The sequence below is a fragment of the Flintibacter muris genome (assembly GCF_943192995.1).
GTDB classification, from domain to species: domain Bacteria; phylum Bacillota; class Clostridia; order Oscillospirales; family Oscillospiraceae; genus Lawsonibacter; species Lawsonibacter muris.
Window position 1 is genome coordinate 57,181 of the sequence record NZ_CALPCP010000009.1, and the last position, 55,150, is coordinate 112,330.

The window sequence follows — 55,150 nt, forward strand, 5'->3', positions numbered from 1 at the left end:
GTACTCAAAGGTGGTGTAGCTCAGGCCGAAGCCGAAGGGAAACAGAACAGGGATGTTGGCCGTCTCGAAGTAGCGGTAGCCCACATACAGACCTTCCCGATACTCGGCAGTGCGCTGCTTGGCGGGGAAGTAGGGGGCGGAGGACACATCCTTGTATTGAATGGGATAGCTCTCGGCCAGCTTGCCGGAGGGGTTGATTTCCCCCAGAATGGCCTGGAGCATGGCGCTGGCCCCCGCCTGACCGCAGAGGTAGCCGTGAATCAGGGCTCTGCACTTGTCCAGCCAGGGCATTTCCACAGCGGAACCGGCGGACATCACTGCCACCACCTTGGGATTGACGGCGGCCACAGCTTCCAGCAGGTCGATCTGGCTCTGGGGCAGCTTCATGTGGGGGCGGTCCAGACCCTCGCTCTCGCTGATCTCGTCCAGGCCCAGGTAGAGCAGGACGGTATCCGCTTTTTTTGCCAGCTCCACCGCCCTGGCCTGCATGGCGGGGTCGCCCTTGCCGCTGCGGGGATAGCCCGGCTCAAAACCGGCCAGCTCCAGGTCGAAATCGCCAATCACGTCCATGGTGTGGTCCAGCTTTGTGGGGTTGACCACCGAGGAGCCTGCCCCCTGATACCGGGCGTTTTTGGCAAACTCGCCGATTACGGCCACTTTGGCGCCCTTTTTCAGCGGAAGGATGTTCCCCTCGTTTTTCAGCAGGACAATGGATTCCCCCGCCGCCTTGGCCGCCATTTTGTGGTGGGCGTCCAGGTCAAAGGGCTTGCCCTCCAGGGGGGCGACCGCCTTGGTGACAGGCAGAATTACATCCAGCATTTCATCCACCCGCTGGTTGATGATTTCTTCGCTGATTTTTCCCTCCCTGACGGCCTGAACCAGCTCCAGGTCGGAGTCGCCGCCGGTGGTGGGCATCTCCAGGTGGGAACCCGCCCGGACGCCCTCCACGTGATCGTTGGAGGCGCCCCAGTCGGAGACGACGAAGCCGTCAAAGCCCCATTCGTCCCGGAGGATTTCCTGCAAGAGGTGATAGTTTTCGTTGGCGTAAACTCCGTTGATCTCATTGTAGGAGGACATGATAGACCTGGCCTTGCCCTCTTTAACGGCGATCTCAAAGCCGGTGAGGTAAATCTCCCGCAGGGTCCGCTCGTCCAGAACGGAGTTGGAGGCCATCCGCCGCAGCTCCTGGGAGTTGACAGCGAAGTGTTTGGGACAGGCGGACACCCCCTTTTTCTGGATGCCCCGGATGTAACCGGCGGCCATCTTTCCGGCCAGATAGGGGTCCTCGGAGAAATATTCAAAGTTTCTGCCGCACAGGGGACTGCGTTTGATGTTCAGCCCCGGACCCAGCAGAACGCCAACCCCCTGGGAGGCGGCCTCCTCCCCCAGATACTCACCAATCGTCTCCCCCAGGGCCGGGTCCCAGGAGTTGGCAATGGTGGCGGCGGTGGGAAAGCAGGTGGCGGGCAGAGAGGGGTTCAGCCCCAGCTGATCCCCCGCCCCCGCCTGCTTGCGCACCCCGTGGGGGCCGTCGGACAACGTCATGCTGTGCACCCCTAACCGCTCTATGCTGCGGGTCTGCCAAAAGTCCTTGCCGGAGAGGAGGTAACACTTTTCCTCCAGCGTCATGTTCCGGATGACATCTTGATGTTTCAATTCAAATCCCTCCTGTTGGAGCCCCTCCCCCTCCCCCTCCCCCGGGGTGGAGAAGGGGGCGGACGGTCATTGTGCTGCTGTTTGGATGCTTACTGCTTCTTTTTGCGGTAGTTGAGAATCAGAAGGACCTCGGCGGCTGCCAGGACCACTCCAATGCCGATATCGGCCATGAGGAAGGTCTTGGTCATGTTGTCCATGCCGCCGGTAGGATCGCCGTTGGCATAGTAGCCGCTGTTGCCAATGGTATACAGGATGTTCTTGCAGGACTGTCTCATGTTGATTACAGCGGTGGCGCTCTGGTCGGTGAACTTGTTGGACTCGGCCTGACCAAAGGCCAGCATCAGGTCGTTACCGGTGCGGACACAGTGGTCGGAGATCATGTAGCCGTAAGAGCCGTTGTAGTCGCTCTCCACCATGCCCACAAAGCCCCACTCGTCCCGCAGGACGGTGTTGAGCAAGTCGGGGTTGGAGCAGGAGGGCTGGGTGCCAATGAAGTTGAAGGAGGACATGGCGGCGATACACTTGCCGGTGTAGTCCTTGACGCAGCGTTCGAAGGGCTTGAGGTAGATCTCCCGGATGGCCTGCTCAGAGGCGTAGGTGAGCAGGACGGCGCAGCGGTTGGTCTCCTGGTCGTTGAGGGCGAAGTGCTTGATGTAGGGGTAGATGCCCTTGGTGGCCGCGCCGTTGATCTCAGCGGCGGCCAGATAGCCGGCCAGCACGCCGTCCTCAGAGAAGTATTCAAAGTTGCGTCCGGCAAAGGCGGAGCGGTGGGTGTTCATGGCGGGGCCATACCAGCCGTAGTTGCTGGCCTCGGCGTACTCCTGGCCCATGGCCACGCCCATGTCATAAATCAGCTCCTTGTTCCAGGTCTGGGCCATCAGGACCTCGGAGGGGTAGGCGGTGCCGTAGGCCCCGGTGATAAAGTTGGACAGTCCGGCAGGGCCGTCGCAGTCGGAGGTGGCGATCTTGCCTACGGAGTCTACCGCCGCGGTCTGCCAGCCGCCAATGTTAATCATGGTGACCATGTCCTCAAAGGTGAGCTGATCCAGCAGCTGCTCCCACTGGGGATCGTCATAGTCCTTGCCAGTGAGATCAATGAGCTTCAGGCCGTTGTCTGCCCCCAGGGTGGGCATCTGATCGTTGGGGTTATCCAGGGCGGTGGGGTCGTAGTAGCCAAACAGGTTCTTCTCCACGGCGGAGCGGGTCTCGGCGCTCATGGCGTAGGCGGAGGAGGCGGGGGCAGCGGTGGCCTGGTCGTAGTTAGCAAAGCCGCCGGCGCGGGAGAGCTGGACAAAGTCGCCCCGGGCGTAGTCCTGGAACCGGTTGACGGCGGGGATCAGATCGCTGGGCCTGCCGGAGCTGTAGTCAATGTCGGCGCTCTCGGTAAAGGTAGCCGCATCCAGTACGGTGTGGGAGCTGGAGCGGATGGACAGGGTATAGTCCCCGGCCTCCAGGATGTAGCCGCCGCCATTCACCTTGATCCCGTCGTCATAGGCGGCAAAGTCCTCCTTGGGAATATCGAAGTGGATGGTTTCAATGGCGTTGGGCTCCAGAATCTGGGTCTTGCCGAACTGAATCAGGTTGACGCTGGCCTTCTCAATGCCGCCGTCGGTGTAGGGGGGCTCAAAGTAGACCTCCACAACCTCCTTGCCGGCGGCAGAGCCGGTGTTGGTCACCTTCACGTCCAGGGAGACAGTGTCGCCGCTGGCGTCAAAGCTGGTGATTTCCTGAGTAAAGGTGGTGTAGCTCAGACCAAAGCCAAAGGGATACTGGACATAGTCGTCGTAGTTAATCAGGCCCTCCTGGGCGGCGGTCTCATAAAACTTGTAGCCCACGTAGATACCCTCCACATAGTTGACAAAGGACACCACGCCCTGATAGGCGCCGTCGTTTTCCACCATCTGGCGGCGCAGATCATCCACGTTGTTGAAAGCGAAGTTGCCGAAGTTGTTCCAGGTGGGGGTCTTTGTCAGATCCTTCACATAGGTGTCCGCCGTCCGGCCGGAGGGGTTAACCTCGCCGGAGATGATCTTGCCCAGGCCGGCAAAGCCGGTGTTGCCGGCGCCGGGGGCCAAAATCACCGCGCCAATGGAGGGGTACTGGTCCACCCAGCCCAACTCCATGGCATTGTTGGCGTTGATGACCACTACCACGTTGTCAAACTCAGAGCACACTTTTTCCACCATGTTCTCCTCGGTGACGGACAGCTCCAGGTAGTGCTCGCCCTGCTCAAAGTCGTCATAGCTGCCGTTGTTGGTATAGGTGCCCTTGAAGTAGTCGTAGTTGTCGGGGGCGTAGGACACCTGAGTGTCAATGTTATAGGTGCCGTGAATCAGGGCGTACATGTCGGTGGGCAGGTCGGCGTTCTCGCCGCCGGAGCGGGAGATGACAATCACGGCGGTGTCGGAAAAGCCCTTGGCCTGACTCATGACGGCGTCGGTGTAGGCATCGGCGGTGGGCTCGGGGAGGGTCCAGTCCTGGGAGTGCATGTCGATAACAGGACGGTCAGAGCGGTAGTCAGTATAGAGCTTGGTCAGCTCCTCGTTGGTGGTAAAGCCGGCGTCCTTCAAAGACTGGAGGATACCCACGGCGGTGGAGGCGTCGGAGGAGCCGGAGCCGGTGCCGCCGAAGATGGGATTGGTGGAGCCCCAGCCGAAGACGTTCAGGCTGCCGCCGCCGGACAGGGGGAGCAGGCCGTTGTTCTTCACCAGAACCAGGCCCTCCTCGCCCACCTTTTGAATGGCCGCCTTGCTGGAGTTTACCGTTTCAGCGGACAGGTTGACCTTGGCGGCGTTGAGGGCGCCAGAGACGTTGGTGTACATGGGGCCGAAGCAGATTAAGTTGACGCAGATGGCTGCAACGGCGATCATAGCAATCACCGCGTTGCAACGGATCAGGCCGCGTACGCCCTTTTTCGCCTTGCCGGCGGCAATCAGGACCACAATCATAACCACCAGGGCGGCCAGGATGGCGTAGACATAGCCGCTGCACATCTCCAGATAGGATTGCAGATCGGCGTAGCTGACACCCATGGAGGTAACAATGGGGGACAGCAGATTGGCAAGCAGTTTCATCATGTTGAACCTCTCCTTTTTCCTTGTTCCGGTGGCCGGAGGGCCCCGGATTTCTTACAGCTCCAGATTGTATCACATAGGAGGGCGCGCAGCATATAAGGAGCGCAAACTGCTGGCTTTTCTGCGCAAACTGTTTTTGGATATGGATGTTCTGCACAAAAAACATCCCGGCCGTTTGACGATTCAAACAACCGGGATGGGGACCACAATATTCATTTCAAACCAGCCGTTCCGGTTGTGGATGGTCATGGTGCCGCCGTATTTATCCGCGGTGTAGCGGATGGATTTGATGCCGAAGCCGTGGTAAGCGCCGTCGTCCTTGGTGGAGACGGGCAGGCCGTCCTGAAATTCCAGATGTTCCTCGCAGTAGTTCTCGCACTGGATGACCAGAAAGTCCTTTCGGGTATATACCGCCAGATGGATCAGCCGCTTCTTTTTGTCCTGGATGGTCAGCTCATATTCAATGGCGTTGTCCAGAATGTTGCCGAAGATGGAGCAGATGTCCATCACATCCATAAACTCCAGCCGGGCCCCGTCGGCCACGCAGGTCAGCTCAATGCCGTGGCGGGCGCAGTACAGGCTTTTGCCGGTGAGTACGGTGTCCAGCACCGAGTTGCCCGTCTTGTTCTGGGCCTCATAGGTGCGGATCTCCTCCTCCATCCCGTCCAGAAAGTCCAGCCGCCGCTGGGGGTCCTGCTCCGCCCGGAGTACGGCGATCTGATGCTTCAGGTCGTGGTACTTCCGGTTGACCACATCGATGCTCTCCCGGGATTGCTTATACTGGATGTACTGGTTTTGCAGGATGTTCTGGATGGCGTCCAGCTCCCGCTGCATATACAGCTCACACCGCTGCACATGGTAGGCGTACAGCATAGCCACCCCGGCCAGGTCCATCAGGGTGCGGATGTTGTAGATGCTCTCAATGGCGGAGCTGCTGAAAGGGGTGTTGGAGTAGACAAAGGACAGGTTGCTCATAAGAAAGCAGGCCGCACTGATGACCACCGGGGGACACAGCTCCCCCGCCCGGAAGACCAGGGCGGAGGGCGGGTCCTCCCGCAGGCCGGTCAGCCGGCGTATGATCTGGAACACGCCGAGATAGACCGCCGCCAGAAAGGCCAGAGACAGCAAAATTGCGGACCATGTCCCCTCCTGAATATCCAGCCTGTGCCGGGTGTAGGAGTACAGCTGCCACTCCAGCGAGGCGGCAAACTCTGCGGTGAGAAAGGCACAGGCGGTAAAGTAGCCCGCACTGGTCAGGGGGATATTGCAGCATGCGGCAATGAGAAAAAACATCAGTCCCACCGCCGCCATCATACAGGGCAGCCACAAAGGGATGGGCAGGCCGTCAGTCAGGCAGAGAAACAGGCACTGGACCGCCAGCCCCAGGCCCAGCATGGCCCACAGCCGGGGACCGGTGACGCGCAGGGGGCGTCTGCGGATAAAGACCAGACAGGCGCACCACTCGGCAAGGGCGGTAAACAGCCTGGGAATGTCGGAGAGGTAGACCTGATTCATGTTCGCATCCCTCCCACATAATCGGCCAGGGCGTTTAAAAAGGCGGCCCGGCGGTCCCGGCTGATGAGCAGCTTGTCCCCCTGAACCACGGCGCAGCCGTCCTGCACCCCGCGCACATGGGCCAGGTTGACCAGATAGCCCTTGTTGCACCGCAAAAAGCCCTTGTCCGCAAGGGCCTCCTCCATCTGCTGGAGGGTGGAGGAGGAGGCGTAGATGCCGTCCCGGGTATGAAACATCAGCTGATGCCCCAAACGCTCAATATAGCAGATATCCCCAATATCCAGCTTCAAAGCGCCCCCCTTTACCGCCACGGTGATATAGGCGTCCTCCCGTTTGCGGATGTAGCGCAGGCACCGGGTAAGCCGCTGGGAAAAGGAAAAGTAGTTCAGCGGCTTGAGAATGTAGTCCAGGGCGTTGACGGAGTAGCCCTGGATGGCGTACTGGGCCAGGTTGGTCACAAAGATGATAACCACCGCGGGGTCACTTTTCCGGATGTGGGCCGCCGCCGTCATTCCGTCCACAAAGGGCATGTCCACGTCCAGCAGGAGCAGGTCATACTCCGGCTTGTAGTGCTCAATCAGGTCCTCGCCGTTATCGTAGCGGGTGATCTGAAAGGTGCGGCCCGTCTCCTGGCCGTAATCCCGGAGGAATTGTTCCAGCTTGGCGCAGCACTGCAAGTCATCCTCCGCAATGATAGTACGGATCATCCCATGTCCCTCCTTCCGGCCCTGGGCACGGTGTTATGAGAGTATTTTCCCATAATTTCTTATGAATTGCAACGCTTATTTTCTAAAAAACACATTTTCCGGGCGGAATTTTCCCGGGAAATATAAATCTGGAACGCCGCGCTGCCATTTCTTTATCCCCGAAAATGCCGTTCTATTGTATAACATTCCAATATCTGCACCCATTATTGAAAGAGAAGACCGATTGTAAAGGCGGCTTGTGGCCGCCCGCAGAAACAAATGGCTCTGTCTGTGACAGGCGGGCGGCCATAGGCTGCCCCTACAGTTCCGGTGCCGTCAGTTTTTAAGTTTGCTATAAAATGCCGGTATAGTCCGAAAATACGGGCTATACCGACATGCTAAGAACTTCTAAAGAGATAATCTATAACAAATGCCAAAAATCCTGACAAAGGGGCCAGCCCCCGCGGATAATTTGTGGGGGCCGCTAATTTGGGGGGGCAATCTGATCAGCCTTTTATCTCCAGCAGAGGGGCGCCCGCCTGGATCTGGCCCTGAGCTTTGGGGGTGACGCTCTGATAGTCGTCGGTGTTGCAGACGATCATGGGGGTGGTACACAGGTAGCCCGCCGCCTTGATGGCGTCAATGTCGAAGGAGATGAGCAGGTCGCCCTTTTTCACCTTCTGATCTACGGCGACATGGGCCTTAAAGTGCTTGCCGCCCAGTTCCACGGTGTTGATGCCGATATGGAGCAGCAGCTCCACACCCTCGCCGGTGACCAGGCCAATGGCGTGGTGGGTGTCGAACAGGTTATCCACCACAGCGTCGGCGGGGGCGAACAGCTTGCCCTCAGAGGGCTCAATGGCCACACCTTCCCCCAGTACACAGGTTGCGAAGGCCTCGTCCTGGACCTGGTCCATGGGGACCACAGTACCGCTCATATGGGCGGACATCAGCGTGTCCTGTTTTTTCTCTGCGGGGGCCTTGGCCGGTGCGGCCGCAGGAGCGGAGGTGGAGATATCGTCCAGATGGTCAGACTCGGGGGAGTCCATAAAGTCCACCAGGTTGGATTTGATTACCGCCACCTGGGGGCCGTACACCACCTGGACGCCGTTGCCCTTATGGATCACTCCGGAGGCTCCGGACTGCTTGAGCATGGCGTCGGAGACCTTGGAGGCGTCAATGACGGTGACCCGCAGGCGGGTGGCGCAGCAGTCCACATCAGACAGGTTGGCCTTGCCGCCCAGGCCCTGGAGAATCAGCGCGGAGACAGGGTCAGACAGGCCGCCTGCCGGGGAGGAGCCGTCCGGGCCCACACCGGTCTTGGCCTTGAAGTCGGAGCGGGTGAAGAGCTTGGTCTCCTCCCCGTCATCCTCCCGGCCCGGAGTTTTCAGGTTCATTTTAGTAATCATAAAATAGAAGGTGAAATAATACAGCACAAAATACACCGCACCCACAATGGGCACCCAGATCCAGTGGGTCTTGTCATTGCCCTGGAGAATGCCGAACAGGGTCAGGTCGATAATGCCGCCGGAGAAGGTCATGCCCACGCCCACGTTGAAAATGTGCATCAGCATGTAGGACAGGCCGGCATAGACGCAGTGGACAGCGTACATCAGAGGGGCCACGAACAGGAAGGTGAACTCCAGCGGCTCAGTGATACCGGTGAGCATGGCGGTGAGGGCGGCGGAGATGAGCAGTCCCCCCGCCACCTTCCGCTTTTCGGGCTTGGCGGTTTTATACATGGCCAGCGCCGCACCGGGCAGGCCCAGGATCATAAAGGGGAACTTACCCGCCATAAACCGGGTGGCGGAGACGGAGAAGACTTCCGTGGACTTGGAGGCCAGCTCGGCGAAGAAGATGTTCTGAGCGCCCTGGATGGTCACGCCGTCCACAATAGCGGTTCCGCCCACGGCGGTCTGCCAGAAGGGCATATAGAACACGTGGTGCAGGCCGAAGGGGATGAGGGCCCGCTCCAGGATGCCATAGATCCAGGTGCCGGCGTATCCGGACTGGATGACCAGATTGCCCAGGGCGGCAATGCCCATCTGAACTACGGGCCAGATAAAGAACATAGCAATGCCCACCACCACGAAGACGGCGGTGCAGACGATAGGGACAAAGCGGGTGCCGCCGAAGAAGGAGAGCACCTGAGGCAGCTGGATCTTATAGAAGCGGTTGTGGAGGGCGGCTACCCCCAGGCCCACAATGATGCCGCCGAACACACCCATTTGCAGGGTGGTGATGCCCAGGGTGGAGGTGGTGGAGTTGGCCGCCATGGCCTCCACGCCGCCCCGGGAGGTAATCATGGCGGAGATGGCGGTGTTCATCACCAGGTAGGCGATAGCGCCGGACAGGGCGGCCACCTCCTTTTCCTTTTTGGCCATGCCGATTGCCACGCCCATGGCGAAGAGCAGGGCCAGGTTGTTGAACACGGCGCTGCCGCACTGGTTCATAATGTCCAGGATGGTGTAGGCCACGCTGCCCTCGTAGATGACGCCGGTGAGGCCGTAGGCCTCCAGCATGGTCTGGTTGGTGAACGAGCTGCCAATACCCAGCAGCAATCCGGCCACGGGCAGCAGGGCAATGGGCAGCATAAACGAGCGGCCCACCCGCTGCAATACGCCAAAGATTTTGTCCTTCATAAAATGTTCCTCCTTTTGTTGCAGTATGGCTGAAACTATAAAAACCCATACGACGCATGCCGGAGGATGCCGGTACGCGTTGTATGGGTTTCGCCCGCTTAAGGTCACGATCCCGTCTATTTGCTGCTTAAATTGATCCGTTTCAGGTGGATGGTCAGATAAATCAGTTCCGCATCAGAAACTTCTTTCTGGTATGCGCTGTGAATATACTCCCCAATGTGCCGGGCGCATTTGTAGTGCTGTTTGCAGCTGCGGATAATCATCTCCTGAAAGTCCGCGTCGTACTCGTCACACTGCTGGGGGGCGGCCTGAAACAGCCGCTGGGCAAAGTAGCGCAGATGGACTACAAAGCGGTTGAAATCCAGCGATTCCCGGTCAAAGGTTTTTTGGTAGAAATACTCCACCACCTCCAGCGTGCCCTCGATCAGCTTGGTGATGTCATACATCACGGTCATGCTGGTGTTCAGCTCCGCGTTGACAATGTGCATTGCGATAAACGCGGCCTCGCTGGGGTTCAGGTCCACCTGAGTTTCCTTCTGGATTACCCTCAGGCAGTGCTGGCCCAGGTGATACTCGGTGGGGTAGTAGCTCATAATGGCCCCTTGGAGGGGGTTGGTGAACTCAATGCCCTCCTCCTTGCGCTTGAGGGCAAAGCTGATATGGTCGGCCAGGGTGATGAGCAAAGACTCGTTCAGCGGCGTGGAAAGCTGACCTTTTATATACTCAATCAGGTCCTGAGTCAGCCTCAGGTGCTCCAGGGGGATCTGGGCGCACAGCTCCCGCAGCTTGCGCTGCTCCGCCTTGCTTTCCATGTGGTAGGTTTTCTCAAACAGGGCCGGGTCCACCCGCTCGCCGATTTTACGCTTAAAGCCCAGCCCCTTGCCGGTGACGATCATCTCGCTGCCCTTGTCGTCCACCACGCAGAGGATGTTGTTGTTGATTACTTTTTTAACACGCAAGCCCTCTGCCCCCTAAAAAACAAACCAACCCCGCCTTGATATTCCCGCACCTGTGCGCGGGTAAGCTCAGACAGAGTTGGTCAAGCCCGGCGAACCGGTAACATTCCAACATGAATTTGGAATCATGATAACTTTTCCGGGCAAAGAAGTCAAGAAGAGATTTGGAGGATAAAACAGATTCTGCTAATTACACAATTTTGAAAGTAAATTTTTGACAATTACACCAAAACTATAGCAATTATCAGAATTTACCGCGATCTGTAGGGGCGGCCTTTGGCCGCCCGCAACGCGTCAAAAAACTTGTGCTTAGCCCTTATAGGCTCCCTCTATGAGGGAGCAGTCACTGCCGCAGGCGGTGACTGAGGGAGTTAAACGGCAATTTTTATAGCTTTTTCGGGCGCAAACTCCCTCCGTCACGGCTTCGCCGTGCCACCTCCCAAGAGGGAGGCTTTTTTGACAATCTGGGCTGGGGCGGCCACAGGCCGCCCCTACAGTCCGGTGTCAGCGATTTCGGCGCTGCAGGGTGCGACGACCCCGGCCCGCCGTTGGGGAAGCTTCCAGCCATCGGCGGGCTGAGCCGTCCCGCCCGGCAAATGAGGCTGGAGTTTCTGAACATTGATTTCTGTGTAGCTATGCTGTCCTGGAGGTATCGGGGATTGGGAATATTCTACAAAATGGGGCGAGGATTTTTTTGCATCTCTCCAATCTTTGCCTGGAGCGCAATTTTTTCCTTGCATTTGGCGGAAGATGTTGCTATGATAATGACAACCAGATTGGTAACGTTTCCGGTAAAGTTTCCGGTATCGTTTCTGATGTCGGGGAAAATTTTATTTTAGGAGGACAATAAAATGAAAAGAAGCAGAAAACTCCTGAGCATGGCCCTGTGTGCGGCAATGGCCCTGTCTCTGCTGGCCGGCTGCGGCGGCGGTGGCGGCGGCGAATCCAAAGGGGGCGACTCCAGCACCGGCTCTGTCTATTGGCTGAACTTCAAGCCGGAATCTGACGACACCTTGCAGCAGGTGGCCAAGATGTACACCGAAGAGACCGGCGTACCTGTCAAGGTCGTCACCGCCGCCTCCGGTACTTACAACCAGACCCTGAACGCTGAGATGGATAAGACCAACGCCCCCACCCTGTTTGTTATCGGCAACCAGGAGGCCGTGAAGCAGTGGAAGGACTACGCCATGGACCTGACCGGCACCTCCATTGCCGGTGAGCTGACCACCGATGAGTACACCCTGTATGACGACGCCGGCCGCCTGGTGTCCATCAGCTACTGCTATGAGTGCTACGGCATCATTGTCAACCCCGATCTGCTGGAGCAGGCCGGCCACTCTGTGGACGAGATTAAGAACTTTGACACCCTGAAGGCCGTGGTGGAGGACATCCACGCCCGGGCCGGCGAGCTGGGCTTTGACGCCTTCTCCTCCTCTGATATGGACGGCTCCTCCTCCTGGCGCTTCACCGGCCACATGGCCAACCTGGAGTACTACTATGAGCAGGAGGGCGAGGTCTGGACCGAGTGCCCGCCCAGCATCACCGGCAAGTATCTGGATAACTTCAAGAACCTCTACGACCTGTGCATCAACAACAGCCTGACCGACCCCAAGGAGCTGTCCGTGGGCGGCCATGACCCCCTCAACGAGTTCCGCACCGGCAAGGCCGCCTTCTATGTCAACGGCTCCTGGGCCTACAGCGGTGAGAGCGGCGTGGCCGACGCCGTGCCCAACGCTACCATGATCCCCTACTACTGCGGCGTGGCCGGCGAGGAGAAGGCCGGCTTGAACGTGGGCACCGAAAACTACTGGGCCATCAACTCCAAGGCCTCTGAGGCCGACCAGCAGGCCACCATGGACTTTATGATGTGGTGCGTCACCGACCCCGAGGCCAGCCGCTTGCTGGTTGACACCTTTGGCGTTATGCCCTACAAGCAGGCTGCCCAGTCCACCAACGCCTTCCTGGCCGCCGCTGAGAAGTACTCCGCCGAGGGCTGCTACAGCATGAACGCCGCTACCAACTTCCAGCCCAACGTGGACGACTACCGGGCCGCCATGGTGTCCGCGCTGAACCAGTACAACGCCGACCAGTCCGATGCCAACTGGGAGCAGTTCCGCATCGCCTTTGTGGACGGCTGGGCTGTTCAGTACCAGAACGCCAACGGCTGATATTCACGGTAACGCAAACTCTGTGAAGGGGCGGGCATCATCGCCCGCCCCTTTCTGCCTGATCCGCCATGGAGGCGAACATTGTTCATCCGCAGGCTCCGCCAGAGGACGGATGATGTTCGCCCCCTGTAGCAAACGTCAAAATTGCTGGCAGCGGGCCGCCCGGGGCGGCGACTGGCGGCAATGTTGAAGGGTGCTGTAAAATGAAAGGGAGTTGATACTTTGAAACCGAAAAAGATATCCAACAGCAACTCCATCCAGCGCGCCACCCGGCTGTGGAGCCCGCTGTTTCTGGGACCTGTGGTCGCCGCCTTTGTAATCGGCTTTGTCTGGCCCTTCCTCCAGGGCATCTGGCTGTCTATGTGCCAGTTCAAAACCGTCTCCAACGCCCAGTTTATCGGCCTGAGCAACTATGTCAAGGCCTTTCAGGACGAATCCTTCCTCCATGCCTTTTGGTACACCGCCCTGTTCGCCATTGTGTCCCTGATTTTCATCAATGTGCTGGCCTTTACCGTGGCCTGCGTTCTGACCCAGGGCATCAAGGGCAGCAATCTATACCGCACGGTGTTCTTCATGCCCAACCTGATCGGCGGCATTGTGCTGGGCTACATCTGGTCCATGATCTTTGACGGCATCCTCAGCCGGTGGTCCACCTCTATCCTGATGGACAGCAAGTTCGGCTTCTGGGGTCTGATTATCCTGATGTGCTGGCAGCAGGTCGGCTATATGATGATTATTTATATCGCCGGACTGCAAAATGTCCCCGGTGAGATGCTGGAGGCCGCCCGCATTGACGGCGCCACCCGCTGGCAGACCCTGTTCAAAATCACCATCCCCAATGTAATGCCCTCCATCACCATCTGCGTGTTTCTGTCTTTGACCAACGGCTTTAAGCTCTTTGACCAGAATCTGGCCCTTACCGCCGGCCAGCCCTTCATCATCCAGCCCGGCGGCACCACCATCAAGACCACCGAGATGCTGGCCCTGAACATCTTCAACACCTTTAACGGCACCGGAGCCGCCTCTCAGGGTATCGCGCAGGCCAAGGCGGTTGTCTTCTTCGTCCTGGTGGCCGGTCTGGGCCTGGCTCAGCTTGCCTACACCCGCAACAAGGAGGTACAGCAGTAATGAACAAAAAGAGTCTCTCCTCCGAGCAGCGCCGGAAAAACACGCTGTCCATCATCCTGGGCGTAATCTGCGTGATTTACGTGATCCCTGTGCTGATGGTGGTTATCAACTCCTTCAAGCTGAATACCTATGTCAAAACCGATACCTTTGCCCTGCCTACCGGCGAGATGTATGCCGGGTTTGACAACTTTATCAAGGGCATGACCTTTGGCAACTACCCCTTTATCAAGTCGGTGTGCTACAGCGTGGTTATCACTCTGCTGTCCGCCTTCCTGATTTTGCTGTTTACCTCCATGGCCGCGTGGTACATTGCCCGGGTGAACTCCATGTTCTGCAAAATACTGTACTTCCTGTGCGTGTTCTCCATGGTTATCCCCTTCCAGATGGTCATGTTCACCCTGTCCAAAACGGCTGACAAGCTGAAGCTGAACACCCCCTGGACTATCCCCATTGTCTACCTGGGCTTTGGCGCGGGTTTGGCCATCTTCATGTTCGTGGGCTTTGTCAAATCAATCCCCCTGGAGATTGAGGAGGCCGCCGCCATTGATGGCTGCGGACCCCTGCGCACCTACTTCTCTGTGGTACTGCCCATGCTCAAGCCCACCATGATCTCTGTGGGCATTCTGGAGATCATGTGGGTGTGGAACGACTATCTGCTGCCCTACCTGGTGCTGGACATCAACGAGTACCGCACCATTCCCATCCACATCCAGTATCTGAAGGGAAGCTATGGCACTGTGGACCTGGGCGCCACCATGGCCCTGATCCTGCTGTCCATCATCCCGGTGATCGTATTCTACCTCACCTGCCAGAAGCACATCATCAAGGGCGTGGCCGCCGGCGCGGTGAAGGGCTGAGGCCCAGGCAATGAGGCACGAAATCAATTTTCAGAACATTCCGCCGTATTTGCAGGGCGGGACGGCTCGGCCCGCCGCTGGCTGGCAGCTTTTGCGGGCGGCGCGCCCTACAGCGCCAGAATTGATTTCCGGGTTAATGGGGTAACCCGGCTTGAATTCCCGTCCCGGGTGTGCTAAAATTACCCCAGCTGCAATAAGAGAGAAGGGATACAAGGTGACCATCAAGGATATTGCCCGGCTGTCCGGATGCGGTGTGGCCACTGTGTCCCGGGTGCTCAACGACCACCCAGACGTCAGCGAGGAGACACGCCGCCGCGTGCTGGCTGTGGTGGAGGAGCAGGGCTTTCAGCCCAACAACAATGCCAAGCATTTAAAGCAGCAGGCCGCCAGCAGCATTGCCATTGTGGTCAAGGGCACTATGAACATGCTCTTTGCCGATTTGGTAGAGAAGATCCAGGCGCGGCTGCGGGACGCGGGGCAGGATGCCGCCGTCTACTACCTGGACGAGGACGCCAACGAGGTGGCCTACGCCCTTCAGCTCAACCGGGAGCGCCGCCCTCGGGGGATCATCTTTCTGGGCGGCGACCCGGAGCTGTTTCGGGAGGGCTTTTCCCCCATCACCGTTCCCTGCGTGCTGCTGACCAACACGGCCCGGGAGCTGGGGTTTAAAAACCTGTCCTCCTTTACCACCGACGACGTCCAGGCGGCAGCGGAGGTGGTGCGGCTGCTGGCCGGTCAGGGGCACCGGAATATCGGGCTGCTGGGCGGAAGCTGGTCCGGCACCCAGATTGGCTACCGCCGCCTTGTCGGATGCCGGGACGCCTGCCAGCGGCTGGGGCTCCCCTTTGACGAGGACCGCCAGTGCGAGCCCTGCCGCTACTCCATGCCTGAGGCCTACGCGGCCACCAGGGTGCTGCTGGAGCGGTGCCCCGGCCTGACCGCCATCTTCGCCATCAGTGATGTGATGGCCATGGGCGCCATCCGGGCCCTCCAGGACATGGGCAAACAGGTGCCCAGGGATATCTCGGTGGTGGGCTACGACGGGATTACCGCCGGCCAGTACTTCCTCCCCCGGCTGACCACAGTCAGGCAGGATACCCAACAGCTGGCTGAGCGGGGGGTGGAGGCCCTGCTGCGGGGGATTGTCCTCAACAGCCACCCCGTACACGAGCTGGTCCCCTTCCAGCTGATTGAGGGGGAGAGCGTGGCTCGGCTTTCCTGAACCCAAGGGCCGCCCTGTGGCGGCCCTTTCTAGTCACCACAGTTCAAAAGAATCGAGGATTCTTTCGGTGGCTTTGACTATTTTTGAAACAGAAAAGGAGAACATATGTGAGAAAAGCGGGAATTTTGATGCCTGTCTCCTCGCTGCCCTCCCCCTATGGGATCGGCACGCTGGGGGCGGAGGCGCGAAAATTCGTGGATTTTTTGGCCGCCGGCGGCCAGAGCTGCTGGCAGCTGCTCCCCGTGGGCCCCACCAGCTACGGCGACTCCCCCTATCAGTCCTTTTCCTCCTTCGCTGGCAACCCCTACTTGATCGACCTGGACACCTTGGCGCAGTGGGGCCTTTTAGAGCCCGGGGAGTATCAAAACCTGGACTGGGGGAGCGACCCGGAGCAGGTGGACTACCGGGCCCTCTACCAAAACCGGTTTGACGTTCTGCGCCTGGCCTGTTCCCGGCTGAGCCGGGGGGACAAATTTGAACTGCGCGGCACAATCTGGCCGGAGGACTGGCTGGAGGATTATGCCCTGTTCATGGCCCTGAAATACAAGCACGGCGGGGCCTCCTGGCTGGAGTGGCCCGAGGATATCCGCCTGCGCCGGCCTGAGGCAGTGGCGGACGCCCGAAAGGAGCTCAGGGAGGAGATTGCCTTTTGGGAGTATGTACAGCGCCTGTTTTTTGCACAGTGGTGGGATCTAAAGGAGTACGCCAACCAAAAGGGGATCTCCATCATTGGCGATTTGCCCATCTATGTGGCGCTGGACAGCGCCGACGTATGGGCCAACCGCTCCCAGTTCCAGCTGGATGAGAACGGTCTGCCCACCGAGGTGGCCGGCTGTCCTCCGGACGGCTTTTCCGCCAGCGGCCAGTTGTGGGGCAACCCCCTGTTCAACTGGGAAAAGATGAAGGAGGACGGCTACGCCTGGTGGCTGCGGCGCATCTCCTTCCAGTTCCAGCTGTACGACACCCTGCGCATTGACCACTTCCGGGGCTTTGACGAGTACTTTGCCGTCCCCTACGGAGATGAGACCGCCCACAACGGCAAGTGGAAGCCGGGCCCAGGCATTGATTTTTTCAAAACTGTAAACAAAACCCTGGGCAAAAAGGACATTATCGCCGAGGACCTGGGTTTTCTCACTCCCACGGTGAAAAAGCTGCTCAAGGACTCGGGTTACCCCGGCATGAAGGTGCTGGAGCTGGCCTTTGACAGCCGGGACACGGACAACGGCTATCTGCCCCACAGCTACCCCGCCCACTGCGTGGTCTACACCGGCACCCACGACAACGACACCATCCAGGGCTGGATGGCCACCGCCCTGAAGGAGGATGTGGCCTACGCCAAGGCATACCTGCGCCTGTCCAGACGGGAGGGCTACCACTGGGGGATGATGCGCTCGGCCTGGGCCTCCCCCGCCAACCTGGCCATCATGCAGTTCCAGGACCTGCTGGGCCTGGGCGGCCAGGCCAGGATGAATACCCCCTCCACCCTGGGGAACAACTGGAAGTGGCGGACCCTGCCCGGCACCTACGACGAAAAGCTCTCCCGCCGCCTGCACCGGGAGATGCGGGTATATCAGCGCCTGCCCAAGCCCTCAAAGACCAAAAAATGAGGAGGTAGATTCTTCCATGGCAAGAAATACCGCAAAGGCATACCGCAATCAGGTCATGTACTCGGTATATGTCCGCAATCACAGCAAGGAGGGAACCTTTGAAGCCGTCCGCCGGGACCTGGAGCGGATCAGAGCCCTTGGTGTGGATATCATATGGCTGATGCCAATCCATCCCATTGGGGCCAAGGCCCATAAGGGCACGCTGGGCTGCCCCTACGCCATCTCCGACTACCGGGCAGTCAACCCAGAGTACGGTGCGCTGGAGGACTTCCGGCGGCTGGTGGAGGATATCCACCGCCTGGGCATGAAGTGTATCATTGACGTGGTGTATAACCACACCTCCCCCGACTCCTGGCTGGTGAACAATCACCCGGAATGGTTCTATCACAAGGCGGACGGCAGCCTGGGCAACCATATCGGCGACTGGTCCGACGTGGTGGACCTGGACTACTCCAACCCGGAGCTGTGGGACTATCAGATCGATACCCTGAAATACTGGGCCTCTATAGTGGACGGCTTCCGGTGTGATGTGGCCCCGCTGGTGCCGCTGGACTTCTGGCTGAGGGCCAGGGCTGAGGTGGAGAAGGTCCGCCCCGGCTGCTTCTGGCTCAGCGAGTCGGTGGAGCCGGAGTTTATCACCCATGTGCGGGCGGAGGGCCTTTCCGCCCTGTCCGATTCGGAGATATTCCAGGCCTTTGACGCCTGCTACGACTACGATATTTATGGGGAATACCGGGATTATCTGGAGGGGAAGCTCCCTCTGGAGGGGTATGCCCGGTGCGTCAGCCGGCAGGAGTTCATCTATCCGGATAACTATGTCAAGCTCCGCTTTTTGGAAAACCACGACCAGCTGCGGGCCAGGTTTTTGATTCCGGATGAAACGGCCCTGACAAACTGGACGGCGCTGCTCTACTTCCAAAAGGGGATGACGATGCTCTACGGCGGACAGGAGGTGAGCTGCGGCCATCTGCCCAGTCTGTTCGACAAGGACCCGGTGGACTGGTCCTCCGGCCCCGACCGGTCAGAACAGATGCAAAGGCTCTATAAGCTGAAACAAAATCCCCTGCTGACCGACAGCTCCTACCATGTCCGTGCCCTGAACGGGGATATCCTGTACGCCGTTCACCAGGGAAAGGAGCGGCAGTTGATTGGCATCTTTGCCCTGAAGGGCGGCCAGGCCCCAGTGGCGGTATCTGCTCCGGACGGGCGGTATGCCAATCTGGCCGGAGGAGAGGACGTGGAGGTCAAGTTTGGCAGAGTGAGCTGCTGCGGCCTGCCGATCATCTTTGAGGCTCCCCGGCTGGGATAATGAAAAACGCTGAGACCTTCCGGCCTCAGCGTTTTTTGTGCCTTCATATGGAAAAGGGTCTGTCCCTTTTGCGAATTTTTTAATTTATTTTTGCTTTTCATATTCTTCGCCTGTAGGAAACCGCCAGCCCTCATCCAAGTCAAATATTAAGTCCACATCATCAAATGTTACATTCCATGCAGCATTTGTCAAAAGATGCGTTATTTCGGTAAGACATTTCAACCAGTAGTTTGCTGCCTCGAATAGTGTTTTGGGGCTGTTCCTTGGGAGTTTTGTAGAGCCGCTGAAAATAATATCATCCTGCTCTTTTGAATTCTCATATATGCCAAAATCCTCAACTTTTTGCTTAAAAGGATATTCAGAGCAATACTTCTTCGAGATTTCTTTGCTGATGGTTCTCTCTTGTTCTGTCAAAGGCTCTTTTCTAGTTGCCTCATAATAAATTGCAAATGCCACTGTTTGACCTCCTACAATCCCGATTTGCCGCTCTGATTATATCACAGCCAATGTTTTATTTCAATCTGCCATAGGTGAATTACCAGTGCCGTTCAATGGGCTTTCATAAAATTGCCGGGATTTTTGTAGCAATCGTCAGAATTGCTGTCACTTGCAGAGGCGGCCACAAGCCGCCCCTACAGCTATGGTGTCAGCAACTTTGAAGCTTGTTATAGTTGGCAGCACTTTTCTTAAATGGGACATGAAAGCTCCCACTTCCCTTGGGAGAAAAAGCGTAGTATAATAAGGGCAGAACACGCAAGGAGGAACGGAAGAATATGAAGGAATTTAAAGGCAGTGAAAACTATGTGGCCTCAGAGGAGCTGCTCCGGGCGGCCAATATCGCCATGGTGCTGCAAAAGCCCCTGCTCATCAAAGGCGAGCCGGGCACAGGCAAGACCATGCTGGCCGAGGCTATTGCTCAGGCATTGAACAAAAAGCTCATCATCTGGAACATCAAATCCACCACCAAGGCCCAGGACGGGCTGTATGTCTACGACGTGGTCCAGCGGCTGTACGACAGCCAGTTCGGCGGCCAGGGGGTGGACGATATTGAGAAGTACGTCAAGCTGGGCAAGCTGGGGGAGGCCTTTACCAGCGGCGAACAGGTGATCCTCCTTATTGACGAGATTGACAAGGCAGACCTGGAGTTTCCCAACGACCTGCTGTGGGAGCTGGACCGGATGGAGTTCCACATCCCCGAGACGGGGCGGACTGTCAAGGCCAACCACAGGCCGGTGGTGATTATAACCTCCAACGCGGAAAAGGAGCTGCCTGACGCCTTTCTGCGCCGGTGCGTCTTCCACTATATCGAGTTCCCGGACAAGGAGCTGATGGCGGAGATTGTCCGGGTCCACTTTCCGGATATTGACAAACGGCTGCTCACCCAGGTGCTGGAGGCCTTTTATAAGATCCGCAATCTGCCCCAGATCAAGAAAAAGCCCTCCACCAGCGAGATTGTCGACTGGATACAGGCCCTCCAGCACGGCGGGGTGGACGTAAGCCGTGTTGTAAAGGAGGTCCCCTACCTGGGGGTACTGCTGAAAAAGAACGAGGATATCGACATGCTGCGGCGGCAGTGGCGGTAAAGGGCGGTTATCCCAGCAGCTTTTCCACAGCGGCCAGCTTGGCGGCGGCGCAGAAGACCTCCATAGCCTGGGCCAGCTCAGCGGGGGCGGGGAAGGAGGGAGCCAGGCGGATGTAGCTGTCCTCCGGGTCCTTGTGGTAGGGGTGGGTGGCCCCGGCGTCGGTGAGGATTACGCCCGCCTCCTTACACAGGGAGACAATCCGCTTGGCACAGCCAGGCATGGCCATATAGGTGATAAAATAGCCCCCCTGGGGTTTGACCCAGGAACCCGCCCCGGTGCCGCTCAGCTCCTGCTCCAGGGCCTCCAGCACCGCGTCGAACTTGGGCCGGAGGATGGCAGCGTGTTTGTCCATCTGAGCCTTGATGCCGGCCACATCCTTAAAATAACGCACATGACGCAGCATGTTCAGCTTATCCCAGCTGATGGCCTGGGCATTGAGCTGTTTGGCGGTGAAGTCCACATTGGCCTTGGAGGCTCCGAAAAAGGCCACTCCTGCCCCGGGGAAGGAAATTTTAGAGGTGGAGCCGAACATATACACCATGTCGGCATTGCCCGCCTTTTTACACTCCTCCAAAATGTTAAGGACAGGGGTATCCTCGTAGACGTAGTGGACAGCGTAGGCGTTGTCCCAGAAGATACGGAAGTCTTTGGCAGCGGGCTTGAGGGCGGCCAGACGGCGCACCGCCTCGTCAGAGTAGGAGCCGCCCAAGGGGTTGGTGTACTTGGGCACGCACCAGATGCCCTTGACGGTCTCGTCGTCAGAGACCAGCTTTTCCACCAGGTCCATGTCCGGGCCCCACTCGGTGAGGGGGATGTTAATCATCTCAATGCCCAAAGACTCGCAGATGGTAAAATGCCGGTCGTAGCCGGGAACGGGACACAGGAACTTCACCTTGTCGTATTTACACCAGGGCTTGCTGCCCCCCGGCACGCCCAGCAGCATAGCCCGGGCCATGCAGTCGTACATAAAGGTGAGGGAGGCGGAGCCCACCACAATGGTCTCCTCGGGGCTGATGCCCATATAGTCCCCAAAGAGCTTCCGGGCCTCCGGAATGCCCAGCAGCTCCCCGTAGTTGCGGCAGTCCACGCCGCTTTCCGTGACGCAGCTGCTTTGAGAATTGAGGGTATCCAGCATGGGAGCGGACAGCTCCAGCTGGTCAGCCCCCGGCTTGCCCCGGGCCATGTTCAGCTTGAGCCCCTTGGCTTGCAGCTGAGAATAGGATTTTGTCAAAGTGCCGTACAGGACCTGTAATTCTTCTTTAGACATCTCTTGATAGGATTTCATGAGCGTTCTCCTTCTGATTCAACAAAATTCAACTGAAAAAGCCGGGTGTGAATGATTGGCCCAGCTGTATTGCGATAGGCCATTATAATGGAGACCGGACAGGAAAGCAAGTGCTTTTGAAAGATTTTCATATAAAGCGGCTTTGCGGGCGCGTTTGCCCGCTACCCGTTCCCCGTTCCCTTTATTGCTTCCTCTGTATAATCTGCGCCAAGGTTTTTAGGCGGGTAAATCGTTATCACCCAAGGATACTTTACTACGTTTTCACTTCTTGCGCTACTTCTAATTTCTGTCTTGGTGGACTACTGGGCAGAGCATAAAAATACGCTTCCTTTCGTGACTTGCATCAATCGAAAAGAAGCGTATTTTTCTTGCTTAACAGGGGATACACAAGTTAGCAGACAGTAAGAACAGTTACTCCACTAAACACAGTTAACATCCACCAGTGAATTTTCCCTTACTGATAAATCAGTGAAAAAAGTACAAATCCACTCCTGAAAAGGTTTGAATTACTTGTGGTCAACAGAGTACATGTGCTTAATGAGCTCCAGCACCTTGTTGGAATAACCCCACTCGTTGTCGTACCAGGACACGACCTTGACAAAGGTATCGGTCAGGGCGATACCGGCCTTGGCATCGAAGATGGAGGTGCGGGCGTCGCCCAGGAAGTCGGAGGAGACCACGTCCTCGTCGGTGTAGCCCAGGATGCCCTTCAGCTCGCCCTCGGAGGCCTCCTTCATGGCGGCGCAGATCTCGTCGTACTTGGCGGGCTTCTCCAGGTTGACAGTCAGGTCCACCACGGACACGTCCAGGGTGGGAACACGCATGGACATACCGGTCAGCTTGCCGTTCAGGGCGGGGATGACCTTGCCCACGGCCTTGGCGGCGCCGGTGGAGGAGGGGATGATGTTGCCGGTGGCGGCACGGCCGCCGCGCCAGTCCTTCAGGGAGGGGCCGTCAACGGTCTTCTGGGTGGCGGTGACGGAGTGCACGGTGGTCATCAGGCCGTCCTTGATGCCAAACTTGTCGTTCAGGACCTTGGCAATGGGAGCCAGGCAGTTGGTGGTGCAGGAGGCGTTGGACACGAAGGTCATGTCGGGGGTGTAGGCGTCCAGGTTCACGCCGCACACGAACATGGGAGTGGCGTCCTTGGAGGGGGCAGACATGACAACCTTCTTGGCGCCGGCGTCGATGTGGGCCTGGGACTTCTCCTGGGTCAGGAACAGACCGGTGGACTCCACAACATACTCAGCCTCCAGCTTGCCCCAGGGGATGTTCTTGGGGTCACGCTCGGCGTAGATGGGAATCTCCTTGCCATTGACAATGATGGCGTTCTCAGTGTGGCCCACCTCGGCCTCGCACTTGCCATGCATTGTGTCGTACTTCAGCATATAAGCCAGGTAGTCGGCGGGGCACAGGTCGTTGATGCCAACGATCTCAATCTCGGGGTGATTCAGGCTGGCGCGGAACACCATGCGGCCGATGCGGCCAAAACCATTGATGCCAACTTTGATGCTCATGTGAATTACTCCTTTTTTATCAATTTACCTGCGGCGGTCCGCAGTATTGGTAGCGTGGTATATTATACCCCGGACATACTGATTTTCCTAGTGGTTTTTTTCATAGTTTTCCGCAAAAATTTGCCCGAAATTTTGCCAATGAGTAAGGGGCCCCTTTGAAAGGCCGGTGGGGAAGCAAATATTTCGACATTTTTCGACCTTTTCTATTGTAGTGAATGGAAAATTTTGATATACTAAAATGGTTATAGCCAAGACAGGCCAGGCACATGCTAGAGCAAGATAAAATTGCGGCCGGCGCAGGTCAGGCTTCAGTTTTAAAGGGGTATTTATGTTAGATTCCATTCAGTCCCTGTTGAACGCCCTTCCCGAAGGGGTGATTCGGGTATGCGACGGCCTTGTGCTGTCCATTAACGAAAAGGGCCGCCAGTATCTTCCGCAGCTGACGCCTGGCAGTTCTCTTCCGGAGGGTATCCTCCTGCCTGGACAGGGGGGAGCCGCAAGCGGCGTGTTTACCGCCGGTTCCGTCTCCTATCTGTACAGCTGTACCTGTCAGGCCGGGGAGGCGGGGCATGTGATTTTGTTCCATCCTGACCCTCAGCCGGGGCTGAAAAGCTGGCAGCTGGACGGCGCCCTGGGGGAGCTGCGGCTGCTGCTGGGGGATATTCTGACAGAGGTGGGGCCGGCCACCGTCCCTGGAGGGACAGTATCCGCCGCCGCCTTCGGCAAGACCTTTCACCGGCTGTTCCGCCTGGTCAACAATCTGGAGTTTGTTCAGCAGACCGCTGGAGAGGGCGTTCCATTCCGCCCGGTGACCATGGATCTGGACGGGCTGTGCCGCCATACCATCCAACCGGCGGGAGACCTGCTTCAGGAGGCAGGCATCTCGCTGGAGTACCGGAGCAAGGTGAGCGGACTGCTCATTCCCGGAGACCCGGAGCTGCTGCAAAAGCTGCTGCTGTCCCTGATTTCCAACGCCGCCCAGGCGGCGGGGGAAAAGGGGGGTGTGGTCCTCAGCCTGCGCCGTCAGGGGAGGAACGCAGTACTGTCCCTGTCCAACAGCGGGACCGCCCCCACTCAAAGACAGCTATCCGCCTTTTTTCAGGAGGGTCCCAGGGAGGATGTCCCTCTGCCCGGCCAGGGCGCAGGACTGGGTATCCCTATTGTGCGGCACATCCTGAACCTCCACAGAGGTTCCATGATAGTCCTGCCTGGAGATGAGCTGGCATTCAGCGTGGTGCTCTCCCTGCCCACCGGTCCTCTGGACCACCGGCTCACCCTCCATACCCCGTCCGCCGTCCAACGGGACGCCGGCCTGAACCCAGTGCTGGTGGAGCTGTCCGGTGTCCTTCCGGACTACCTGTTCGGTATGGAGGGGCTGGATTGATTTCCAAAAACTAAAACAACAAGAAACCCGCCGGTTCAAGCCGGCGGGCTTTTTGTTTTCCGATATTATTCGGACAGCTCTGGTACAAAGGGGGACTCAATGGCAGAGGCTGGGGCGGGCTTGGGGGAAAAGTCAGGTGCAAAGGGGGAATCGGGCATGACAGGGACAGGAGGCACCAACGGATAGTCGGGCACAAAAGGGGAATCCGCCAGATTCGGGTAGGAGACCACTGGGGTTATCGCGCAGGCGTTAACGGTGAGCATCCCCAAGATCAGGGCGGCCGCCAGCATACGCGCCAAAAGCTTTTTCATGGAAACTCTCTCCTTTAAATATGTGTTTTTCTGCGCATCATGTTTCTTTTGTCATTGTACCTGATTCCATTTTAGAAAACAAGTCTATTTCCGCAGAAACATATGGAAATATGTCGAGAAGAGAGGGATAATTTCCATAAAAAATAAAAAACACCACATTTGGGAGGAACTTCGTAAGGAAGTTCCTCCCAACACTTTTGCCCTTATGAGTAGTCAGGGCAAGGGTATATCGTGTGAAACTGGATAAAGGGACAAGGCGAACTCACTGCGAAAAATCCTTTATTTGCAAGGCTTTTGGAGGACTTTGTTAATGCCCTTTGACAAATGCTCTCCTGATACTATTTCTAATTAGAAAATTTAATTATCAATCACCTCTGGTTTGTTTTTTATAGTCTGACAGGCGGCACTGAAAAATCAGTGCCGCCTGTTTAGTATATACGCTGTTCGATCAATTTCCAGGTCAGGTCCTCGGGGGTGAACAACTGCTCCTGGGTGTAGTAGTGCTTTTCCGGCGTGCCGCCCGCCTCCAGAATTTGGACGACCTCCTCCACCAGGGGCCCCATCAAAGGGTCGCACTCCACGTCCAGGGAAATTTTGCCCTTCAGGCAGTGGGTCAGCCCCTGGCGGGTGGCGTCGAAGGAGACAACGCGTACCCCTTCTCCGCCGCAGGTGTAGCCCCGTTCCTCCAGGGCCTGAATGGCACCGAAGGCGGAGTTGTCGTTCTCACAGTAGACAATGTGGAGCTGAGGCTTTTCGCTTTGACCGTCCAGCCACTGACAGGTGACCTCATAGGTCTTGGCCTGGGTGAAGTCTCCATCCAGCTGGGCCAGAAGGGTCCAGTTTTCGTGGTCCTCCACGGCCTGTTCCAGGGCGGCGCTGCGCCCCAGCTGGGCGCTGGAGCCTGGGGTGCCCTGGATGTGGAGGATGTTTACCGGGCCCTCCACATCCTGAAAAGCCCCATCCAGCCAGGCTACGGCCTGCTGGCCCTCCCAACAGAAATCGGAACCAATGTGGGCGGCGTAGAGGCTGTCGTCCTCCACCGCCACCGACCGGTCCACCAGAATCACGGGGATGCCCGCCGCTTTAGCCTCCTGGAGCACCGAGTCCCAACCGGACTCGCACAGGGGCATGAGGACAATGCAGTCCACCTGCTGCTGGATAAACCGGCGGATGGCGGAAATCTGGTTGTCCTGTTTCTGCCTGGCGTCCTCAAAGAGGAGGCGGTAGCCCGCCTCTTCGGTAAAGGTGGAGCGCATAGACTCGGTGTTGGCCACCCGCCAGTCTGACTCCGCCCCCACCTGGCTCACGCCGATCACGGTGAGGCGGACGGGCTCCTTCTGTTCCGCCAGCGGGGCGGCGCAGGAGGCCAGCAAAAGAAGAGCCAGAAGGATGGGAACCGTTATTTTCATGGGGATGCCTCCCTTCTCAGAGGAACGCGGACGCTGATAGTAGTGCCCACCCCCTGTTGGCTGGAGATGGACAGGCCGTAGGGGGGGCCGAAAAACAGCCGCACCCGCTCATGGACGGTGGACAGACCAAAGCCTACCCGCTCCCCCTGGTCCAGAGCTTTTGTCAGCTCCTCCAGCCGCTCCGGGGACATGCCCGCGCCGTCGTCGGTGACCTGGAGGAGGATGTCCTCCCCCTGGGCCTGGCCTACCACATAGATGCGGCCCGGCCCCCGCTTCAGCTTGATGCCGTGGTACAGGGCGTTTTCCACCAGCGGCTGGAGGGTGAGCTTGGGGATGACCGCCTCCTCCAGCTCCGGGGAGATGTTGATGGTGTAGCGCATGATGTCTTTGTAGCGGGCCTGCTGAATCTGGAGGTAGCTGCGCACGTGCTCCTCCTCCTCCCGCAGGGTAATGACATCCTGGCCCCGGCTGAGGGAGTGGCGGAAAAAGGAGGACAGGCTGGACACCATCTCCACCGCCTCCTCGGTTTTCTCCGCCTCAATGAGCCAGATAATGGTGTCCATGGTGTTGTAGAGAAAGTGGGGGTTGACCTGGGCCTGGATCAAGGCCAGCTCGGCCCGGCGCAGACTCTCCTGGTTGCGGGAGGTCTCCCGGATCTGGCGGTTCAGCCGGCCCACCATCTGCTCAAAGCCCTGGCTGAGGGTGCGGATCTCATACTCCTCCGCCCGGATGGGCTCTCCATCGGCCAGGTCGCCGCTGTTGATGCCGGCCACTCGGTGGCACAGGTCGGCGATAGGCCGGGTGATGGACCGGCCCAGCCGGGCGGCCCTCCAGGTGACAAACAGCACCAGCAGCCCGGCCAGGGCGGCAATCAGGAGAAAGTCGCCCACCATCTCCCGGCTGATCTGGCTTTGGAGGACGTTGAGGCGCACAGCCTCATAGTATAGGTAGTTGTACATGTACTCCTGGATTAGGGCGGTAAGGACGTAGATGTTGTTTTCCAGCTGGCTCTGGCGCTCGTCGTAGCTGCTGGTGTCCCGCAGCTCGTAAATTTTCTCCTCCAGATTGCGGCACAGGCTGAGCACGCTGGAGATAGCCATGCGGCTGTCCTTGTCCACGGTGGTGGACAGCAGGTCCCGGGCCAGCTGCTGGGCGGCGCGGACCTCATCCAGGGGGAGCCCCTCGGAGTAGCGGCTCTCAATGACATAGTAGTACATTTTCAGGTCAATGCTGGTTTTAAAGTCCTGGTTGAACTCCGAGGCGGTGGTCACATTGTACAGCAGGTCCTTGTACCGGCTGTTGTACCGCACCATCAGGGACATGGCGGCGGCCAGAATCAGGATGGCCAGCAGTACAAAGGTGAAAATCAGCCCCCGGAGCCGGCCTCGGATTGAGGCGGGGCGGCGGAACGGGCGGGTCATGGTCTGCGTCCCCCTCCCGCCCGGTAGTCCCTGGGGGTACACCCCTGGGTCTTTTTAAAGAGGAAGGAGAAGTAGTGGGGGTCCCGGTAGCCCACGGCAAAGGCGATCTCGCCGGAGCGCTTGTCGGTGGAGCGCAGCAGCTCCCGGGCCTTTTCCATCCGCTTGCCGGTGACATACTCGGTAAAGGTAACCCCCATCTCCTGGCTGAACACGGCGGACAGGTAGTTGGCGCTGATGTTGATCTCCCGGGCCACCAGGTTCAAAGAGAGGCTGCCGTCGGTAAAGTGGCCGTCAATGTAGTCCACCGCCTGGCGGATCAGTCCGCCGTACTGGCTGCTGGAGGCCCTGTCCCGCAGAGTGGCCGCCTCATAGAGCAGCTGGGTGAGGCAGCGGCGCAGATCCTCCTGGGTCACGTTCCGGCCGGTCAGATCCAGGCAGTCCAGGCCGGAAAGGAACTCCTCCCGGCTGGCGCCCAGGCCGGTGACATACTCGGCGGCGGCAAAGCGGACGCTGAGCATTAAAAACTGGCAGAAGGGCTGGGACCCCAGGGCCTGGGCCACGCTGTGGAGATATTCGTCCACAAAGCTGGGGATTTCCTCCGCGGCGGCGGACTGGAGCACCCCCTGCCAGATGGAGGGATTAACCTTGGCGGGGTCCAGGTCGGCCAGGTTGCCGCCGCTGTCCTGCTGGGTGAGAAAGCCCACCGTCTCGGTGGACAGGATGTGCTGCCTGGGCAGGATGTAGCGGCAGGCCCACAGGCGGGATACCTCCTCAAAACACATGGGCAGGGCGCTGAGGCGCTGAGTGGGGGTTCCAATGGCCAGCGACCAGCTCTGGTCAGGGGCGCAGGACTCATACTGCTCCCGCACCGTGTCGATACACCGGCGGATATAACCGTCCATCTTGTTCTTGTCCGCTTTAATGAGCACCACATAGGTGTTCAGGTTCCACCGCAGCAGCAGATACTCCGGATACTTCATAAAGTGCTCCAGCAGGGCGTCCCGCACCCGGGCGGCGGGCTCGGAGTAGGTTTCAGACATGCCGCCCCCCTTGGGCAGGATGGAGAACAGGGAGATGGTGTAGCACTGGGCCCGAAGGTCCAGGTCCAGCTTGGCCGCCTCCTCGTAAATCTGCTGCACGGTGAGCTGGCCCCCCACCACCTGCTCAAAGAAGCGGCGGCGGGCATACTGCTCATACTCCTGGGCCTCCTGGTGGAACTGGGCCAGATAGTTGTGCTGGGCCCGCTCCCCCTCAATTTTCTCCCGCAGCTCGCCCAAAACGCCAATCAGGCTGTTTTTGGTGATGGGCTTGAGCAAAAAGCGCTCCACCCCAATGTCAATGGCCTGGCGGGCGTACTCAAAATCGTCATAGCCGGAGATGATGACAATCTTGGCCCGGGGGAACTCCCGCAGCACCAGGCGGCTCAGGTCCAGGCCGTCCATAAAGGGCATGCGGATGTCGGTGATGAGCACATCAGGCTTGGCCTGACGGATAAGGGGCAGGGCCATCTCCCCGTCACCGGCCTCCCCGGCAAATTCGTAGCCGCACTGGGCCCAGGGCACCGTGTCTCGGAGAGTCTCGCGGATGGTGCTTTCGTCTTCCACTAAAAATACGCGCAGCATAGGGAAACCTCCTGTTTTTCAACGGTTGATGATGTAAGCTCATTATACCGTAAACAGGACGTTTAGGCAAGAAAAAAGCCTTCCCCTTTGAAAGGGGAAGGCTTTTTGCGCTTCACTCCAGATTCAGCTTGTGTTCCAAAATCCAGCACACGGCGGCCAGGAACACCGCGGCGGGGATGAGCATGACGGCGATTGCGGTGAGCATAGAGCCATGAGTGGTAGTAGTAGTGATATCCAGCAGAAAGTGAACAAACTCATAGGTGAACACCCGGTTGTATACGTTGACCAGCAGAATATACAGCCCGATAAAGGCGGCCACACTGAGCAGCCTCCGGTGGCGGGGAAACAGGTGGCCGACAGAGATGGCCAGATAGATGGCGGCTATGTTGACCACCAGGAAGGAGACAATCACCAGACAGGTCTCCGCCACCAGAACCAGCATATCGGGGTGCTTCATCAGCCCCCGGAAAATATCCGACCAGAAGGGGAATTGGAGCAGATCAGGCAGATTGAAAGGGAGCATGAAGATTGGGGAGAGAATAGCCACCACCCCGCAGCCAACCCAGGTGACCACCCCGCAGATCAGCTTGGAGGCCACCAGCTGCCAGGGGCGGACAGGGAGGGTGTGCATGAGATAGCCCTCGTTGCCTAAAAGACCCTTGGAAAAGCGGTTGATGACAAAGCCGATGCCTATGACAAACATAGCGACGATTACAGCGATAAAAGCGAGGGCGAGCAGATCGGAATTGGTGTGTACACTGTTGCTCGTATCCCGGAACAGGGTGAAGCGGTTGACCAGCGCCAGGGCCAGCGCCGCCCCCCAGATCAGAGAAAACTGTTTCCACATAGCCCGGAAGTCGTATTTCAGCAATTTCAGCAGCATCAGAGTGCCCCTCCTTCCCACATGGGCTCCGCCCGGAAAATTTCCCGGAACAGGGCGTCCACGCTCTTGCCCTCTTTTTCCCGGATGTTGTCCACCGTCTCATGGAGCATGATCTTGCCCTCCTTCAGGAAAATGGCCTCATCCAGCACCTTTTCCACGTCGGAAATCAGGTGGGTGGAGATAAGAACGGTGCCCTCCTCGTTGTAGTTGGTGAGGATGGTGCGCAGGATAAAATCCCGGGCCGCCGGGTCCACCCCGGCGATGGGTTCGTCCAGCAGATAGAGCTTTGCCTTTCGGGCCATGACCAGCACCAGCTGTACCTTCTCCTTGGTGCCCTTGGACATGGATTTCAGCCGGTCACGGGGCTCCACCCCCAGAGCGCGGCACATGGCGATGGCCTTTTCGTACTCAAAATCGGCGTAGAAGTCCTGAAACAGGTCGAACAGATCGACGGCCCTCATCCAGTCGGCAAAGTACATCCGGTCGGGCAGGTAGCTGATGACCGACTTGGTGCAGGGACCAATGGTCTGGCCGTCCACCGTCAGCCAGCCGGTGGTGGGCTGGAGCAGGCCGCACAGCAGCTTGATGAGGGTGGTCTTGCCGCTGCCGTTGGGCCCCAGCAGGCCTGCAATACGCCCCGGACCGATCTCCAGGTCAACGCCCCGCAGGGCGGGCTTCAGTCCGTAGGATTTATACAGCCCCTGGCACTGGATCAAATAGTCGCTCACTGAAATTCCTCCTTTAGCAGCTCAGCCGCCCGCTCTTGGGAATAGCCCAGGGCGGACATGGCCTGGAAATACTGTTGAATAACCGCCTGGGCCTCCCGCTTCCGGGCGGTTTCCAGGGCGGCGGCATCCTGGGTAACCAAGCGGCCCGCTGTGCGGCCGGCCCGGGTCAGGCCCTCTTGCTCCAGCTGGGCCAGCGCCCGCTGCATGGTGTTGGGGTTTACCCCCGCCTCCGCCGCCAGCTCCCGTACTGAGGGCAGGCGGCTGCCCGGCGGGTAGACCCCGGCGATAATCCGCCGGGCCAGCTGCTGGCTGAGCTGGGGCCAGATGGGCCGGTCGTTGTCCAGCTTCCACTCCATGGCGTCCCTCTCTTTCATTGTATTAAGTACTTAATACAATAATACATCTCCGGCCGTTTGTCAACCCCCTTTCCGGCACGATTTTTCACCGGAGCTCTTAAAACAATTTTAATTTGTTTTCCTGGGAAATTGTGCTATACTATAGCCGATCATAAATTTCCCATAGGAAAGGATGGAGCTGATTTGAAAAAGCGGTATGACGTCTGGGTGGCGGGGGCCGGCTACGCCGGCGGAGTGGCCGCCCGGGCTTTGGCGGAGAGGGGCAAACAGGTGCTGGTGCTGGAGCGCCGGAACCACATTGGCGGCAACGCCTACGACTGCCTGTCCGCCACGGGCGTGCTGATGCACCAATACGGCCCTCACATTTTCCATACCAACGACAAAAAGGTCTTCGACTGGCTGTCCCGGTTCACTGAGTGGCGGGACTACCAGCACCGGGTGATTGCCAACATCCCGGACGGGAGGGGGGAACGGATGACCTACCCTGTCCCCTTCAACCTGACCAGCCTGGAAACCGCCTTTGGAGCGGAGGAGGGCAAAAAGCTGGGGGACAAACTTGTTGCCGCCTACGGGGCGGAGAAAAAGGTCACCATTCTGGAGCTGCGGCAGAACCCCGATCCCGAGATTTCCGCCCTGGCCGACTATGTGTATGAGCACGTCTTTGTCCACTACACCATGAAGCAGTGGGGCCAGAAGCCGGAGGAGATCGACCCCAACACCACCGCCCGAGTGCCGGTGTTCCTCTCCCAGGACGACCGCTACTTTCAGGATACCTGCCAGGGAATGCCCGCGGAGGGCTACACCAAAATGTTTGAGCGGATGCTGGACCATCCCAACATTGAGGTGCGGCTGGGAGTGGACGCCCGTCCAATTCTCAAAGAGGCCCAGGGGCCCGTCATCTACACCGGCCAGACGGATGAACTCTTTGGCTTCAAATACGGTCCCCTGCCCTACCGGACCCTGTTTTTCCAGTTTGAAACCCTGTTTCAGGATTTCTATCAGTCCCACGGCACGGTGAACTACACCGTGGACGAGGAGTTTACCCGGATCACCGAGTTTAAACACCTCACCGGCCAGGAGATCCCCGGCGTGACCACTATTGTGAAGGAGTACTCCCGCCCCTACACCGGGGAGGAGGGGGAAATTCCCTACTATGCCATTATCAATCCGGCCAACAACGCCCTCTATGCCAAATACAAGGAGGAGGCGGAGCAATACCCAAACCTCCACCTGCTGGGCCGGCTGGCTGAGTATAAATACTACAACATGGACGCTATCGCCGCCCGGGCCCTGGAATTGGCGGAGAGGCTGTAACGGATATATGTAGGGCGCGACGACCCAGGCGCGCCATCCCACCGGCAAAAACGGCGGGCTGGGTCGTCCTGCCCTGCAGGCGCATCAAGAAAAATTGACAAGGAGAAACCGAGATATGGAAAAGCTAATCACCTTTGCCGTCCCCTGTTACAACTCGGCGGCCTATATGGACCACTGCGTGGACACTCTGCTCCAGGGCGGGGACGACATTGAAATCATCCTGGTGGATGACGGCTCCACCAAAGACGACACCCCCGCCATCTGTGACCGGTACGCCCAGCAGTACCCCGATATCGTCCGGGCCATTCACCAGCCCAACGGCGGCCACGGCGAGGGGGTCAACCAGGGCATCCGCAATGCCCGGGGCATCTACTACAAGGTGGTGGACTCCGACGACTGGCTGGATGTGGACGCCCTGCACCAGGTGCTGGATAAGCTGCGCCAGTTTACCCGGGATGGCAAACCCATTGATCTGATGATCGCCAACTATGTCTATGAGCACGTGGAGGACAACACCCGGCGGGTGATGGGCTACCGCAATGTGTTCCCTGTGGGCCGGGTCTTTGGCTGGAAGCATATCGGCCATTTCAAGCCTTCCCAGTATCTGCTGATGCACTCGGTAATCTACCGCACCCAGATCCTGCGGGACTGCCAGCTGGAGCTGCCCAAGCACACCTTTTATGTGGACAACATCTTTGTGTATGAGCCCCTGCCCCATGTGCGGAACATCTACTATATGGATGTGGACCTGTACCGCTACTTTATCGGCCGGGCGGACCAGAGCGTCAACGAGAGCGTGATGATCGGCCGGGTGGACCAGCAGCTGCGGGTGAATTACCATATGATTGACGCCATTGACCTGCGCCAGGTGGCAAAGAAGAGCAAAAAGCTGGCCAAGTATATGTACACCTACCTGGCTATGATGATGGCCATCTCCTCCATCTTCCTCACTATGGAGGGCAGTCCGGAGTCACTGGGGAAGAAAACCCGGCTGTGGGAGTATCTGCGGACGGTGGACAGGGGGCTGTACCACCGGATGAAATATTTTGCGGTCCCTGCCGCCACCAACCTGCCCACCGCGCCGGGGCGGAAGCTGTCCATTGCCCTGTACCGGGTGGCGAGGAAGATTTACAAATTCAACTGACCGTCAAGGGGGATGTGTGAATCATGGGGGAGAAGAAAAAATTCCAGCTGAAATGGCCCTGGAATTGGCTGCTGTACGGCGTGGCCTTTTTGATCGCGGGGAGGATGATCGGCTATCTGTGGGCCGCGCTGATTCTGGTGGCCTGTGGGGCGACAAGAAAGGCCAAAAGCGCCCCGGAGGGCAGCTACTGTCTGGACCGGACCCGGAAGGGGCTGGCCAAGCTGTTCTGGGCGCTGCTGTATCTGTTCTTCGGCTTTGCCGGGGGCGTGTGCTTCTATATGCAGATGCAGGAGGACCGCTCCTTATGGGAGCTGAAAGACTGGGCCTTTACCATATTCACCGCGGTGCTGTGCCTGGGCGGTACGGCCCTGGGCCTTGCCGAGGCCTATACCGATCTGCGGGATGCCTTTTGCCCGGCAAAGAGCAAGCTGGCCAAATCCATCCGCTCCCAGCTGCCCTACCCTGACGAGGCCCCTCCTGTGGAGGAGCTGTTCGCCATGGTAGACAAGGATATCCAGGAGAACGGCCAGTGGTTTGACCGGGTGGCCATTGGAAAGGAATGGGTCTTCGGCGACGAGGTCACCTCTATCGCCCGCATCCGGGGGGTGTTCCCCCGGGACGAGATGGTAATCCGCCACGCCGGGGGCCGCCGCCAGTCCACACGCATCATGGAGCTGTGGATTGTGGACGACCGCCGCCAGATCCAGGTGACCACCATCCACAAGCCCGCCGAGCTGAAGGCGGCGGTGGACTGCCTGCGCCTGCGGATGCCCGAGGCCTTCTTTGATGACTACAAAAATATGTCCAGCTTTACCAACCAGACGGATGAGGAGTGGCAGGCCACCAACCGCTCTGTGCTCCGCCGCCAGGACCAGCGGCTGGCCCGGCAGGAGGACCGGGAGCGGAGCAGCGCGGGAAGCAACACAGACTTTGCCCTCATTGACCTGCGGGGCCAGCGGACCTCCCGCTTTGACCGGCGGACGGTGGAGGACCAGCTCACCGGCCTGAAAGCCCCCGGCCAGCATTTTGAGCTGGAGCCGGTGGAGCTCATTCCCATCCCGGGGCTGAACGGGGTCAACTTTTCCCGCCTGTCCGCCGGCATCACCAATGCGGGCTTGACCCTGGTGGTCACCATGAAGATGGCGGACGGCACATACCAGGCGGTGGCAAAGCCTGCGGGGGAGCAGGAGGTGTGGCAGGCCTTTGCCAGCCTGCTGGAGCGGAAACAGCTGCCCGATTTTTCCAACCTGTCCCAATGGCAGCCCCTCCAGGCCATGGAGCAGCCCCGCCAGCGTGTCCGGGCCCGGCTGTCTATCAGCGACCGCACCGGCGCCACCCGGGATTACGACAGCTTTACCCGCCGGGATGTGGAGCTGGCCGGGGAGGGCCTGGCCAGCGGCAAATATACGGTGGTGGCCCTCTTTGCCGGGCCCCGGTACATCTACTTAAAGGCGGGCGACAAGCTGGACGGGCGGGTTACCGTCAACGCCAGCCGCCCCGACCCGGACAAGCTGCGGGTGTTTGAGACCAAATGCACCGACCGGCAGGCCCAGGAGTGGCTGCTGCAAATGTCGGAGGGCACCTTCGACCCGGATTTCTCCCAGTGGAAGGATGTCACCAAAAAGCTGGAGAAAGAGACTAAAAAATAAAAAAGGAGTGGATCATTATGGGAAAGTATTTCAGTGACGCAGTGGATCAGGCCCTGGAGGCTATCTACTACTCTTTTGATAAGGATCGGGCGGCGGCGTGCCTCCAGCCCCTGGCCGACGCCTCCAACGCCGGCGACGGGGACGCCAGCTACATCCTGTCCCGGTGTACCTCCGGGCCCCAGTACAGTTGGAAATACCACCCCTTCCAGGAGAATGACGAGGTCACCGAGCAGCTGATCCGCAAGAGCATCCTCCAGGGCAGCGCCATGGGAGTGCTGGGGGCCATGCGGTGCGGTATGCTCACCCCTGAGATGGAGGAGGCCATGAAGGCCCACTATCCCACTTTAAAGGACGCCTGGAACGCGGTGTATGAGAAGGCCGAGGCGGGCTGTCTCTTCGCCATGAATATGATTGGCAACACCTACTTCTGGCTGGACGTGGTGCGCATCGAGGGCAAGGGGCCTGAGGACTTCCCCTCCAAGGAGGCCTTTGGCCAGTATCTGCGGGACAGCGAGCTGAAGTGCATCCCCTGGTTTGAACGGGCCTTTGAGGGCGGCATGGGCTTTGCCGGCGGAAACCTGTACAACCTGTATTATAACGGAGACGACGGCACCTTCCCCACGGACGAGGCGAAGGCGGAGGCCGTCGCCCGTCTGGGCGCGGAAAAGGGCTACCCCAACTGGCAGGAGCAATACGCCGCCTTCCTCAAGGAGAAGGAGGACCTGAGCCAGCGGGTCTATGACCTGTATCTTGCCGCCGCCAAGCAGGGCCAGCTGTCCAGCTGGTTCTATGTGGGCTACGCCCATGAGCTGGGCAAGGTGGGGCCGAAGGACTGCCAGCGGGCTATGCAGTGCTATGAGCTGGGCCTTCAGGACCCAAGGCAGGTGGGCTGCGCCAACCGGTCCGCCAGGCTGTTTTTCCTGGGTGAGGACGGCATCCCCCAGGACTATGCCCGGGCTGTCCAGCTCTTTGAGCAGGCCCACAGCCTGAAAAGCAACTGGGGCAACGACATGCTGGGCACCTGCTACCTCTTCGGCTACGGCTGCCAGAAGGACCCCGCCCGGGCTCTTCAGCTGTTCCAGGAGGTGGATTACAGCACCAACCTGCTCAACTACGGCCTGGGTACCATCTATACCGAGGGGCTGGGGGCCCCTCAGGACATCAAAAAGGGTGTGGAGTACTTCCAGAAGTGCAAAAACTACACCCCCGCCCAGGAGGCGCTGCTGAAATTCAAAAAGACCCTCTTCGGTAAGTGGGTGCGCCGCTAGGCCCCCGCTGTCTGGCCGAAGACAGAGGGGGGAGGACATTTGTCCTCCCCCCCCTTTGCTGCGGCTGTTCCTGTCTGAGGGAGTCCCCCTTGGCGCACGTTTTTATTCGCCCGCACAAAACGCACAAAGAAAAGCGCCGGAGAGAGGCAAAAAACCGCAAAAATTTTTGAAAAAACTCTTGACACACACGGGCGGGTGTTGTATGATAACGGGGCGCCTGAAAAGGGTGCAGTCTGCGATGATGCGGGAGATTGCTCAGAAATGAGGTAACTTCCGCGGAGTATGTCCGACTATCGGGCGGCTGAGCGAGTCCGTACACGGCGTATATCGCCTGGTGCGGCAAAAACCGGCCTGTCTATGCGCCGGTTTTTTCGTGGCCTGGAATGATACGCACGAAAGCGTGTACCAAAAGAGCGCTCACCGTACGGAGCGAGGGACAACAGAACACTCAACTTCGTATGAATCAAGGAGGAAACAACCAATGGCAGCTCAGAAAGAAATGATCCGCATCCGCCTCAAGGCCTATGACCATCAGCTCATTGACCAGAGTGCCGAGAAGATCGTGGAGACCGCCAAGCGCACCGGCGCCAACGTCTCCGGCCCCATCCCCCTGCCCACCAAGAAGGAAGTGGTCACCATCCTGCGGGCCGTCCACAAGTATAAGGACAGCCGCGAGCAGTTTGAGCGCCGCATCCACAAGCGCCTCATCGACGTGATCAAGCCCTCCCCCAAGACGGTGGAGGCCCTGATGAGCCTGGAGCTTCCCGCCGGTGTGGAGATCGAGATCAAGCTGTAAGACCCTGTGTATATCCCCAGGGCTGCATGCAGGGCGTGACCGCTGGGTGCGCCGCCTGAGACGGTGTATTACTGAAGAAGCGGCGGGCCGGGTTGTCCCGCCCTGCAGACCGAAGCAAATCTTTGTGTACCCACGGCCTGTCGCCTGAACGAGACAGGCGGGTCAAGTTGGCCGAGCAAGGACAGTCCAATGGTCATCTCGTTCAACCAATAACCTTTAATTAGGAGGAAACATCCCAATGGAGAAAGCGATCATCGGCAAAAAGATCGGCATGACCCAGATCTTCGATGAAGCCGGCCGGGTGGTGCCCGTCACCCTTATCCAGGCCGGCCCCTGCACCGTGGTGCAGAAGAAGACCGCCGAGAAGGATGGCTACGAGGCCATCCAGCTGGGTTTCCAGGAGATTCCCGAGCGCAAGCTCACCAAGCCTGAGATCGGCCACCAGAAGAAGGCCGGCCTCACCGAGTACAAGAAGGTCCTCAAGGAGTTCCCCCTGAAGGACTGCTCCAAGTATGAGGTAGGCGATGTGCTCACCGCCAACGTCTTTGCCGCCGGCGACCACGTGGACGTGACCGGCACCAGCAAGGGCCACGGCTTCCAGGGCGTTGTCAAGCGCCATGGCGCGGCCGTCAAGCGCAACACCCACGGCGGCGGCCCTGTCCACCGTCATCAGGGCTCTCTGGGCCCCGGTACCACCCCCGGCCACATTGCCAAGGGCCGTGACGGCGCCGGCCAGATGGGCAACGTACAGGTCACCGTCATCAAGCTGGACGTGGTCCAGGTGGATGAGGAGCTGGGCCTGATTGCAGTCCGGGGTGCCATTCCCGGCCCCAAAGGCGGTATTGTGTACCTGAAGAACACCGTTAAGACCATTGTTGAGAAGCACGCCACCGAGGGCGGCCGCGTCAACCCGCAGAAGGCTTCTGCCCGCGTCAATCCGCAGAAGGCTTCCGCCCGCAACAAATAAGGAAAGGAGAGATTGAGTTATGCCTAAAGCGAACCTTTATGATATGGCTGGTAAGCTCCTCGGCGAGATCGAGCTCTCCGAGGCCATCTTCGGCATTGAGCCCAACCAGGCTGTGGTCCACGAGGCGGTCAAGAACCACCTGTCCAACCGCCGTCAGGGCACCCAGAGCGCCCTGACCCGCGCGGAAGTTTCCGGCGGCGGCAAAAAGCCCTGGCGTCAGAAGGGTACCGGCCACGCCCGTCAGGGCAGCACCCGGGCTCCCCAGTGGACCCACGGCGGCATTGTCTTCGCCCCCAAGCCCCGCAGCTACCGCACCAGCATGAACAAGAAAGCCCGCCGGCTGGCCCTCAAGTCCGCCCTGTCCGCCAAGGCCGCTGACAACGCCATTCTGGTGGTGGACGGCCTGGAGCTGGCTGAGATCAAGACCAAGACCATGAAGACCTTCCTGGACGCCATCGGCGCTTCCAAGTCTGTGGTCATCACCCCCGAGGTCAATGAGAAGGTGGTCCTGTCCGCCCGGAACATCCCCGGCGCCGTCACCACCACCGCCAAGGTCCTCAGCATTTACGACATTGTCAATGCCAAGCAGCTGGTTATCGACAAGGCTGCCCTGGCTATCATCGAGGAGGTGTATGCGTAATGGCCGCCACTGCTTATGACATCATCAAGCGCCCCATCATCACCGAGCAGTCTATGGAGCAGACCGAGATGAAGCGCTACACCTTTGAGGTTGCCAAAACCGCCAACAAGATTGAGATCGCCAAGGCGATTGAGGAGATCTTCGGCGTGAAGGTGGCCAAGGTGAACACCCTGAACATGCAGGGGAAGGAGAAGCGCATGGGTGCCCGTCCCGCCGGCCGTCGGCCCAGCTGGAAAAAGGCCATGGTCACCCTGACCGCCGACTCCAAGTCCATCGAGTTCTTCGAGGGTATGGTGTAAGGAGGAATTGAGAAATGGCTATTAAGACTTATAAGCCCACAACCCCCTCCCGCCGTCACATGACTGTGTCTGCCTTCGAGGGGATCGACAAGAAGGCCAAGCCTGAGCGCGCCCTTACTGAGGTGCTGAAAAAGCACGCGGGCCGCAACAGCTACGGCCGCATCACCGTCCGCCACCACGGCGGCGGCAACAAGCAGAAGTACCGCATTATCGACTTCAAGCGGGACAAAGAGGGTCAGGCCAAGGTGATCAACCTCCAGTACGACCCCAACCGCTCCGCCAATATTGCCCTGATTGAGTATGAGGACGGCGAGCGCCGCTATATTCTGGCCCCCAACGGCCTGAAGGCCGGCCACGTGATTATGACCGGCCCCGACGCCGACATTCTGCCCGGCAACTGCCTGCCTATCGCCAACATCCCCGTGGGCGAGATGATCCACAATATTGAGCTCTACCCCGGCAAGGGGGCTCAGCTGGTCCGTGCCGCCGGTGTGTCCGCCCAGTTGATGGCCAAGGAGAACGGCATGGCCCAGGTCCGCCTCCCCTCCGGCGAGGTCCGTCTGGTCCGTGAAAACTGCAAGGCCACCATCGGCCAGGTGGGCAACACCGACCACGCCAACATCCAGATCGGCAAGGCCGGCCGCAAGCGCCACATGGGCTGGCGGCCCACCGTCCGCGGCTCCGTGATGAACCCCTGCGACCACCCCCACGGCGGCGGCGAGGGCAAGAGCCCTGTTGGCCGTCCCGGCCCTGTCACCCCCTGGGGCAAGCCCGCCCTGGGCTACAAGACCCGCAAGACGAAGAACCGCACCGACAAGTTCATCGTCAAGCGCCGCAACAGCAAATAAGGAGGGAGTGTAAAAGATGAGCAGAAGCATTAAGAAAGGCCCCTTTTGCGCCCCTGAGCTGCTGAAGCGGGTTGATGAGCTGAACAAGAAGAACGAGAAGAAGGTTCTGAAGACCTGGAGCCGCGCCTCCACCATCTTCCCCTCCTTCGTGGGACACACCTTTGCTGTACACGATGGCCGCAAGCACGTGCCCGTCTATGTCACCGAGGACATGGTGGGCCACAAGCTGGGCGAGTTCGTGCCCACCCGCACCTTCCGGGGCCACGCGGGCAGCAAGACTGGTAAGTAAGGAGGAGAGACGAAGATGGAAGCAAAAGCGAATCTGAAATATCTGCGGATCTCTCCCCGTAAGGTGAAGATCGTCCTGGACCTGATCCGGGGCAAGGATGTGGGCACCGCCACCGCCATCCTGATGCAGACCCCCAAGGCCGCCTCTGAGCCCGTGCTCAAGCTGCTGAAGAGCGCCGCCGCCAATGCGGAGAACAACCACCAGATGGACCCTGAGAAGCTGTACGTGTCCGCCTGCTACGCCAACCCCGGCCCCATCATCAAGCGCATCATGCCCCGGGCCCAGGGCCGCGCCTATCGGATTAACAAGCGTACCTCTCACGTCACCATCGCCGTGAGCGAGCGCTAAGGGAGGAGGAACAGTATGGGACAGAAAGTGAATCCCCACGGCCTGCGCGTGGGTGTGATTAAGGATTGGGACTCCCGCTGGTATGCCCGCAACGAGTTGGTGGGCGATCTGCTGGTGGAGGACCAGAAGATCCGCAAGTACCTGAAAAAGACCCTCTACGGCGCCGGTATCCCCAAGATCGAGATCGAGCGGGACAACAACGCCAAGGTCCGCATCTACCTGCACTGCGCCCGTCCCGGCGTGGTCATCGGCAAGGGCGGCGAGGACATCAAGAAGATTGAGGCCCAGCTGGTCAAGCTCACCGGCAAGGCCGTTGACCTGAAGATCGTGGAGGTCCGGGACGTGGACACCAACGCTCAGCTGGTGGCCGAGAATATCGCTCAGCAGCTGGAGAAGCGCATCGCTTTCCGCCGGGCTATGAAGAACGCCATGGGCCGGGCCATGCGGGCCGGTGCCAAGGGCATCAAGACCTCCTGCTCCGGCCGTCTGGGCGGCGCCGAGATCGCCCGCACCGAGCACTATCACGACGGCACCATCCCCCTGCAGACCCTCCGCGCCGACATTGATTACGGCTTTGCCGAGGCTGCCACCACCTATGGCCGCATTGGCATCAAGGTGTGGATCTACAAGGGAGAGGTGCTGACCCAGGCCCTGCGCACCACCCCCCGTACCCTGGACACCAGCAAGCCCTATCAGGAGCGCCGTGACCGGCCCCGCCGCCGGGATGACCGCCGGGGCGGCTTCAACCGTGACCGCCAGGGCGGCGGCTTTAACCGCGACCGCGGGCCCCGTCCCGCCGGCCAGGGCTTTAACAACAACCGCGGCCCCCGTCCTGCGGGCCCCGCTAACACCACCCCGAAGGAAGGAGGCGCTCAGTAATGCTGCTCCCTAAGCGCGTAAAATACCGCCGTGTGCATCGCGGCCGTTTGAAGGGCAAGGCCAGCCGGGGCAACTTTGTCAGCTACGGCGAGTACGGCCTGCAGGCCACTGAGCCCGCATGGATTACCAGCAACCAGATCGAGGCGGCCCGTATCGCCATGACCCGCTACACCAAGCGCGGCGGCAAGGTCTGGATCAAGATTTTCCCTGACAAGCCCGTCACTGAGAAGCCCGCCGAGACCCGTATGGGTTCCGGTAAGGGCTCCCCCGAGTACTGGGTGGCCGTGGTCAAGCCCGGCCGGGTCATGTTCGAAATCGCCGGCGTCTCTGATGAGATTGCCCGTGAGGCCCTGCGCCTGGCCAGCCACAAGCTGCCCGTCAAGTGCAAGATCGTCAAGCGCGAGGAGACTGAGAAGGGTGGTGAAGCGTAATGCAGGCTAAGGAAGTTCGTAAAATGTCCGCTGCGGAGCTGGAGACCAAGCTGGTGGACCTGAAAAAGGACCTGTTCAACCTCCGCCTCCAGCACGCCACCAACCAGCTGGACAATCCCCTGCGCATCGCTGAAGTGAAGAAGGATATCGCCCGGGTCAAGACCATCATCCGCGAGCAGCAGCTCGCAGGCCGCTAAGAGGAGGAATAGAAGATGGAAAACAGAACTTCTTCCCGTAAGACCAGAGTCGGCCTGGTGGTTTCGGATAAGATGGATAAGACCGTTGTGGTCGCCATCGCCGACCGCGTGGCCCATCCTCTGTACAAGAAGATTGTAAAGAGAACCTATAAGCTGAAGGCTCATGATGAGAACAACCAGTGCGGCGTGGGTGACCGCGTCAAGGTCATGGAGACCCGCCCCCTGTCCAAGGACAAGCGGTGGCGCGTGGTTGAGATCATTGAGAAGGCGAAATAAGGAGGTGTCGGCAGCATGATTCAGCAGGAAACTTATTTGAAGGTGGCCGACAACACCGGCGCCAAGGAGATCAAGACCATCCTGGTGCTGGGCGGCTCCAGGCGGAAGTTCGGCAACATTGGCGACGTGATCGTGGCCTCTGTCCGCAAGGCTCAGCCCGGCGGCACCGTGAAGAAGGGCGAGGTGGTCAAGGCCGTTATCGTCCGTTCCTCCAAGGGCGTGCGCCGTCCCGACGGCTCCTACGTCCGGTTTGACGACAACGCCGCTGTGCTCATCCGCGACGACAAGAACCCCCGCGGCACCCGTATCTTTGGCCCAGTGGCCCGTGAGCTGCGCGACAAGGACTATATGAAGATCCTGTCCCTGGCTCCCGAAGTGCTGTAAGGGAGGGTAAGCTATGAACAAACTGAGTATCAAGAGCGGCGACACCGTCGTCGTCCTGTCCGGCAAGGACAAGGGCAAGCAGGGCAAGGTTATGTCCGTTATGCCTGACGCCGGCAAGGTGGTTGTGGAGAAGGTCAATATGGTCTCCCGCCACACCAGGCCCCGCCAGCAGGGCGAGCAGGGCGGCATCCTCCAGAAGGAGGCCCCCATCTACGCCTGCAAGGTGCAGCGCGTCTGCCCCAAGTGCAATAAGCCCACCCGGCCCGCCCACAAGCTGCTGGCCGGCGGTAAGAAGGTCCGCGTCTGCAAAAAGTGCGGCGCCGAGATTTAAGAGAGGAGGAGTGAATCGAAATGGCAGAGGAAAAGAAAGTGCCTAACCTGAAAAAGCTGTATCAGGACGAGGTCGCTCCTGCTCTGATGCAGAAGTTCGGCTACAAGTCCACCATGCAGATCCCCCGCCTGGAGAAGATCGTGGTCAACGTCGGCTGCAGCGAGGCCCGGGAGAACGCCAAGGTGCTGGACGCCGTGGTCAACGACCTGACCACCATCACCGGCCAGAAGGCTGTGATCACCAAGGCCAAGAAGTCCGTGGCTAACTTTAAGCTGCGTGAGGGCATGCCCATTGGCGCCAAGGTCACCCTGCGGGGTAACAAGATGTGGGAGTTCCTGGACCGCCTGTTCAACGTGGCCCTGCCCCGCGTCCGTGACTTCCGGGGCATCTCCGCCGACGCCTTTGACGGCCGCGGCAACTACGCCCTGGGCGTGAAGGAGCAGCTGATCTTCCCCGAGATCGAGTATGACAAGATCGACAAGATCCGCGGCATGGACATTGTGGTGGTTACCACCGCCCAGACGGACGAGGAGGCCCGTGAGCTGCTGAAGCTGGTGGGCGCTCCCTTCGCCGGCCGCTAAGAGGAGGAAGAATTATGGCTAAGAAATCTATGATCCTGAAGCAGCAGAAGGAGCCCAAGTTCTCCTCCCGCCGCTATAACCGCTGCAAGCTGTGCGGCCGCCCCCACGCCTACCTCCGGGACTATGGCATTTGCCGTATCTGCTTCCGTGAGCTGGCCTACAAGGGTCAGATTCCCGGCGTGCGCAAGGCTTCCTGGTAAAAAAGAGTGTTTTGTGTCCGGAACGGTGCCGAAAAAGTGCCGTTCCGGCACATCTCTATCCACGCCTTCGTGTGTTCGCGCGAAAAAATCCTTGCAAATCTGATTTTTCAGGAGTATAATCAGTCGTTGTGTCCAGTTGACACAGCAAAAATGCTCCACACGCAGCCGTGCGTTTTCGCCTGCATCCCATGTAAACTCCAGGAGACTGCTGGAAAGTGATATGGCTGCGGGAATTTGTGCCTGTGCCAAGCAGGGCGCGACCACCCGGCGCGCCGTTTTCTTCGGCTTTGTGATCCAGGCAGACAGCGGGCCGCCGAGGTCGTCGGCCCCTAGAAAAGCTTTCCATAGCGGACCAGGATTGGTCAAACCCGCCCCTGGGCGGTTTTGATAGGAGGGACCCGGACCCAACGTGTACAGGCCCTGGGGAACCTCAAAAAATGTACCTGCCCCAACCAGGTACGAAGGCGGTCAACAGGTCGCAGGAAGGACCTAACCTGCGATACCTTGCCGTCTATACCGGCTAAAACCGGTAATCTTTATAGGAGGTAAACACGCATGCAAATCACCGACCCTATCGCGGATATGCTGACCCGCATCCGCAACGCGAACAACGCCAAGCATGACACTGTTGATGTGCCCGCGTCCAACATGAAAAAGTCTATCGCGCAGATCCTGCTGGACGAGGGGTATATCAAGAACTTCCAGCTCATCGACGACGGTACCCAGGGCGTCATCCGCATTGCCCTGAAGTACAACGCCGGCAAGGAGAAGGTCATCTCCGGCCTGAAGCGGGTGTCCAAGCCCGGCCTCCGGGTGTACGCCGGCGCCGACGAGCTGCCCAAGGTCCTGCGGGGCCTGGGTATCGCCATTGTTTCCACGTCCAAGGGCGTCATGACCGACAAGAAGGCCCGCGAGGCCCATGTCGGCGGTGAAGTCCTGGCATTTGTCTGGTAAGGAGGGTTATAGGATATGTCCAGAATTGGTAGAGCTCCTATCGCCATTCCCGCCGGAGTGGAGATCAAGGTAGAGGACAACAACGTTGTCACTGTCAAGGGCCCCAAGGGCACCCTGACACAGCAGTTCAACCCCAATATGGCCATTGCCGTTGAGGGTGCTGAGCTGAAGGTCACCCGTCCCAACGACGCCAAGGAGAACCGGGCCCTCCACGGCCTGACCCGCACTCTCATCCACAACATGGTGGTGGGTGTGACTGACGGCTACAAGAAGGAGCTGGACGTCAACGGCGTGGGCTACCGTGTGGCCAAGGAAGGCAACAAGCTGGTTATGAACCTGGGTTATTCTCACCAGGTGACCATGGAGGAGAACGAGGACATCTCTATTGAGGTCCCCTCCCCCAACAAGATCATCATCCACGGCTGCGACAAGCAGAAGGTGGGCCAGTTTGCCGCCGAAGTGAGAGAAAAGCGTCCCCCCGAACCCTACAAGGGCAAGGGAATCAAGTATACTGACGAGGTCATCCGCCGCAAGGCTGGTAAGACCGGCGCCAAGAAGTAATAAGGAGGTGTGCCACTTATGATCAACAGACCCGATACCCGCTCCCAGCGCATCAAGCGCCACAAGCGCGTGCGTGCTAAGATTTCCGGCACGCCCGAGCGTCCCCGTCTGTGCGTCTTCCGCAGCGAGACCAACATCTACGCCCAGGTCATTGACGACGTGAACGGCGTCACTTTGGTCTCCGCGTCTTCCCTGGAGAAGGACTTTGCCTGTGAGGGCACCAAGTCCGACGCCGCCAAGCAGGTGGGCGTCAACGTGGCTGAGCGCGCCAAGGCCAAGGGCATTGACACTGTGGTCTTTGACCGCGGCGGCTATGTCTACCACGGCCGCGTGAAGGCTCTGGCCGAGGGCGCCCGCGAGGGCGGCCTGCAATTCTAAGGGAGGAGGAAAAACAAATGGCTAGATTTGAGAGAGAGCCCAGCGAATTTGTTGAAAAGCTGGTCTATCTGAACCGCGTATCCAAAACCGTTAAGGGCGGCCGTGTGGCCAAGTTCTCCGCCCTGATGGTCGTGGGCGACGAGAAGGGCCGCGTGGGCTTTGGCCTGGGCAAGGCCGCCGAGGTGCCCGAGGCCATCCGCAAGGGCATTGAGGATGCCAAGAAGAACATGATTAACGTGTCCCTGTCCGGCACCACCATCCCCCACGAGGTGATTGGTGAGTTCGGCGCCGGCCGCGTGCTGATGAAGCCCGCTGCCCCCGGTACCGGCGTGATCGCCGGCGGCCCCGTCCGCGCCGTGATGGAAGCCATCGGTATCAAGGACATCCGTACCAAGTGCCTGCGCTCCAACAATCCGCAGAACGTGGTCTCCGCCACCTTCCAGGGCCTGAAGTCCCTGCGCACCCCCGAGGAAGTGGCCCGCGTCCGCGGCAAGAGCGTGGAAGAGATCTTGGGTTAAGGAGGGGCAAAAATGGCTAATCTGAACATTAAGCTGGTCAAGAGCCTGAACGGCCGTATCGCCAAGCACAAGGCGACCGCCGAGGCCCTGGGCCTCCGCAAGATCGGCGACACCACCGTGCAGCCCGATAACGAGGCCACCCGCGGCAAGATCGCCCACATCGGCTACCTGCTCCAGGTGTCCGAGGAAAACTAACGAGGAGGCGCAACGACATGAATCTGCATGAACTTTCTCCCGCCCCCGGCTCCAACACCAAGGCCTACCGCAAGGGCCGGGGTGCCGGGTCCGGCAACGGCAAGACCGCCGGCCGGGGCCACAAGGGCCAGTGGGCCCGCAGCGGCGGCGGCGTCCGCGTGGGATTTGAAGGCGGCCAGATGCCTCTGGCCCGCCGCCTGCCCAAGCGGGGCTTCCACAACATCTTTGCCAAGCCCCTGGAGGCCATCAACGTCTCCGCCCTGGACCGCTTTGAGGACGGCGCCACGGTGGATGTGGATATGCTGCGGGCGAAGGGTATCCTGACCAAGTGCCAGTACGGCGTCAAGATCCTGGGCAACGGCGAGATCAACAAGAAACTGATTGTAAAGGCTTCCGCTTTCTCCGCCTCCGCCAAGGAAAAAATTGTGGCTGCCGGCGGTAAGTGGGAGGTGGTCTGACCATGATTCAGACCATCCGCAACGCCTGGCGGGTGCCTGAGCTGAAAAAGAAGATGCTGTTCACCATTATGGCGCTGCTTATCTTCCGCCTCGGCTCCGCCATCCCTGTGCCCTATATCGACTCTGCCTCCCTCCAGACCTATCTGGACAGCCAGAGCGGTACCATCCTGGGCCTGCTGAACGCCATGAGCGGCTCCGCCTTCTCTATGGCCACAGTATTTGCCCTGTCCATCCAGCCCTATATCAACAGCTCCATCATTATCCAGCTGCTGACCGTGGCCATCCCCGCACTGGAGCGCATGGCCCGTGACGGCGGCGAGGAGGGGCGCAAGAAGATTGCCTCCATCACCCGGTACACCACCGTGGCTATCGCCCTGCTCCAGGGCTTTGGCTACTACAGTCTGGTCAACAGCTACGGCCTGGTCAACGGCGGCTCCCTGCCCGGCTTTTGGGTGGGTCTGGTGATTGTGCTGTCCTTCACCGCCGGCTCCGCCTTCCTGATGTGGCTGGGTGAGCAGATCACCGAGTTTGGTATCGGCAACGGTATTTCCATCATCCTGTTCGCAGGCATTGTCTCCCGCTTCCCCCGTATGTGCATGGACTGCATCAGCGGCCTGCAGCGGTGGATCGCCGTGCAGGGCATGAGCGTGGAGTCCCTGATGGCTGAGAACGAGGGTATGACCGAGGAAGTGGCCCAGAGCTATATGGACGCCCTGCGTCAGGGCGCTCTGGCCCCTTGGATTATTGCCCTGATTGTTATAGGCATGCTGGCCCTGGTGGTCTTCATTGTCTATATCAACAACGCTGAGCGCCGCATCCCGGTGCAGTACGCCAAGCGCGTTGTGGGCCGGAAGATGTATGGCGGCCAGTCCACCCACATCCCCATGAAGGTTAGCATGGCCGGCGTTATGCCCATCATCTTCGCCCAGTCCATTGCCTCCCTGCCCGCCACCGTGGGTGCCTTTATGGGCGTTACTACAGAGAGCAAGGGCTTTGGCGGCTCCATGATGCGGGTGTTTGACACCAGCCGGCCCTTCTACAGCATCCTGTATTTCCTGCTCATTGTGGGCTTTAGCTATTTCTACTCCACCATGGCTTTCAACCCCATTGAGGTGGCCAACAACCTGAAGAAGAATGGCGGCTTTGTCCCCGGTTTGCGGCCCGGCAAGCCCACCATCGACTTCCTCATGCGCGTGCTGAACAAGATCACCATGTTCGGCGCTCTGTACCTGTCCGTGATTGCCATTGCCCCCATTATCACCGGCAATCTGGTGGGCTACAGCTCTCTGGCCATTGGCGGCACCTCTGTCATCATTGTGGTGGGCGTCGCCCTGGAGACCGTGAAACAGATGGAGGCCCAGATGCTTATGCGGCATTACAAGGGCTTCCTGGAGTAAGGAGAGACGGCTATGGGTATGAAACTGATCCTGCTGGGCGCTCCGGGCGCCGGCAAAGGGACCCAGGCCGAGATTCTCAGCGCCAAGCTGGGGATCCCTACCATTTCCACCGGCAACATTCTCCGCACCGCCATCAAGGAGGGCACCCCTACCGGACTGGAGGCCAAGAGCTATATGGACGCCGGCAAGCTGGTGCCCGATGGCGTAATTATCGGCATTGTGGCCGACCGTTTGGCCCAGCCCGACTGTGAGAAGGGCTTTATTCTGGATGGCGTACCCCGCACCATTGGTCAGGCCGAGGCGCTGGACGCCGCTGGGATCACCTTTGACCACGTGCTGTCCATTGAGATCTCCGACGGAGAGATCGAGGAGCGCATGTCCGGCCGCCGGGTGTGCCAGAGCTGCGGCGCCCCCTACCACGTAAAGGCCAAGCCCCCCAAGGCGGAGGGCGTGTGCGACTCCTGCGGCGGCCCCCTGATCCAGCGGGAGGACGACCGGGCTGAAACCGTCCGGGCCCGCCTGGCTGTGTATCACGCGGAGACCGAACCTCTGAAAGGCTTCTACGAGGGCAAGGGCATCCTGGTCCCGGTAGCCAATCAGGACACCATTGAAGGGACCAACAAGGTGATTATGGAGGCGCTGGAACTCTGATGGCGCTGGAAATGATATCACTGAAATCCCAACGGGAAATTGAAGCCATGCGCCGGGCCGGGCGGCTCACTGCCCAGGCCCGTGCCCTGGCCGGTTCTATGGTGCGCCCGGGGGTTACCACTCACGAGATTGACAGGGCGGTTCGCCGTTTTATCGAGAGCCACGGGGCAAAGCCCTCCTTTTTGGGGTACGGCGGCTTTCCCGGCTCCGCCTGCATCTCGGTGAACGAGGTGGTCATCCACGGTATTCCCGGTCCCCGAAAGCTGAAGGAGGGCGACATTGTCAGTATTGACGTTGGCGCTTTTATCGGCGGCTTTCACGGCGACTGCGCCGCCACCTACCCCTGCGGGCAGGTGAGCGAGGAGGCTATGCGGCTGATTCAAGTGACCCAGCAGAGCTTTTGGGAGGGCATTCAAAACGCCCGCAAGGGCCGCCGGGTGAGCGATATCGGCCACGCGGTTCAGGAGTATGTGGAGGGAAACGGCTACTCTGTGGTCCGGGATTTTGTGGGCCACGGCGTAGGAACCAAGCTTCACGAGGCTCCTGAGGTGCGCAACTTTGGCCCCGCGGGCCACGGTCCCCGGCTCCAGCCGGGCATGACCATAGCCGTGGAGCCCATGGTGTGCGCCGGAGACTGGCATGTGCGGGTACTGCCCGACAAGTGGACCACTGTGTCCCAGGACGGCTCGCTGACCGCCCACTATGAGAATACCATCCTCATTACAGAGGATGGCCCCGAGATACTGACCGTTACCGAGGATGGGGCCTATGTTTGATTACACAGGCTGGATTGTCCAGGCAAATGCCGGACGGGACAAGGGCGGTATCTTCCTTGTGGTGGGTGTGGACCAGAAGAGAGTCCGGCTGCTGCTGGCCGACGGAAAGCGGCGGAAAATTGGCCGCCCAAAGGCCAAAAAGCTGGGCCATGTCTGGAGCTTGGCACCAGACCCGCAGCAGTCAGGTCCGCGAGAACAGCTTATGTTTGACCACCCCGTGGTACGCAGTCTGCAAGAGGGAGAACCGGTCTCCGACCGGGCATTGAGACGGGCGCTGGCCGCCTTCAAGGAGGGATCTACGCTTGGCTAAAGACGATATGATCGAATTGGAGGGCGTCGTCACCGAGGCCCTGCCCAACACTACGTTCCATGTTGATATCGGGAACGGCCATATCATCCTGGCACATATTTCCGGCAAGCTGCGGATGAACTTTATCCGCATCCTGCCCGGTGACAAGGTGACCATTCAAATGTCACCCTACGACCTGACCAGGGGAAGAATCACCTGGCGGTCCAAGTAAACCATACACGACCGGATAAGGGAGAGCCTTGCCTGTCCCTTACCGGGGCCATCAAGGCATTCATCAGGAGGTTTTAACAATGAAAGTCAGACCGTCCGTGAAGCCCATGTGCGAGAAGTGCAAAGTCATTAAGCGCAAGGGCAAAGTCATGGTAATTTGCGAAAACCCCAAGCATAAGCAGAGACAAGGATAATGGAGGTGCTGTAAAAAATGGCTCGTTTAGCCGGTATTGACCTGCCGAGAGAGAAGAGAATCGAGATCGGCCTCACTTATATCTACGGCATTGGGCGCACCAGCGCCAACAAAATCCTGGCCAAGGCTGGGGTAAATCCAGACACCCGCGTTAAAGACCTCACCGAGGAGGACGAGGCCAAGCTGCGCGAGGTGCTCCACGACTACACCGTGGAGGGCGACCTGCGCCGCAACGTGGCGATGGACATTAAGCGGCTGACCGAAATCGGCTGCTACCGGGGCATCCGCCACCGCAAGGGCCTGCCTGTGCGCGGCCAGCGGTCCAAGACCAACGCCCGTACCCGCAAGGGGCCCAAGCGTACCGTCGCCAATAAGAAGAAGTAAGGAGGGATACACATGGCTGCGAACAAAGGTAAGAAAGTGGTGCGCAAGCGCCGCGAACGCAAGAACGTAGAGAGGGGCCAGGTGCATATCCGCTCCTCCTTCAACAACACCATGGTCACCGTCACCGACGCGCAGGGCAACGCCCTGTCCTGGGCCTCCTCCGGCGGCCTGGGCTTCCGTGGTTCCCGTAAGTCCACCCCCTTCGCCGCGCAGACCGCCGCCGAGACGGCCGCCAAGGCCGCGATGGAGTATGGGCTCAAGACCGTGGAGGTCTTTGTGAAGGGCCCCGGCCAGGGCCGCGAGGCCGCCATCCGGGCGCTGCAGGCCGTGGGCCTGGAGGTCACCCTGATTAAGGACGTGACCCCCGTTCCCCACAACGGCTGCCGGCCCCCGAAGCGCCGCCGCGTCTGATCGTTTGAAGGAGGTATTGACAGATGGCTAGAAATATGCAGCCCATCGCCAAGCGGTGCAAGGCGCTGAACCTGTCCCCCGCCGCCATGGGCTATGCCAAGAAGACAACCAACCGCAACCCCAAGGGCCAGATGCGCAAGAAGCAGTCTGAGTACGCCATGCAGATGACCGAGAAGCAGAAGGTCAAGTTTGTCTATGGCATTATGGAGAAGCAGTTCCATATGTACTATGAGAAGGCCAGCCGCATGCAGGGCAAGACGGGTGAAAACCTGCTCACCCTCATTGAGCGCCGGCTGGACAACGTGGTGTACCGCCTGGGCTTTGCCATGACCCGCCGGGAGGCCCGCCAGCTCACCACCCACGGCCACTTCACCGTCAACGGCCAGCGGGTGGATGTGCCCTCCTACCTGGTTAAGGTGGGCGACGTGATCGAGGTGCGGGAGAAGAGCCGCTCCTCCGTCAAGTTTAAGCGCCTGACCGGCGAGGACGCCCCTGTGGTCAACGTGCCCAAGTGGCTGGACCGCACCAAGAATACCCTCCAGGGTACTGTCGCTGCTATGCCCACCCGGGATGACATCGACTTCCCCGTGGAAGAGCACCTCATCGTCGAGCTGTATTCTAAGTAATTTTTTACCAAGCCGTTCTATGGAATGTGTATCACAGCGATATTTCTGTAGGGTGCGGCCACCCCGGCATGCCGGGTATGCCTGAAGAGACGGCGGACCGAGTCGTCCCGCCCTGCAGTGTCCTAAACGGCTTGACACAGACTTAGAGAACCCTCAGATATTGGTGAGCTGAATGAAGCGGCGCGAATGCGCCGCCGAGAAAAGGAGGGTATTCCAGCATATGATAGAAATTGAAAAGCCCCGCATTGATTGTATTGAGAATCCCGGCGACGCCTCCTACGGCAAGTACGTGGTGGAGCCGCTGGAGCGGGGTTACGGCACCACCCTGGGCAACTCCCTGCGGCGGATCCTGCTGTCCTCCCTGCCCGGCACCGCGGTAACCAACATCAAGATCTCCGGGGTGCAGCATGAGTTTACCACCATCCCCGGGGTGAAAGAGGACGTGACCGAGATTGTCCTGAATATAAAGGGCATTATCGCCAAGCTCTACAGCGAGGGCACAAAAACCGTTCATATTGAGGCCGCCGGCGAGTGCAAGGTGACCGCTGGCGACATCAAGGCGGACGCCGACGTGGAGATCCTCAACCCTGATCTGCACATCGCCACCCTGGGCCCGGATGCCACCTTGTCTATGGAACTGACCCTGTCCCATGGCCGGGGCTATGTCTCCGCCGACAAGAATAAGCCTGCCCAGTCCATCATTGGGGTAATCCCTGTGGACTCCATTTACACCCCGGTCCGCAAGGTCAATTATACCGTGGAGAATACCCGTGTGGGCGACGCTACGGACTACGACAAGCTGACCCTGGAGGTGTGGACCAACGGCACAATCGACGCCCGGGACGCAGTCTCCCTGGGAGCGCGCATCCTGTGCGACCACTTCACCCTGTTCACCGACCTGTCTGAGACAATGGGCAGCCGCTCCACCGTGGTGGAGAAGGCTGAGACCCAGCGTGACAAGGTGATGGAGATGACCATTGATGACATGGACCTGTCCGTCCGCTCCTACAACTGCCTGAAGCGGGCCAACATCAACACGGTGGAGGATCTGATCTCCAAGACCGAGGAAGAGATGATGAAGGTCAGGAACCTGGGCCGCAAGTCCCTGGAGGAGGTCATCAACAAGCTGTCCATGATGGGGCTCTCCCTGGCCAGCGAGGAGAACAACTAAGCGTATGTAACGTTCCGCTTTGTGCGGCCTGGGCCGCCTGAATTGAACGAATTTAAACGGATCTCGCCACGCGAGGTCAAAGGAGTGTTTACCATGTCTCAGAAGAACCGCAAGCTGGGCCGCACCAGCGACCAGCGCCGTGCCATGCTCCGCGCCATGACCACCTACCTGCTGGAGAACGGCCAGATCAAGACCACCGTCACCCGCGCCAAGGAAGTGGCTCCCGTGGCTGAGAAGATGATTACTCTGGCCAAGACCAACACCCTGGCCTCCTACCGCCAGGCCCTGTCCTACATCACCAAGGAGGACGTGGCCAACAAGCTGTTTAAGGAGATCGGACCCAAATACGCCGACCGCAACGGCGGCTATACCCGTATCGTCCGCATTGGCCCCCGCCGCGGCGACGCCGCTGAGATGGCCATTATCCAGCTGGTGTAACCGGGCCGGTGCATTTATGCCATAAAAGGGCTTGCCCTCTGCTTTTGCGGAGCGGCAAGCCCTTTTTATCTGCCCAAAGGAGAATGATAACAATTCTATGAAATAATAAGAAAACTCCCTTGGTAGGGGCGGATATCATACGCCCGCAGGATACCAGCTCGTATTACGAATCAAGGCGGGCGGGTAATACCCGCCCTTACAAAGCGGTATCGGCAATTTTGAGAATTGCTCTAATTTGTTTTTCCCGCTGCCTGCGCAATCTGCTTGTCCGCAGCAAAGATGCGTGGTATAATTGAATGCGCAATGGACAACCGGGAGGATCTCCCAATTTCGAGAAAGAGGTGACGTCCCTTGAGTAGCTGCAATACTCTGCTGGATACCCTGCGCGGACGGGGCCACGACCAGGCCCTTGCCGCCCTGTACGCTCTGGATGGCACACAGGCCAGCCTGGTCCGGGCCCGTGACCGGGCCTGCCATGTAGTTCAGTCCTTTATGGACGTATTTAACCCGGCGGAGGGGGCGCAGGCCGCCCTGTTCAGCGGTCCGGGCCGCACCGAGATTGGCGGCAACCACACCGACCACCAGCACGGCCGCGTGCTGTGCGGCAGCGTGGATATGGACATGCTGGCCTGCGCCGCTCCCAACGGCGCCAATCTGATCCGGGTGCAGTCGGAGGGTTACCCTGCCCTTGAGGTCAGCCTGGACGATCTGGCGGTGAAGCCTGAGGAGGCCAACACCTCCGCCGCCCTGGTGCGCGGGGTGGCCGCTAAGGTGGCGGAACTGGGCTATAAGCTGTCCGGCTTTGACGCCTATGTGGCCTCCACCGTGCTGTCCGGCTCCGGCCTGTCCTCCTCCGCCGCCTATGAGGTGCTGATTGGCAATATTCTCAACCACTTCTGCTGCGGCGGGGAGCTGGACGCCGTCCAAATTGCCAAAATCGGGCAGTACGCTGAAAATGTCTACTTCGGTAAGCCCTGCGGCCTGATGGACCAGATGGGCTCCTCCGTGGGAGGCGCGGTGTTTATCGACTTCAACGACCCCGCCAACCCTGTGGTAAAGCGGGTGGACTATGATTTCAGCAAGTCCGGCCATGTCCTATGCATTGTGGATACCGCTTCCAGCCACGGCGACCTTACCGGCGACTATGCCGACATTACCCGGGAAATGGGAGCGGTGGCGGCCCACTTTGGCAAGCAAGTGCTACGGGATGTGCCCTTGCAGGACTTCCGCGCCGCAATTCCCGCCCTGCGGGAGGCGTACGGTGACCGTGCGGTACTGCGCTCCATGCATTTCTATGACGACGACCGCCGGGCCTCCCAGGAGGCTGACGCCCTGAAAAACGGAAATTTTGAAGCCTTC

The 55,150-nt window shown here is 59.3% G+C and carries 61 protein-coding genes (2 of these 61 running past the window's edge); 45 read left to right on the forward strand and 16 right to left on the reverse strand.

Going from position 1 to position 55,150, the window contains the following annotated elements; genetic code table 11:
• From NFS22_RS09575 to licT, 6 genes are all read right to left on the reverse strand, one after another.
• Window positions 1-1,656: the 5' portion of a glycoside hydrolase family 3 C-terminal domain-containing protein gene (locus tag NFS22_RS09575; RefSeq protein WP_251317551.1), read on the reverse strand. Its footprint begins 762 nt before the window's first position; the window shows 1,656 of its 2,418 coding nt (coding positions 1-1,656); the start codon lies at window positions 1,654-1,656; its stop codon lies beyond the left edge, outside the window.
• Window positions 1,657-1,745: 89 nt separating this feature from the next.
• On the reverse strand, window positions 1,746-4,733 hold the full coding sequence (locus NFS22_RS09580) for a glycoside hydrolase family 3 N-terminal domain-containing protein (RefSeq protein WP_251317552.1): 2,988 nt from the start codon (window positions 4,731-4,733) through the stop codon (window positions 1,746-1,748).
• Between the two features lie 180 nt (window positions 4,734-4,913).
• A complete protein-coding gene (locus NFS22_RS09585; protein ID WP_251317553.1) occupies window positions 4,914-6,245 on the reverse strand; it encodes an ATP-binding protein in 1,332 nt (443 codons plus the stop codon).
• Window positions 6,242-6,952 (reverse strand): LytR/AlgR family response regulator transcription factor, encoded by a 711-nt coding sequence (locus NFS22_RS09590; RefSeq protein ID WP_251317554.1) that lies wholly within the window; start codon window positions 6,950-6,952, stop codon window positions 6,242-6,244. The genes NFS22_RS09585 and NFS22_RS09590 overlap by 4 nt, the downstream gene beginning before the upstream one ends.
• A gap of 485 nt (window positions 6,953-7,437) precedes the next feature.
• On the reverse strand, window positions 7,438-9,573 hold the full coding sequence (locus NFS22_RS09595; protein WP_251317555.1) for a PTS sugar transporter subunit IIABC: 2,136 nt from the start codon (window positions 9,571-9,573) through the stop codon (window positions 7,438-7,440).
• A 116-nt stretch (window positions 9,574-9,689) separates the two neighbouring features.
• On the reverse strand, window positions 9,690-10,532 hold the full coding sequence (gene licT / locus NFS22_RS09600; protein ID WP_251317556.1) for a BglG family transcription antiterminator LicT: 843 nt from the start codon (window positions 10,530-10,532) through the stop codon (window positions 9,690-9,692).
• 848 nt (window positions 10,533-11,380) lie between these two features.
• Here licT and NFS22_RS09605 point away from each other — a divergent pair.
• The 6 genes from NFS22_RS09605 (at window position 11,381) to NFS22_RS09630 (ending at window position 18,820) form a co-directional block, all read left to right on the forward strand.
• On the forward strand, window positions 11,381-12,697 hold the full coding sequence (locus NFS22_RS09605) for an ABC transporter substrate-binding protein (RefSeq protein ID WP_251317557.1): 1,317 nt from the start codon (window positions 11,381-11,383) through the stop codon (window positions 12,695-12,697).
• Window positions 12,698-12,952: 255 nt separating this feature from the next.
• Window positions 12,953-13,825, forward strand: a complete 873-nt coding sequence (locus tag NFS22_RS09610; protein WP_251317619.1) for a carbohydrate ABC transporter permease — start codon at window positions 12,953-12,955, stop codon at window positions 13,823-13,825.
• Window positions 13,825-14,682, forward strand: a complete 858-nt coding sequence (locus NFS22_RS09615; protein WP_251317558.1) for a carbohydrate ABC transporter permease — start codon at window positions 13,825-13,827, stop codon at window positions 14,680-14,682. The genes NFS22_RS09610 and NFS22_RS09615 overlap by 1 nt, the downstream gene beginning before the upstream one ends.
• A 214-nt stretch (window positions 14,683-14,896) precedes the next feature.
• Window positions 14,897-15,904 (forward strand): LacI family DNA-binding transcriptional regulator, encoded by a 1,008-nt coding sequence (locus NFS22_RS09620; protein ID WP_251317559.1) that lies wholly within the window; start codon window positions 14,897-14,899, stop codon window positions 15,902-15,904.
• 107 nt (window positions 15,905-16,011) lie between these two features.
• Window positions 16,012-17,511, forward strand: a complete 1,500-nt coding sequence (gene malQ, locus NFS22_RS09625) for a 4-alpha-glucanotransferase (RefSeq protein ID WP_251317560.1) — start codon at window positions 16,012-16,014, stop codon at window positions 17,509-17,511.
• 16 nt (window positions 17,512-17,527) lie between these two features.
• Window positions 17,528-18,820 carry an alpha-amylase family glycosyl hydrolase gene (locus tag NFS22_RS09630; protein ID WP_251317561.1) on the forward strand — a complete coding sequence of 431 codons (1,293 nt, stop codon included), beginning with the start codon at window positions 17,528-17,530 and terminating at the stop codon, window positions 18,818-18,820.
• Between the two features lie 84 nt (window positions 18,821-18,904).
• On the opposite strand, the gene NFS22_RS09635 is transcribed toward NFS22_RS09630, so the two are convergent.
• The gene (locus NFS22_RS09635; RefSeq protein WP_251317562.1) at window positions 18,905-19,276 is read right to left on the reverse strand and encodes a hypothetical protein; all 372 of its coding nucleotides are present in this window, start codon (window positions 19,274-19,276) and stop codon (window positions 18,905-18,907) included.
• 317 nt (window positions 19,277-19,593) lie between these two features.
• On the opposite strand from NFS22_RS09635, the gene NFS22_RS09640 reads away from it, so the two are divergent.
• Window positions 19,594-20,403, forward strand: a complete 810-nt coding sequence (locus tag NFS22_RS09640; protein ID WP_251317563.1) for an AAA family ATPase — start codon at window positions 19,594-19,596, stop codon at window positions 20,401-20,403.
• A gap of 7 nt (window positions 20,404-20,410) precedes the next feature.
• On the opposite strand, the gene NFS22_RS09645 is transcribed toward NFS22_RS09640, so the two are convergent.
• On the reverse strand, window positions 20,411-21,688 hold the full coding sequence (locus tag NFS22_RS09645) for an aspartate aminotransferase type Ic (RefSeq protein WP_251317564.1): 1,278 nt from the start codon (window positions 21,686-21,688) through the stop codon (window positions 20,411-20,413).
• Between the two features lie 506 nt (window positions 21,689-22,194).
• Entirely contained in the window at window positions 22,195-23,205 is a 1,011-nt protein-coding gene (gene gap, locus NFS22_RS09650; RefSeq protein ID WP_251317565.1) for a type I glyceraldehyde-3-phosphate dehydrogenase, read from the reverse strand.
• Window positions 23,206-23,533: 328 nt separating this feature from the next.
• Here gap and NFS22_RS09655 point away from each other — a divergent pair, with 328 nt between their 5' ends.
• On the forward strand, window positions 23,534-24,589 hold the full coding sequence (locus NFS22_RS09655) for a sensor histidine kinase (protein ID WP_251317566.1): 1,056 nt from the start codon (window positions 23,534-23,536) through the stop codon (window positions 24,587-24,589).
• Window positions 24,590-24,654: 65 nt separating this feature from the next.
• On the opposite strand, the gene NFS22_RS09660 is transcribed toward NFS22_RS09655, so the two are convergent.
• The 7 genes from NFS22_RS09660 to NFS22_RS09690 all read right to left on the reverse strand — a co-directional run bounded on the left by NFS22_RS09660 (window position 24,655) and on the right by NFS22_RS09690 (window position 31,319).
• A complete protein-coding gene (locus NFS22_RS09660) occupies window positions 24,655-24,900 on the reverse strand; it encodes a hypothetical protein (RefSeq protein WP_251317567.1) in 246 nt (81 codons plus the stop codon).
• A gap of 428 nt (window positions 24,901-25,328) precedes the next feature.
• Complete coding sequence (locus tag NFS22_RS09665; RefSeq protein WP_251317568.1) at window positions 25,329-26,309, reverse strand: ABC transporter substrate-binding protein; 981 nt, start codon at window positions 26,307-26,309, stop codon at window positions 25,329-25,331.
• Entirely contained in the window at window positions 26,306-27,730 is a 1,425-nt protein-coding gene (locus NFS22_RS09670; protein WP_251317569.1) for a sensor histidine kinase, read from the reverse strand. Before NFS22_RS09670 ends, NFS22_RS09665 begins: the two co-directional genes overlap by 4 nt.
• Window positions 27,727-29,352 (reverse strand): response regulator transcription factor, encoded by a 1,626-nt coding sequence (locus NFS22_RS09675; protein ID WP_251317570.1) that lies wholly within the window; start codon window positions 29,350-29,352, stop codon window positions 27,727-27,729. Before NFS22_RS09675 ends, NFS22_RS09670 begins: the two co-directional genes overlap by 4 nt.
• Window positions 29,353-29,464: 112 nt before the next feature.
• On the reverse strand, window positions 29,465-30,235 hold the full coding sequence (locus NFS22_RS09680; protein ID WP_251317571.1) for a hypothetical protein: 771 nt from the start codon (window positions 30,233-30,235) through the stop codon (window positions 29,465-29,467).
• On the reverse strand, window positions 30,235-30,963 hold the full coding sequence (locus NFS22_RS09685) for an ABC transporter ATP-binding protein (protein WP_251317572.1): 729 nt from the start codon (window positions 30,961-30,963) through the stop codon (window positions 30,235-30,237). The genes NFS22_RS09680 and NFS22_RS09685 overlap by 1 nt, the downstream gene beginning before the upstream one ends.
• Window positions 30,960-31,319, reverse strand: a complete 360-nt coding sequence (locus NFS22_RS09690) for a GntR family transcriptional regulator (protein ID WP_251317573.1) — start codon at window positions 31,317-31,319, stop codon at window positions 30,960-30,962. Before NFS22_RS09690 ends, NFS22_RS09685 begins: the two co-directional genes overlap by 4 nt.
• A gap of 183 nt (window positions 31,320-31,502) precedes the next feature.
• Between NFS22_RS09690 and glf the strand changes: the two genes are divergently transcribed.
• From glf to NFS22_RS09875, 37 genes are all read left to right on the forward strand, one after another.
• Window positions 31,503-32,633: a UDP-galactopyranose mutase gene (gene glf, locus NFS22_RS09695; protein WP_251317574.1), complete on the forward strand. Its 1,131-nt coding sequence runs from the start codon at window positions 31,503-31,505 to the stop codon at window positions 32,631-32,633.
• A gap of 115 nt (window positions 32,634-32,748) precedes the next feature.
• A complete protein-coding gene (locus NFS22_RS09700) occupies window positions 32,749-33,777 on the forward strand; it encodes a glycosyltransferase family 2 protein (RefSeq protein WP_251317575.1) in 1,029 nt (342 codons plus the stop codon).
• A 23-nt stretch (window positions 33,778-33,800) separates the two neighbouring features.
• Window positions 33,801-35,426, forward strand: coding sequence for a hypothetical protein (locus NFS22_RS09705; RefSeq protein ID WP_251317576.1), 1,626 nt, complete (start codon window positions 33,801-33,803; stop codon window positions 35,424-35,426).
• A 17-nt stretch (window positions 35,427-35,443) separates the two neighbouring features.
• Window positions 35,444-36,694: a tetratricopeptide repeat protein gene (locus tag NFS22_RS09710; RefSeq protein WP_251317577.1), complete on the forward strand. Its 1,251-nt coding sequence runs from the start codon at window positions 35,444-35,446 to the stop codon at window positions 36,692-36,694.
• A 481-nt stretch (window positions 36,695-37,175) separates the two neighbouring features.
• On the forward strand, window positions 37,176-37,490 hold the full coding sequence (gene rpsJ, locus NFS22_RS09715; RefSeq protein ID WP_160569819.1) for a 30S ribosomal protein S10: 315 nt from the start codon (window positions 37,176-37,178) through the stop codon (window positions 37,488-37,490).
• 238 nt (window positions 37,491-37,728) lie between these two features.
• The gene (gene rplC / locus NFS22_RS09720; RefSeq protein ID WP_251317578.1) at window positions 37,729-38,457 is read left to right on the forward strand and encodes a 50S ribosomal protein L3; all 729 of its coding nucleotides are present in this window, start codon (window positions 37,729-37,731) and stop codon (window positions 38,455-38,457) included.
• A gap of 19 nt (window positions 38,458-38,476) precedes the next feature.
• Entirely contained in the window at window positions 38,477-39,097 is a 621-nt protein-coding gene (rplD, locus tag NFS22_RS09725; protein ID WP_251317579.1) for a 50S ribosomal protein L4, read from the forward strand.
• Window positions 39,097-39,396 (forward strand): 50S ribosomal protein L23, encoded by a 300-nt coding sequence (rplW, locus tag NFS22_RS09730; protein ID WP_251317580.1) that lies wholly within the window; start codon window positions 39,097-39,099, stop codon window positions 39,394-39,396. Before rplD ends, rplW begins: the two co-directional genes overlap by 1 nt.
• A 14-nt stretch (window positions 39,397-39,410) precedes the next feature.
• Entirely contained in the window at window positions 39,411-40,244 is an 834-nt protein-coding gene (gene rplB / locus NFS22_RS09735; RefSeq protein ID WP_251317581.1) for a 50S ribosomal protein L2, read from the forward strand.
• A gap of 16 nt (window positions 40,245-40,260) precedes the next feature.
• Entirely contained in the window at window positions 40,261-40,533 is a 273-nt protein-coding gene (gene rpsS / locus NFS22_RS09740) for a 30S ribosomal protein S19 (RefSeq protein ID WP_120394623.1), read from the forward strand.
• Window positions 40,534-40,548: 15 nt separating this feature from the next.
• Window positions 40,549-40,881 (forward strand): 50S ribosomal protein L22, encoded by a 333-nt coding sequence (rplV, locus tag NFS22_RS09745; protein WP_251317582.1) that lies wholly within the window; start codon window positions 40,549-40,551, stop codon window positions 40,879-40,881.
• A 15-nt stretch (window positions 40,882-40,896) separates the two neighbouring features.
• Entirely contained in the window at window positions 40,897-41,760 is an 864-nt protein-coding gene (gene rpsC, locus NFS22_RS09750; protein WP_251317583.1) for a 30S ribosomal protein S3, read from the forward strand.
• On the forward strand, window positions 41,760-42,191 hold the full coding sequence (gene rplP, locus NFS22_RS09755) for a 50S ribosomal protein L16 (RefSeq protein ID WP_251317584.1): 432 nt from the start codon (window positions 41,760-41,762) through the stop codon (window positions 42,189-42,191). Before rpsC ends, rplP begins: the two co-directional genes overlap by 1 nt.
• Entirely contained in the window at window positions 42,191-42,388 is a 198-nt protein-coding gene (gene rpmC, locus NFS22_RS09760) for a 50S ribosomal protein L29 (protein ID WP_251317585.1), read from the forward strand. The genes rplP and rpmC overlap by 1 nt, the downstream gene beginning before the upstream one ends.
• Before the next feature lie 15 nt (window positions 42,389-42,403).
• A complete protein-coding gene (gene rpsQ / locus NFS22_RS09765) occupies window positions 42,404-42,664 on the forward strand; it encodes a 30S ribosomal protein S17 (RefSeq protein WP_023346506.1) in 261 nt (86 codons plus the stop codon).
• Between the two features lie 15 nt (window positions 42,665-42,679).
• Window positions 42,680-43,048 carry a 50S ribosomal protein L14 gene (gene rplN, locus NFS22_RS09770; RefSeq protein WP_251317586.1) on the forward strand — a complete coding sequence of 123 codons (369 nt, stop codon included), beginning with the start codon at window positions 42,680-42,682 and terminating at the stop codon, window positions 43,046-43,048.
• Window positions 43,049-43,061: 13 nt separating this feature from the next.
• A complete protein-coding gene (gene rplX / locus NFS22_RS09775) occupies window positions 43,062-43,379 on the forward strand; it encodes a 50S ribosomal protein L24 (RefSeq protein WP_251317587.1) in 318 nt (105 codons plus the stop codon).
• A 20-nt stretch (window positions 43,380-43,399) separates the two neighbouring features.
• Window positions 43,400-43,960, forward strand: coding sequence for a 50S ribosomal protein L5 (gene rplE, locus NFS22_RS09780; RefSeq protein ID WP_160569807.1), 561 nt, complete (start codon window positions 43,400-43,402; stop codon window positions 43,958-43,960).
• A gap of 14 nt (window positions 43,961-43,974) precedes the next feature.
• Entirely contained in the window at window positions 43,975-44,160 is a 186-nt protein-coding gene (locus NFS22_RS09785) for a type Z 30S ribosomal protein S14 (protein WP_023346502.1), read from the forward strand.
• Between the two features lie 555 nt (window positions 44,161-44,715).
• Window positions 44,716-45,114 carry a 30S ribosomal protein S8 gene (gene rpsH, locus NFS22_RS09790; RefSeq protein WP_160569806.1) on the forward strand — a complete coding sequence of 133 codons (399 nt, stop codon included), beginning with the start codon at window positions 44,716-44,718 and terminating at the stop codon, window positions 45,112-45,114.
• A gap of 15 nt (window positions 45,115-45,129) precedes the next feature.
• A complete protein-coding gene (gene rplF, locus NFS22_RS09795) occupies window positions 45,130-45,675 on the forward strand; it encodes a 50S ribosomal protein L6 (protein ID WP_251317588.1) in 546 nt (181 codons plus the stop codon).
• Between the two features lie 18 nt (window positions 45,676-45,693).
• Window positions 45,694-46,053: a 50S ribosomal protein L18 gene (gene rplR, locus NFS22_RS09800; RefSeq protein WP_251317589.1), complete on the forward strand. Its 360-nt coding sequence runs from the start codon at window positions 45,694-45,696 to the stop codon at window positions 46,051-46,053.
• Window positions 46,054-46,070: 17 nt separating this feature from the next.
• Window positions 46,071-46,571 (forward strand): 30S ribosomal protein S5, encoded by a 501-nt coding sequence (gene rpsE / locus NFS22_RS09805; RefSeq protein ID WP_251317590.1) that lies wholly within the window; start codon window positions 46,071-46,073, stop codon window positions 46,569-46,571.
• A 12-nt stretch (window positions 46,572-46,583) separates the two neighbouring features.
• Window positions 46,584-46,766 carry a 50S ribosomal protein L30 gene (gene rpmD / locus NFS22_RS09810; protein WP_251317591.1) on the forward strand — a complete coding sequence of 61 codons (183 nt, stop codon included), beginning with the start codon at window positions 46,584-46,586 and terminating at the stop codon, window positions 46,764-46,766.
• 17 nt (window positions 46,767-46,783) lie between these two features.
• Window positions 46,784-47,224 carry a 50S ribosomal protein L15 gene (gene rplO / locus NFS22_RS09815; protein ID WP_251317592.1) on the forward strand — a complete coding sequence of 147 codons (441 nt, stop codon included), beginning with the start codon at window positions 46,784-46,786 and terminating at the stop codon, window positions 47,222-47,224.
• A 2-nt stretch (window positions 47,225-47,226) separates the two neighbouring features.
• Complete coding sequence (secY, locus tag NFS22_RS09820) at window positions 47,227-48,621, forward strand: preprotein translocase subunit SecY (RefSeq protein WP_251317593.1); 1,395 nt, start codon at window positions 47,227-47,229, stop codon at window positions 48,619-48,621.
• Between the two features lie 18 nt (window positions 48,622-48,639).
• On the forward strand, window positions 48,640-49,272 hold the full coding sequence (locus tag NFS22_RS09825) for an adenylate kinase (protein WP_251317621.1): 633 nt from the start codon (window positions 48,640-48,642) through the stop codon (window positions 49,270-49,272).
• 11 nt (window positions 49,273-49,283) lie between these two features.
• A complete protein-coding gene (gene map / locus NFS22_RS09830) occupies window positions 49,284-50,048 on the forward strand; it encodes a type I methionyl aminopeptidase (RefSeq protein ID WP_251317622.1) in 765 nt (254 codons plus the stop codon).
• Window positions 50,041-50,358: a KOW domain-containing RNA-binding protein gene (locus tag NFS22_RS09835; protein WP_251317594.1), complete on the forward strand. Its 318-nt coding sequence runs from the start codon at window positions 50,041-50,043 to the stop codon at window positions 50,356-50,358. Before map ends, NFS22_RS09835 begins: the two co-directional genes overlap by 8 nt.
• A complete protein-coding gene (infA, locus tag NFS22_RS09840; RefSeq protein WP_023346491.1) occupies window positions 50,351-50,569 on the forward strand; it encodes a translation initiation factor IF-1 in 219 nt (72 codons plus the stop codon). The genes NFS22_RS09835 and infA overlap by 8 nt, the downstream gene beginning before the upstream one ends.
• Window positions 50,570-50,648: 79 nt before the next feature.
• Window positions 50,649-50,762, forward strand: a complete 114-nt coding sequence (gene rpmJ / locus NFS22_RS09845; protein WP_008982609.1) for a 50S ribosomal protein L36 — start codon at window positions 50,649-50,651, stop codon at window positions 50,760-50,762.
• A gap of 17 nt (window positions 50,763-50,779) precedes the next feature.
• Window positions 50,780-51,145: a 30S ribosomal protein S13 gene (gene rpsM / locus NFS22_RS09850; RefSeq protein WP_251317595.1), complete on the forward strand. Its 366-nt coding sequence runs from the start codon at window positions 50,780-50,782 to the stop codon at window positions 51,143-51,145.
• Between the two features lie 12 nt (window positions 51,146-51,157).
• Window positions 51,158-51,556, forward strand: coding sequence for a 30S ribosomal protein S11 (gene rpsK, locus NFS22_RS09855; protein WP_160637772.1), 399 nt, complete (start codon window positions 51,158-51,160; stop codon window positions 51,554-51,556).
• Between the two features lie 23 nt (window positions 51,557-51,579).
• On the forward strand, window positions 51,580-52,182 hold the full coding sequence (rpsD, locus tag NFS22_RS09860; protein ID WP_251317596.1) for a 30S ribosomal protein S4: 603 nt from the start codon (window positions 51,580-51,582) through the stop codon (window positions 52,180-52,182).
• A gap of 220 nt (window positions 52,183-52,402) precedes the next feature.
• Window positions 52,403-53,353, forward strand: a complete 951-nt coding sequence (locus NFS22_RS09865) for a DNA-directed RNA polymerase subunit alpha (RefSeq protein ID WP_251317597.1) — start codon at window positions 52,403-52,405, stop codon at window positions 53,351-53,353.
• A 93-nt stretch (window positions 53,354-53,446) separates the two neighbouring features.
• On the forward strand, window positions 53,447-53,791 hold the full coding sequence (gene rplQ / locus NFS22_RS09870) for a 50S ribosomal protein L17 (RefSeq protein ID WP_251317598.1): 345 nt from the start codon (window positions 53,447-53,449) through the stop codon (window positions 53,789-53,791).
• A 351-nt stretch (window positions 53,792-54,142) separates the two neighbouring features.
• On the forward strand, window positions 54,143-55,150 hold the 5' portion of the coding sequence (locus NFS22_RS09875) for a galactokinase (protein ID WP_251317599.1). 294 nt of this gene lie beyond the right edge of the window; the window shows 1,008 of its 1,302 coding nt (coding positions 1-1,008); it begins with the start codon at window positions 54,143-54,145; its stop codon lies off the right edge, out of view.

What these genes read in the sequence shown, in the direction of transcription:
- NFS22_RS09580 (WP_251317552.1), bottom strand. Translation starts at nt 4,733, where the DNA reads ATGATGAAACTGCTTGCCAATCTGCTGTCCCCCATTGTTACCTCCATG.
- NFS22_RS09585 (WP_251317553.1), bottom strand. Translation starts at nt 6,245, where the DNA reads ATGAATCAGGTCTACCTCTCCGACATTCCCAGGCTGTTTACCGCCCTT.
- NFS22_RS09590 (WP_251317554.1), bottom strand. Translation starts at nt 6,952, where the DNA reads ATGATCCGTACTATCATTGCGGAGGATGACTTGCAGTGCTGCGCCAAG.
- NFS22_RS09595 (WP_251317555.1), bottom strand. Translation starts at nt 9,573, where the DNA reads ATGAAGGACAAAATCTTTGGCGTATTGCAGCGGGTGGGCCGCTCGTTT.
- NFS22_RS09605 (WP_251317557.1), top strand. Translation starts at nt 11,381, where the DNA reads ATGAAAAGAAGCAGAAAACTCCTGAGCATGGCCCTGTGTGCGGCAATG.
- NFS22_RS09615 (WP_251317558.1), top strand. Translation starts at nt 13,825, where the DNA reads ATGAACAAAAAGAGTCTCTCCTCCGAGCAGCGCCGGAAAAACACGCTG.
- NFS22_RS09630 (WP_251317561.1), top strand. Translation starts at nt 17,528, where the DNA reads ATGGCAAGAAATACCGCAAAGGCATACCGCAATCAGGTCATGTACTCG.
- NFS22_RS09640 (WP_251317563.1), top strand. Translation starts at nt 19,594, where the DNA reads ATGAAGGAATTTAAAGGCAGTGAAAACTATGTGGCCTCAGAGGAGCTG.
- NFS22_RS09645 (WP_251317564.1), bottom strand. Translation starts at nt 21,688, where the DNA reads ATGAAATCCTATCAAGAGATGTCTAAAGAAGAATTACAGGTCCTGTAC.
- gap (WP_251317565.1), bottom strand. Translation starts at nt 23,205, where the DNA reads ATGAGCATCAAAGTTGGCATCAATGGTTTTGGCCGCATCGGCCGCATG.
- NFS22_RS09655 (WP_251317566.1), top strand. Translation starts at nt 23,534, where the DNA reads ATGTTAGATTCCATTCAGTCCCTGTTGAACGCCCTTCCCGAAGGGGTG.
- NFS22_RS09660 (WP_251317567.1), bottom strand. Translation starts at nt 24,900, where the DNA reads ATGAAAAAGCTTTTGGCGCGTATGCTGGCGGCCGCCCTGATCTTGGGG.
- NFS22_RS09665 (WP_251317568.1), bottom strand. Translation starts at nt 26,309, where the DNA reads ATGAAAATAACGGTTCCCATCCTTCTGGCTCTTCTTTTGCTGGCCTCC.
- NFS22_RS09670 (WP_251317569.1), bottom strand. Translation starts at nt 27,730, where the DNA reads ATGACCCGCCCGTTCCGCCGCCCCGCCTCAATCCGAGGCCGGCTCCGG.
- NFS22_RS09675 (WP_251317570.1), bottom strand. Translation starts at nt 29,352, where the DNA reads ATGCTGCGCGTATTTTTAGTGGAAGACGAAAGCACCATCCGCGAGACT.
- NFS22_RS09680 (WP_251317571.1), bottom strand. Translation starts at nt 30,235, where the DNA reads ATGCTGCTGAAATTGCTGAAATACGACTTCCGGGCTATGTGGAAACAG.
- NFS22_RS09690 (WP_251317573.1), bottom strand. Translation starts at nt 31,319, where the DNA reads ATGGAGTGGAAGCTGGACAACGACCGGCCCATCTGGCCCCAGCTCAGC.
- NFS22_RS09700 (WP_251317575.1), top strand. Translation starts at nt 32,749, where the DNA reads ATGGAAAAGCTAATCACCTTTGCCGTCCCCTGTTACAACTCGGCGGCC.
- NFS22_RS09705 (WP_251317576.1), top strand. Translation starts at nt 33,801, where the DNA reads ATGGGGGAGAAGAAAAAATTCCAGCTGAAATGGCCCTGGAATTGGCTG.
- NFS22_RS09710 (WP_251317577.1), top strand. Translation starts at nt 35,444, where the DNA reads ATGGGAAAGTATTTCAGTGACGCAGTGGATCAGGCCCTGGAGGCTATC.
- rpsJ (WP_160569819.1), top strand. Translation starts at nt 37,176, where the DNA reads ATGGCAGCTCAGAAAGAAATGATCCGCATCCGCCTCAAGGCCTATGAC.
- rplC (WP_251317578.1), top strand. Translation starts at nt 37,729, where the DNA reads ATGGAGAAAGCGATCATCGGCAAAAAGATCGGCATGACCCAGATCTTC.
- rplD (WP_251317579.1), top strand. Translation starts at nt 38,477, where the DNA reads ATGCCTAAAGCGAACCTTTATGATATGGCTGGTAAGCTCCTCGGCGAG.
- rplW (WP_251317580.1), top strand. Translation starts at nt 39,097, where the DNA reads ATGGCCGCCACTGCTTATGACATCATCAAGCGCCCCATCATCACCGAG.
- rplB (WP_251317581.1), top strand. Translation starts at nt 39,411, where the DNA reads ATGGCTATTAAGACTTATAAGCCCACAACCCCCTCCCGCCGTCACATG.
- rpsS (WP_120394623.1), top strand. Translation starts at nt 40,261, where the DNA reads ATGAGCAGAAGCATTAAGAAAGGCCCCTTTTGCGCCCCTGAGCTGCTG.
- rplV (WP_251317582.1), top strand. Translation starts at nt 40,549, where the DNA reads ATGGAAGCAAAAGCGAATCTGAAATATCTGCGGATCTCTCCCCGTAAG.
- rpsC (WP_251317583.1), top strand. Translation starts at nt 40,897, where the DNA reads ATGGGACAGAAAGTGAATCCCCACGGCCTGCGCGTGGGTGTGATTAAG.
- rplP (WP_251317584.1), top strand. Translation starts at nt 41,760, where the DNA reads ATGCTGCTCCCTAAGCGCGTAAAATACCGCCGTGTGCATCGCGGCCGT.
- rpmC (WP_251317585.1), top strand. Translation starts at nt 42,191, where the DNA reads ATGCAGGCTAAGGAAGTTCGTAAAATGTCCGCTGCGGAGCTGGAGACC.
- rpsQ (WP_023346506.1), top strand. Translation starts at nt 42,404, where the DNA reads ATGGAAAACAGAACTTCTTCCCGTAAGACCAGAGTCGGCCTGGTGGTT.
- rplN (WP_251317586.1), top strand. Translation starts at nt 42,680, where the DNA reads ATGATTCAGCAGGAAACTTATTTGAAGGTGGCCGACAACACCGGCGCC.
- rplX (WP_251317587.1), top strand. Translation starts at nt 43,062, where the DNA reads ATGAACAAACTGAGTATCAAGAGCGGCGACACCGTCGTCGTCCTGTCC.
- rplE (WP_160569807.1), top strand. Translation starts at nt 43,400, where the DNA reads ATGGCAGAGGAAAAGAAAGTGCCTAACCTGAAAAAGCTGTATCAGGAC.
- NFS22_RS09785 (WP_023346502.1), top strand. Translation starts at nt 43,975, where the DNA reads ATGGCTAAGAAATCTATGATCCTGAAGCAGCAGAAGGAGCCCAAGTTC.
- rpsH (WP_160569806.1), top strand. Translation starts at nt 44,716, where the DNA reads ATGCAAATCACCGACCCTATCGCGGATATGCTGACCCGCATCCGCAAC.
- rplF (WP_251317588.1), top strand. Translation starts at nt 45,130, where the DNA reads ATGTCCAGAATTGGTAGAGCTCCTATCGCCATTCCCGCCGGAGTGGAG.
- rplR (WP_251317589.1), top strand. Translation starts at nt 45,694, where the DNA reads ATGATCAACAGACCCGATACCCGCTCCCAGCGCATCAAGCGCCACAAG.
- rpsE (WP_251317590.1), top strand. Translation starts at nt 46,071, where the DNA reads ATGGCTAGATTTGAGAGAGAGCCCAGCGAATTTGTTGAAAAGCTGGTC.
- rpmD (WP_251317591.1), top strand. Translation starts at nt 46,584, where the DNA reads ATGGCTAATCTGAACATTAAGCTGGTCAAGAGCCTGAACGGCCGTATC.
- rplO (WP_251317592.1), top strand. Translation starts at nt 46,784, where the DNA reads ATGAATCTGCATGAACTTTCTCCCGCCCCCGGCTCCAACACCAAGGCC.
- secY (WP_251317593.1), top strand. Translation starts at nt 47,227, where the DNA reads ATGATTCAGACCATCCGCAACGCCTGGCGGGTGCCTGAGCTGAAAAAG.
- NFS22_RS09825 (WP_251317621.1), top strand. Translation starts at nt 48,640, where the DNA reads ATGAAACTGATCCTGCTGGGCGCTCCGGGCGCCGGCAAAGGGACCCAG.
- map (WP_251317622.1), top strand. Translation starts at nt 49,284, where the DNA reads ATGATATCACTGAAATCCCAACGGGAAATTGAAGCCATGCGCCGGGCC.
- NFS22_RS09835 (WP_251317594.1), top strand. Translation starts at nt 50,041, where the DNA reads ATGTTTGATTACACAGGCTGGATTGTCCAGGCAAATGCCGGACGGGAC.
- rpmJ (WP_008982609.1), top strand. Translation starts at nt 50,649, where the DNA reads ATGAAAGTCAGACCGTCCGTGAAGCCCATGTGCGAGAAGTGCAAAGTC.
- rpsM (WP_251317595.1), top strand. Translation starts at nt 50,780, where the DNA reads ATGGCTCGTTTAGCCGGTATTGACCTGCCGAGAGAGAAGAGAATCGAG.
- rpsK (WP_160637772.1), top strand. Translation starts at nt 51,158, where the DNA reads ATGGCTGCGAACAAAGGTAAGAAAGTGGTGCGCAAGCGCCGCGAACGC.
- rpsD (WP_251317596.1), top strand. Translation starts at nt 51,580, where the DNA reads ATGGCTAGAAATATGCAGCCCATCGCCAAGCGGTGCAAGGCGCTGAAC.
- NFS22_RS09865 (WP_251317597.1), top strand. Translation starts at nt 52,403, where the DNA reads ATGATAGAAATTGAAAAGCCCCGCATTGATTGTATTGAGAATCCCGGC.
- rplQ (WP_251317598.1), top strand. Translation starts at nt 53,447, where the DNA reads ATGTCTCAGAAGAACCGCAAGCTGGGCCGCACCAGCGACCAGCGCCGT.